Annotated in this window: 49 protein-coding genes and 1 riboswitch; of the genes, 23 read left to right on the forward strand and 26 right to left on the reverse strand. The window is 66.2% G+C overall.

Annotation, left to right across the window (positions count from 1 at the left end):
• Positions 1 to 843 precede the first annotated feature (843 nt).
• The 5 genes from QW868_RS06165 to QW868_RS06185 all read left to right on the forward strand — a co-directional run bounded on the left by QW868_RS06165 (position 844) and on the right by QW868_RS06185 (position 8,970).
• Positions 844 to 1,590, forward strand: coding sequence for an alpha/beta hydrolase (locus QW868_RS06165; RefSeq protein ID WP_316230131.1), 747 nt, complete (start codon positions 844 to 846; stop codon positions 1,588 to 1,590).
• Positions 1,591 to 1,830: 240 nt separating this feature from the next.
• Positions 1,831 to 3,390, forward strand: a complete 1,560-nt coding sequence (locus QW868_RS06170) for a serine hydrolase (protein ID WP_316230132.1) — start codon at positions 1,831 to 1,833, stop codon at positions 3,388 to 3,390.
• A 249-nt stretch (positions 3,391 to 3,639) separates the two neighbouring features.
• Positions 3,640 to 5,091: a HAMP domain-containing sensor histidine kinase gene (locus QW868_RS06175; RefSeq protein ID WP_316230133.1), complete on the forward strand. Its 1,452-nt coding sequence runs from the start codon at positions 3,640 to 3,642 to the stop codon at positions 5,089 to 5,091.
• Between the two features lie 385 nt (positions 5,092 to 5,476).
• A complete protein-coding gene (locus tag QW868_RS06180; RefSeq protein ID WP_410051280.1) occupies positions 5,477 to 7,768 on the forward strand; it encodes a TonB-dependent siderophore receptor in 2,292 nt (763 codons plus the stop codon).
• Between the two features lie 23 nt (positions 7,769 to 7,791).
• Entirely contained in the window at positions 7,792 to 8,970 is a 1,179-nt protein-coding gene (locus QW868_RS06185; RefSeq protein ID WP_410051281.1) for a PepSY-associated TM helix domain-containing protein, read from the forward strand.
• 280 nt (positions 8,971 to 9,250) lie between these two features.
• Here the strand turns inward: QW868_RS06185 and QW868_RS06190 are convergent, their stop codons facing one another.
• Entirely contained in the window at positions 9,251 to 9,541 is a 291-nt protein-coding gene (locus QW868_RS06190) for a hypothetical protein (protein ID WP_315756329.1), read from the reverse strand.
• A gap of 181 nt (positions 9,542 to 9,722) precedes the next feature.
• Between QW868_RS06190 and QW868_RS06195 the strand changes: the two genes are divergently transcribed.
• Positions 9,723 to 10,334 (forward strand): TetR/AcrR family transcriptional regulator, encoded by a 612-nt coding sequence (locus QW868_RS06195; protein ID WP_316230135.1) that lies wholly within the window; start codon positions 9,723 to 9,725, stop codon positions 10,332 to 10,334.
• Here QW868_RS06195 and QW868_RS06200 read toward each other — a convergent pair whose 3' ends face one another.
• Positions 10,335 to 10,565: a hypothetical protein gene (locus tag QW868_RS06200; RefSeq protein WP_316230136.1), complete on the reverse strand. Its 231-nt coding sequence runs from the start codon at positions 10,563 to 10,565 to the stop codon at positions 10,335 to 10,337.
• A 123-nt stretch (positions 10,566 to 10,688) separates the two neighbouring features.
• On the opposite strand from QW868_RS06200, the gene QW868_RS06205 reads away from it, so the two are divergent.
• Complete coding sequence (locus QW868_RS06205; RefSeq protein WP_316230137.1) at positions 10,689 to 11,414, forward strand: Crp/Fnr family transcriptional regulator; 726 nt, start codon at positions 10,689 to 10,691, stop codon at positions 11,412 to 11,414.
• A gap of 64 nt (positions 11,415 to 11,478) precedes the next feature.
• On the opposite strand, the gene QW868_RS06210 is transcribed toward QW868_RS06205, so the two are convergent.
• From QW868_RS06210 to QW868_RS06240, 7 genes are all read right to left on the reverse strand, one after another.
• Entirely contained in the window at positions 11,479 to 11,832 is a 354-nt protein-coding gene (locus QW868_RS06210; protein ID WP_315736933.1) for a hypothetical protein, read from the reverse strand.
• Between the two features lie 169 nt (positions 11,833 to 12,001).
• On the reverse strand, positions 12,002 to 12,634 hold the full coding sequence (locus QW868_RS06215) for a CAP domain-containing protein (protein ID WP_316230138.1): 633 nt from the start codon (positions 12,632 to 12,634) through the stop codon (positions 12,002 to 12,004).
• Between the two features lie 151 nt (positions 12,635 to 12,785).
• On the reverse strand, positions 12,786 to 13,814 hold the full coding sequence (locus tag QW868_RS06220; protein WP_315779365.1) for a transporter: 1,029 nt from the start codon (positions 13,812 to 13,814) through the stop codon (positions 12,786 to 12,788).
• A 101-nt stretch (positions 13,815 to 13,915) separates the two neighbouring features.
• Entirely contained in the window at positions 13,916 to 14,704 is a 789-nt protein-coding gene (locus QW868_RS06225; protein ID WP_315796388.1) for a hypothetical protein, read from the reverse strand.
• Between the two features lie 53 nt (positions 14,705 to 14,757).
• The gene (locus QW868_RS06230; RefSeq protein ID WP_316230139.1) at positions 14,758 to 17,307 is read right to left on the reverse strand and encodes an arylsulfatase; all 2,550 of its coding nucleotides are present in this window, start codon (positions 17,305 to 17,307) and stop codon (positions 14,758 to 14,760) included.
• A gap of 24 nt (positions 17,308 to 17,331) precedes the next feature.
• Positions 17,332 to 17,574, reverse strand: a complete 243-nt coding sequence (locus QW868_RS06235; protein WP_315736927.1) for a hypothetical protein — start codon at positions 17,572 to 17,574, stop codon at positions 17,332 to 17,334.
• A gap of 63 nt (positions 17,575 to 17,637) precedes the next feature.
• Positions 17,638 to 17,904 carry a hypothetical protein gene (locus QW868_RS06240; RefSeq protein ID WP_315736926.1) on the reverse strand — a complete coding sequence of 89 codons (267 nt, stop codon included), beginning with the start codon at positions 17,902 to 17,904 and terminating at the stop codon, positions 17,638 to 17,640.
• On the opposite strand from QW868_RS06240, the gene QW868_RS06245 reads away from it, so the two are divergent.
• Positions 17,888 to 20,197 carry a tetratricopeptide repeat protein gene (locus tag QW868_RS06245; RefSeq protein WP_410051282.1) on the forward strand — a complete coding sequence of 770 codons (2,310 nt, stop codon included), beginning with the start codon at positions 17,888 to 17,890 and terminating at the stop codon, positions 20,195 to 20,197. The genes QW868_RS06240 and QW868_RS06245 overlap by 17 nt on opposite strands.
• A 120-nt stretch (positions 20,198 to 20,317) precedes the next feature.
• Here QW868_RS06245 and QW868_RS06250 read toward each other — a convergent pair whose 3' ends face one another.
• Positions 20,318 to 20,659 carry a YqfO family protein gene (locus QW868_RS06250; protein ID WP_316230140.1) on the reverse strand — a complete coding sequence of 114 codons (342 nt, stop codon included), beginning with the start codon at positions 20,657 to 20,659 and terminating at the stop codon, positions 20,318 to 20,320.
• A 207-nt stretch (positions 20,660 to 20,866) separates the two neighbouring features.
• On the opposite strand from QW868_RS06250, the gene QW868_RS06255 reads away from it, so the two are divergent.
• Both QW868_RS06255 and QW868_RS06260 read left to right on the forward strand, forming a co-directional pair.
• A complete protein-coding gene (locus QW868_RS06255; RefSeq protein WP_316230141.1) occupies positions 20,867 to 22,114 on the forward strand; it encodes a multidrug effflux MFS transporter in 1,248 nt (415 codons plus the stop codon).
• A 271-nt stretch (positions 22,115 to 22,385) separates the two neighbouring features.
• Positions 22,386 to 23,168 (forward strand): sulfite exporter TauE/SafE family protein, encoded by a 783-nt coding sequence (locus QW868_RS06260; protein ID WP_316230142.1) that lies wholly within the window; start codon positions 22,386 to 22,388, stop codon positions 23,166 to 23,168.
• Positions 23,169 to 23,441: 273 nt separating this feature from the next.
• Here QW868_RS06260 and QW868_RS06265 read toward each other — a convergent pair whose 3' ends face one another.
• Complete coding sequence (locus QW868_RS06265) at positions 23,442 to 25,241, reverse strand: ShlB/FhaC/HecB family hemolysin secretion/activation protein (protein ID WP_316230143.1); 1,800 nt, start codon at positions 25,239 to 25,241, stop codon at positions 23,442 to 23,444.
• A 127-nt stretch (positions 25,242 to 25,368) separates the two neighbouring features.
• Here QW868_RS06265 and QW868_RS06270 point away from each other — a divergent pair, with 127 nt between their 5' ends.
• Together QW868_RS06270 and QW868_RS06275 are read left to right on the forward strand one after the other, a co-directional pair.
• Positions 25,369 to 26,652: a FecR family protein gene (locus QW868_RS06270; protein ID WP_316230144.1), complete on the forward strand. Its 1,284-nt coding sequence runs from the start codon at positions 25,369 to 25,371 to the stop codon at positions 26,650 to 26,652.
• Positions 26,653 to 26,800: 148 nt separating this feature from the next.
• Positions 26,801 to 29,569 (forward strand): EAL domain-containing protein, encoded by a 2,769-nt coding sequence (locus tag QW868_RS06275; RefSeq protein WP_316230145.1) that lies wholly within the window; start codon positions 26,801 to 26,803, stop codon positions 29,567 to 29,569.
• Between the two features lie 36 nt (positions 29,570 to 29,605).
• Here QW868_RS06275 and QW868_RS06280 read toward each other — a convergent pair whose 3' ends face one another.
• The 5 genes from QW868_RS06280 to QW868_RS06300 form a co-directional block, all read right to left on the reverse strand.
• Positions 29,606 to 30,532 (reverse strand): polyphosphate kinase 2 family protein, encoded by a 927-nt coding sequence (locus QW868_RS06280; protein WP_316230146.1) that lies wholly within the window; start codon positions 30,530 to 30,532, stop codon positions 29,606 to 29,608.
• Positions 30,529 to 31,245 (reverse strand): NUDIX hydrolase, encoded by a 717-nt coding sequence (locus tag QW868_RS06285; protein ID WP_315736917.1) that lies wholly within the window; start codon positions 31,243 to 31,245, stop codon positions 30,529 to 30,531. Before QW868_RS06285 ends, QW868_RS06280 begins: the two co-directional genes overlap by 4 nt.
• Positions 31,246 to 31,249: 4 nt before the next feature.
• Entirely contained in the window at positions 31,250 to 32,263 is a 1,014-nt protein-coding gene (locus tag QW868_RS06290; protein ID WP_315736915.1) for an ABC transporter substrate-binding protein, read from the reverse strand.
• Between the two features lie 223 nt (positions 32,264 to 32,486).
• Positions 32,487 to 33,272 carry an ABC transporter permease gene (locus QW868_RS06295; protein WP_315756344.1) on the reverse strand — a complete coding sequence of 262 codons (786 nt, stop codon included), beginning with the start codon at positions 33,270 to 33,272 and terminating at the stop codon, positions 32,487 to 32,489.
• Between the two features lie 217 nt (positions 33,273 to 33,489).
• Positions 33,490 to 34,296 (reverse strand): ABC transporter ATP-binding protein, encoded by an 807-nt coding sequence (locus QW868_RS06300; RefSeq protein WP_315756383.1) that lies wholly within the window; start codon positions 34,294 to 34,296, stop codon positions 33,490 to 33,492.
• Between the two features lie 130 nt (positions 34,297 to 34,426).
• Between QW868_RS06300 and QW868_RS06305 the strand changes: the two genes are divergently transcribed.
• Positions 34,427 to 35,221: an ABC transporter ATP-binding protein gene (locus tag QW868_RS06305; protein ID WP_316230147.1), complete on the forward strand. Its 795-nt coding sequence runs from the start codon at positions 34,427 to 34,429 to the stop codon at positions 35,219 to 35,221.
• The gene (locus QW868_RS06310) at positions 35,218 to 36,774 is read left to right on the forward strand and encodes an ABC transporter permease/substrate-binding protein (protein ID WP_316230148.1); all 1,557 of its coding nucleotides are present in this window, start codon (positions 35,218 to 35,220) and stop codon (positions 36,772 to 36,774) included. The genes QW868_RS06305 and QW868_RS06310 overlap by 4 nt, the downstream gene beginning before the upstream one ends.
• Positions 36,775 to 36,917: 143 nt before the next feature.
• Here the strand turns inward: QW868_RS06310 and QW868_RS06315 are convergent, their stop codons facing one another.
• Complete coding sequence (locus tag QW868_RS06315) at positions 36,918 to 37,313, reverse strand: rhodanese-like domain-containing protein (RefSeq protein WP_315756347.1); 396 nt, start codon at positions 37,311 to 37,313, stop codon at positions 36,918 to 36,920.
• A gap of 237 nt (positions 37,314 to 37,550) precedes the next feature.
• On the opposite strand from QW868_RS06315, the gene QW868_RS06320 reads away from it, so the two are divergent.
• The 4 genes from QW868_RS06320 to QW868_RS06335 all read left to right on the forward strand — a co-directional run bounded on the left by QW868_RS06320 (position 37,551) and on the right by QW868_RS06335 (position 41,930).
• Positions 37,551 to 38,387, forward strand: coding sequence for an IclR family transcriptional regulator (locus tag QW868_RS06320; RefSeq protein WP_316230149.1), 837 nt, complete (start codon positions 37,551 to 37,553; stop codon positions 38,385 to 38,387).
• A 17-nt stretch (positions 38,388 to 38,404) separates the two neighbouring features.
• On the forward strand, positions 38,405 to 39,601 hold the full coding sequence (locus tag QW868_RS06325) for a CoA transferase (protein ID WP_316230150.1): 1,197 nt from the start codon (positions 38,405 to 38,407) through the stop codon (positions 39,599 to 39,601).
• Between the two features lie 86 nt (positions 39,602 to 39,687).
• Entirely contained in the window at positions 39,688 to 40,674 is a 987-nt protein-coding gene (locus QW868_RS06330) for a tripartite tricarboxylate transporter substrate binding protein (RefSeq protein ID WP_316230151.1), read from the forward strand.
• Positions 40,675 to 40,706: 32 nt separating this feature from the next.
• Positions 40,707 to 41,930 (forward strand): ABC transporter substrate-binding protein, encoded by a 1,224-nt coding sequence (locus QW868_RS06335; RefSeq protein WP_315771675.1) that lies wholly within the window; start codon positions 40,707 to 40,709, stop codon positions 41,928 to 41,930.
• 48 nt (positions 41,931 to 41,978) lie between these two features.
• Here the strand turns inward: QW868_RS06335 and QW868_RS06340 are convergent, their stop codons facing one another.
• The gene (locus QW868_RS06340) at positions 41,979 to 43,688 is read right to left on the reverse strand and encodes a sulfatase-like hydrolase/transferase (RefSeq protein WP_315796368.1); all 1,710 of its coding nucleotides are present in this window, start codon (positions 43,686 to 43,688) and stop codon (positions 41,979 to 41,981) included.
• A gap of 191 nt (positions 43,689 to 43,879) precedes the next feature.
• Positions 43,880 to 44,812 (reverse strand): DUF2380 domain-containing protein, encoded by a 933-nt coding sequence (locus QW868_RS06345; RefSeq protein ID WP_315796366.1) that lies wholly within the window; start codon positions 44,810 to 44,812, stop codon positions 43,880 to 43,882.
• A gap of 189 nt (positions 44,813 to 45,001) precedes the next feature.
• Between QW868_RS06345 and QW868_RS06350 the strand changes: the two genes are divergently transcribed.
• Positions 45,002 to 46,405, forward strand: a complete 1,404-nt coding sequence (locus QW868_RS06350) for a sensor histidine kinase (protein WP_316230207.1) — start codon at positions 45,002 to 45,004, stop codon at positions 46,403 to 46,405.
• Positions 46,402 to 47,043 (forward strand): response regulator transcription factor, encoded by a 642-nt coding sequence (locus QW868_RS06355; protein ID WP_315736899.1) that lies wholly within the window; start codon positions 46,402 to 46,404, stop codon positions 47,041 to 47,043. Before QW868_RS06350 ends, QW868_RS06355 begins: the two co-directional genes overlap by 4 nt.
• Positions 47,044 to 47,074: 31 nt before the next feature.
• Here the strand turns inward: QW868_RS06355 and QW868_RS06360 are convergent, their stop codons facing one another.
• Both QW868_RS06360 and QW868_RS06365 read right to left on the reverse strand, forming a co-directional pair.
• Positions 47,075 to 47,383: a hypothetical protein gene (locus QW868_RS06360; RefSeq protein ID WP_316161418.1), complete on the reverse strand. Its 309-nt coding sequence runs from the start codon at positions 47,381 to 47,383 to the stop codon at positions 47,075 to 47,077.
• Positions 47,383 to 48,240, reverse strand: coding sequence for an SDR family oxidoreductase (locus tag QW868_RS06365; protein WP_316230152.1), 858 nt, complete (start codon positions 48,238 to 48,240; stop codon positions 47,383 to 47,385). Before QW868_RS06365 ends, QW868_RS06360 begins: the two co-directional genes overlap by 1 nt.
• Positions 48,241 to 48,784: 544 nt before the next feature.
• On the opposite strand from QW868_RS06365, the gene QW868_RS06370 reads away from it, so the two are divergent.
• From QW868_RS06370 to QW868_RS06380, 3 genes are all read left to right on the forward strand, one after another.
• Positions 48,785 to 49,897: a DUF2336 domain-containing protein gene (locus QW868_RS06370; RefSeq protein WP_316230153.1), complete on the forward strand. Its 1,113-nt coding sequence runs from the start codon at positions 48,785 to 48,787 to the stop codon at positions 49,895 to 49,897.
• 283 nt (positions 49,898 to 50,180) lie between these two features.
• A riboswitch (cobalamin riboswitch) is annotated at positions 50,181 to 50,399 on the forward strand.
• Between the two features lie 95 nt (positions 50,400 to 50,494).
• Positions 50,495 to 52,576: a TonB-dependent receptor plug domain-containing protein gene (locus QW868_RS06375; RefSeq protein ID WP_410051283.1), complete on the forward strand. Its 2,082-nt coding sequence runs from the start codon at positions 50,495 to 50,497 to the stop codon at positions 52,574 to 52,576.
• A 70-nt stretch (positions 52,577 to 52,646) separates the two neighbouring features.
• Positions 52,647 to 53,225 (forward strand): hypothetical protein, encoded by a 579-nt coding sequence (locus QW868_RS06380; protein WP_316230155.1) that lies wholly within the window; start codon positions 52,647 to 52,649, stop codon positions 53,223 to 53,225.
• A gap of 82 nt (positions 53,226 to 53,307) precedes the next feature.
• On the opposite strand, the gene ilvC is transcribed toward QW868_RS06380, so the two are convergent.
• From ilvC to QW868_RS06405, 5 genes are all read right to left on the reverse strand, one after another.
• On the reverse strand, positions 53,308 to 54,327 hold the full coding sequence (ilvC, locus tag QW868_RS06385) for a ketol-acid reductoisomerase (protein WP_315736892.1): 1,020 nt from the start codon (positions 54,325 to 54,327) through the stop codon (positions 53,308 to 53,310).
• A 150-nt stretch (positions 54,328 to 54,477) separates the two neighbouring features.
• Positions 54,478 to 55,083 (reverse strand): LysE family translocator, encoded by a 606-nt coding sequence (locus tag QW868_RS06390; protein WP_315756359.1) that lies wholly within the window; start codon positions 55,081 to 55,083, stop codon positions 54,478 to 54,480.
• Positions 55,084 to 55,312: 229 nt separating this feature from the next.
• Positions 55,313 to 56,002, reverse strand: coding sequence for a class I SAM-dependent methyltransferase (locus QW868_RS06395; RefSeq protein WP_316230156.1), 690 nt, complete (start codon positions 56,000 to 56,002; stop codon positions 55,313 to 55,315).
• Positions 56,003 to 56,005: 3 nt separating this feature from the next.
• Complete coding sequence (ilvN, locus tag QW868_RS06400) at positions 56,006 to 56,548, reverse strand: acetolactate synthase small subunit (RefSeq protein ID WP_315756361.1); 543 nt, start codon at positions 56,546 to 56,548, stop codon at positions 56,006 to 56,008.
• 136 nt (positions 56,549 to 56,684) lie between these two features.
• Positions 56,685 to 57,668 carry a threonine dehydratase gene (locus QW868_RS06405; RefSeq protein WP_315811309.1) on the reverse strand — a complete coding sequence of 328 codons (984 nt, stop codon included), beginning with the start codon at positions 57,666 to 57,668 and terminating at the stop codon, positions 56,685 to 56,687.
• Positions 57,669 to 57,671: the final 3 nt, after the last annotated feature.

A 57,671-nucleotide genomic window follows, 5' to 3' on the forward strand; every position in this document is an offset into this window, starting at 1 on the left:
ACTGTGCGGCAAAACCGTTGACGGTTTGTTGCCGAGGTGCTCTCGACAGCGCTTTTACTGGGAATGGGAGGGTCTCGCAACGCCGAATAATGGTCAGGAGGGGTGACGTATTGAGGGGGACTGCCCAGCGGCGAGGTCCCGCCCCGCCCACCGCTGTCATACCCGGGAAAGCGGGTATCCAGTACGCCGCGGCCTCTCGGCTGAACCACAACCGTCCCTGGAATACTGGATCGTCCGCTTTCGCGGACGATGACAGTTGGGGTGGAGCGACGCGCTCCCCCCTCGTGATTGACGCAACATCCGCGCGCCTCACTCTCATCAGACCTCGGCCAAACAGCCTGCATCAGAACGCACCTCATCATCCCCGCAGCACGACCGTGCCCAGGCTGATCATCAGCATCAAAGCCCTCGTCAATCGAGGGTGCAGGGAAGACCGGGCGTCTGCCGACACCCGCGGCCCCCGTGCGTGAAGAAGTGCACGGGGCAGGAACCACAGGTACGGCCAGGACATCCCGGCCTCCCCTGCGCAACGGCTTTACGACTTACTTCGTGCTCTCCTCGGGGACCGGCTTGATTGCCCCCGTCACCGGCGCGCTCGTCATGAACAGCGCCGGCTTGACACCAGCATCGGGGTGCCAGAACCACACGACTTCGCCGTCCGCAAACGTGCCGGTCGTCCACCGGCACCCTCACGGCCATCGCTCCCCGCACTCCACGTATCGTGACGACGCGTACGCCCCTCTTCGACGAGGCGGGATGGCGCATACAATCATGATTTCTGAAAAAAAGAAAGTAGAATTTTTGTGCATAATGCAGCGACACGGCCTGTGATAGGCACGAGCCATGACCAACCGCCTCTTTCTCCACGGCGTCCCCGATACGCCCGCGATCTGGGGCCCGCTGATCGCAGCGCTCGGCGAAACCGTCGCCGTGCCCTGCCTGCCGGGCTTCTGCGGCGAGCCGCCCGCGGGCTTCGCAGGCACCAAGGACGCCTACGCGGACTGGCTCCTGGCGCTGATCGAGGCGCAGCATGCGGCGTTCGGGCCGATCGATCTGGTCGGGCATGATTGGGGCGCGCTGCTGGTGCTGCGGGCGGCGTCGCTGCGGCCGGAGCTGGTGCGCTCCTGGGCCATCGCGGGCGCGGCGCTCGATGCGGACTATCGCGGACATCTGATCGCGCGGATCTGGAACACGCCGATCCTGGGCGAGCTGTTCATGGCGCTGTCGTCACAACGGATGATGGCGCGTGCGTTCCGCCAGAGCGGCCTACCGGCAGAGCTTGCTGCGCACGAAGCCGCGGCATGGCAGGCACCGATGCGCCGGTCGATCCTCGCGCTGTATCGTTCCGCCAACGCGCTTCGCTTCAGCGGTGACTGGATCGAACGGCTGGCGAATCTGCCCCGCCGCGGCCTCGTGATCTCGGGCACGCATGATCCTTACATGTCGCTCGACACCCTCAGCCGCTTCGCGCAGCGCCATGGCGCCCAGCTTCATGTCGAGCAGGACGCCGGCCACTGGAGCATCGTCGAGCGGCCGCAGAGCATTGCCGCCGCGCTGCGGGCGCATTGGTCCGACCGAGAGGGCCGATGAGGATGATTGCCGTGTGAAGCCATCGTGCCTCGCACGTCTCCCTGGGGTTATGGATCCCGGATCGGCGCGCGCTGCCGGACAACGCTTGCGCGTTGCCGGGAGCGCGCTTGTCCGGGACGACACCGGGTATGAGGCGAGCGCCGGTGGCAGTATGACGGCGCGCGGCGATCATCACGCAATCTTTGATTGATTGTCGCGCTCTGATAGCATGTCCTACGCCCCGTTCGCCGGGGGAATGCCATGTTGCGTGTCAGGACCGGATTCTGGTTTGCCGTCGCCCTGCTGCTCGTCTGTCCGCTCACGCCCCACGCGGCCGCCGATGAGGCGAGCCGAGCCGGCTTTCCGCAATCCGACTGGCCAATCGCCACCCCCGAGGATGAGGGGATGGATTCGGCGGCCTTGGCGAAGCTCGTCGCCGCGGGCAAGACGTTCAGGTTCGACAGCCTGCTGATCACGCGCCATGGCCGCATCGTGCTCGATGCCAGCTACGCGCCCTACAAGGCCGACGAGCCGCACATCATCAATTCCTCGACCAAAGCCGTGGTCTCGACGCTGATTGCGATGCTGCTCAAGGACGGCGTGCTCGACAGTCTCGATCATCCGGTGCTCGACTTCTTCAAGGATCGCAAGATCGACAATGTCGACGCGCGCAAGCAGGCGCTCACGGTGCAGCACCTGCTCAACATGACCTCCGGGTTCGACTGGGACGAGGGTTATAGCGGCGGCGCCGAGACATCCCTCTACGAGATGGGCCGGAGCCCGGATTGGGTGCAGTACATCCTTGACCGGCCGATGGCGCAAGCGCCCGGCGAGATGTTCTACTACAACAGCGGCAACTCCCATCTGCTCTCCGCGATCGTCACGAAGCTCACCGGCAAGAGCGCGGAGGACTTCGCCAAGGAGAGGCTGTTTGGGCCGCTCGAGATCACCGAGCACGCCTGGTTCAAGGATGCCCAGGGAATTTCCGCCGGCGGTTTCGGGCTGGCGCTGAAGCCGCGCGACATGGCGAAGATCGGCTACCTCTATCTGCGGCGCGGCCGCTGGGGCGAGCAGCAATTGCTGCCGCCGGACTGGATCGAAGCCGTCAACCACGCCACCGTCAGCATGAATGCGAAGTTCGATCCGGGGCTCTCCTACGCCGATCAGTTCTGGGCCCTGCCGGACAAACACGTGTTCATGGCGGTCGGCTACCACTGCCAGGTCATCATGGTGCTGCCCGACCGCGACATCGTGGCGGTGATGACCGCGCGCGAGTTCTGTCCATTCCGCAAGCTCGCCAACACCATTTCGGCCACTGTGACATCTGACAGCGCCCTGCCTGCGGCGCCGGAAGCGGCAGCCGCGCTCGCCGCTGATGTCCGCGAGGTCGCGACGGAAACGCGAGGCCCGGTCGGAGCCGTGCCGGAGATGGCGGCTTCCGTCTCGGGCAAGACCTACAGCTTCCCGCCCGGCCCGCTCGGCATCAACACGATCAAGCTGGACCTCACGGGACCGGAACCGCAGGTCACCTGGGACATCCCCTCGCGGGACCGCGCCGGGGGAACGGTGCATCTGCAGAGCCCGATCGGCCTCGATGGCCTCTATCGCAAGACCGCGCCGCCCCATCCCTGGCAGCCCTTCACCTACCGGGCCATGAAGGGCAGCTGGATCGACGCCACGACCTTCGTGATCGACGCCCAGTTCATTGGCCAGGGCGAGGAGCGCAATTGGCGGCTCAGCTTCGACGGCGACAAGGTGACGTTCAAGACGAAGGGCCGCTACGGCAAGGACGTAGTGGTCGAGGGTCATGCGGCGCCATGAGTCCTCGGCGGCTCTGCGCAGCCTGACGAAAGTCGAGCGCAAATGCTGCAGCACTGATCGGCTCCGTTCGGCTGGGCGGAGACATGCCGCACGGCGAGAATTGGAACAGTTCTCATAGCGCTCTGCGTGCCGCGGGCGGCGGATGCGATCTCCCGTCGTTTTCTCAACCAACGCATCTCGTGTATGTCTGCCCTCCCGCCGAGGCTCTCACTCCGCGGCGGGGGATCGTTTTTCGATTGCGGTGGCATAATGTTGAGATTGCTGGAGCGTCTGGGTCTCCGTTTCGAGGATACCGTCGAGGAGCGGCGTTTCGTCGACCATTACGTCCGCGGCAGCACCGCCTGGACGCAGATCGCGATGCTGCTCGGCGCCTTCACCTTTGCCGGCTACACGCTGTGGGACTGGGTGCTCTATCCCGAGATCGTGCCGACGACGCTCGCGATCCGCGGCGGCACCGCCGTGCTGGTGCTGCTGCCGCTGACGGCGCTGCTGTCGACATCAGCCCGCCGATGGGCCGAGCCGATCCATCTCATCTATTGCGTCATCCCCGGCTGCGTGCTGCCGACGATCTACTGGGTGCTGCCGTCGGGTTTCACCTACTCTGCAGCCGGCATGATCATCGTCATCCTGTTCGTCTCCACCATGCTGCCGTTGCGCACCGGCTCCTACGCGATCTTCTGTGCAACGAGCTGGAGCGCGCTGGCGGTGGCCGAGAGTCTTGCGACCGAGCCGCTGCCGCCCGGCCTGCGCTTCATCGATCATTCGCTGGTCGGCAATGCCTGCCTGCTCTCGCTCTATGCCGTCGGGGCGCGGGAGTACCAGGCACGCAAGCAGTTCCGCACCGCCGAGGCGCTGCAGCGCGAGAAGGAACGCTCCGAGGCCTCGTTGCGCGATCTGCATGCCACGCAGGCTCATCTGGTGCAGGCCGAGAAGCTGGCCTCGCTCGGCCAGCTCGTCGCCGGCGTCGGCCACGAGGTCAGCACACCGCTGGGCCTCGCGCTGACCACGTCGACGGCGATGGAAGGCGACGTCGAGGCGATCGCCCGCATGCTCGGCGGCGGCCCGGTGCGGCGCTCGGATCTGGCGCGGGGGGTCGAGCGGCTGCAGCAGGGTCTGCACCTGACGACGCAGAGCCTGCACCGTGCCTCCGAGATGGTGCACAGCTTCAAGCAGGTCGCCGTCGACCAGGCCAACGAAACGCTGCAGACGTTCGAACTGCTGGGCTGGATGAGCGATCACGTCGCCAAGCTCCGCCCGCTGCTGGCGCGTCAGGGACTGACGGTCGTGCTCTCCTGCCCGGAGGGCATCGTGCTCACCAGCTACCCCGGCGCGCTCGGACAGGTCATCAGCATCCTCGCCTTCAATGCGGCGACGCATGCCTATCCTGGCGACATCAGCGGCGTCTTCACCGTGGAGGTCGCACAAACCAGCGATGACTCGGTGCGCATCGTCTGTGCCGACCAGGGCGTCGGCATGCGCGACCACGTGCGCGGCCGGGTGTTCGATCCGTTCTTCACCACGCGCCGCGAGAAGGGCAATGCCGGCCTCGGCCTGCACATCGCCTTCAACCTCGTCGCGTCCACGCTCGGGGGCCGCATCGAGCTCGACAGCCAGCCGCTGCAGGGCACGCGCGTGACGCTCGACATTCCGCTGATCGGGCCCGGCAAGCCGGCGGAGCTGGAGCTCGCCGCGGCACAATAGTCCCGGCCGATCGCGCGCATCGATGGGGCACGACGAGCGCGCGTTCCGGCACGACGAATCCGATGCGCTGACAAGGGTCGGCGCCGAGTCCCGAAAAATGAGACCGACGGTGCTTCATTCGCCAAAGCGGGTGAAGAAGCGCCGCGCATGCGCAACGTCTGCACGTTCGTGCATCGGTCTGCGCACGCCATGATCAGTTCGCGCGCGAGGCCGCAAAGCCGCCGCGTGCGCGCGCATGTCCGAACCAATTCAGAACATTTCGGCGCCGCGCTGCTTAGAGCAATTCAACGACACGCGGCGTGTTCATCGCTCGACCTCGTTGCTACACACCACGTCATGCAAACCGTTCGCCTGAACGGCGCGACGTTGGAAGTGAAAGTAAACGATGACGAAGATGGAAGGCCGGCGCGATCCGCGCTCCGGCATGTGTCACACGATTGCAATCCTGAGTGCCCTGACCGCCGACCTGCTCTGCTCCTCCACACTGCATGCCCAATCCGAGCTGCCGCCGGTGACGGTGGACTCGTCGACACCGAAGCGTAAACCTCAAGCCACCTCTAACGCGCCACAGCGCCGCGCCCAGGCGCAGCCGGCACGGCGCGCCGCGCAACCACCGCCGATGCCGACGCGCGCCGAGCGCGCCGCAGCCGAGGCCGCGGTGCTCGATGCCGCCAAGCTCAACTATCGCGCCATGCCGAGCGCGACGACCCTGCGCAGCGGCGCCTCGCCGCTCGATGCGGCGCAGTCGGTCAATGTCGTGCCCGCGCAGGTGATCAAGGATCAGTTGCCGCGCAATCTCGACGACGCGCTCGCCAACATCTCTGGCGTCACCCAGACCAACACGCTCGCCGGCACCCAGGACGCGGTGATGCGGCGCGGCTTCGGCGACAACCGCGACGGCTCGATCATGCGCAACGGCATGCCGCTGGTACAGGGGCGCAGCCTCACCGCCGCGGTCGAGAGCGTCGAGGTGCTGAAGGGGCCGGCCTCGCTGCTCTACGGCATCATGGATCCCGGCGGCATCGTCAACACCATCAGCAAGCGGCCGGAGCTGTATCAGCACGGCTCGGTCACGCTGCTCGGCTCGGCCTATGCCAACGACAAGACCGGCGCGGACGGCACCGTGGACGTGACGGGCCCGATCGGCGATGGCGGGCTCGCCTATCGCTTCGTCGGCTACGGCGTCAGCGAGGACTATTGGCGCAATTTCGGCCGCCACCGCGAGATGCTGGTGGCGCCGTCGCTCGCCTGGTACGGCGACATGACGACGATCCAGCTCACCTACGAGCACCGCGAGTTCATCAGCCCGTTCGATCGCGGCACCGCCTTCGTCAACGGCGCGCCGCTGGCGATCCCCGCGACGCGGCGGCTCGACGAGCCCTACAACAACATGTGGGGACAATCCGACCTCGTCCAGGCCTCGGTCGAGCAGAGGCTCAACGAGGACTGGAAGCTGACAGCGGCCTACAGCTACAACACCGAGACCTACAGCGCCAACCAGCTACGCATCACCTCGATCGACGCTGCCACCGGCGCGGAGACGCGCAGCAATGACGGCACCTGGGGCTCGCTCAGCCGCGTCAGCTACGGCACGTCCTACCTGCAGGGCGGCTTCTGGATCGGCGGCCTGCGCAACGAGGTGCTGGTCGGCGGCGACGCGCAATATCGCACCATCTATCGCCAGGACCTCATCCGGCAGAAGGTCTCGACGTTCAACATCTACAACCCGGTCTATGGGCTGATCCAGCCGGGCACGACGATCTCGGCCACCGACAGCGACCAGACCGACAAGCTCGGCACCTACTCGCTGTTCCTGCAGGACACGCTGCATCTCACCGACAAGCTCGCGCTGGTCGGCGGCGTGCGCTACATGGACTACGAGCAGATCGCCGGACGCGGACGCCCGTTCAAGGCCAACACCGATGTCGCCGCCGACAAGGTGCTGCCGCTCGGCGGCGCCATCCTCAAGCTCAGCGACCAGCTCTCGCTCTATGCCAGCTACACGCAATCGCTGAAGCCAAACTCGACGATCGCCCCGCTCAGCGGCGGCGTCGTGCTCGGCTCCAGCATCGCGCCGGAAGAAGGCACGGCCTGGGAGGCCGGCTTCAAGTTCGACCTCGACAAGCGGCTGTCCGGCACCGTCGCCGTCTATGACATCGACAAGCGCAACGTGCTGGTTTCGCAGACCAATGCCAGCAACGTGGTCGAATACACCACCGCCGGCAAGGCGCGCTCGCGCGGCGCCGAGATCGACGTCACCGGCAAGCTCTCCGATCACTGGAGCATGATCGGCAGCTACGGCTACACCGACGCAAGGGTCACGGAGGATCCGGTGTATGCCGGCAAGCGGCTGCAGAACGTCGCGCTCAACACCGCCTCGCTGTATCTGGTCTACGATTTTGGCACCGCCCTGCCCGGCCAGCTGCGGCTCGGCGGCGGCGCGCGCTATGTCGGCGACCGCGCCGGCGATGCCGCCAACAGCTTCGTGCTGCCGTCCTATGTGGTCGCCGACCTCTTCGCGACCTATGAGACCAGGCACCAGAACCTGCCGGTGATCTATCAGCTCAATGTCAAGAACCTGTTCGACAACGTCTACTATCCGTCGGCGGTGAGCGCGCTGAACGTCGCCGTCGGCGATGCCAGGCGGGTGTCGCTGTCGGCGACGGTGAAGTTCTAGCAACGAGGCAGGGAGGACGCCGCTTGACGCCAATGCGCATCAAACCAGCGCTGCTGCAGATCCACTCCGTCCTGGGCCTCGCGGCGGCGCTGATCCTCGCCTTGATGGGCCTCACCGGCGCGGTCATGAGCTTCGAGGACGAGATCCAGGCCGGCCTCAACGCCTCGCTGGCGCACGTCGCTCCGCGGGTGGAGGCGCGGCTCGCGCCGTCGGAGCTCGTCGCGCGGCTGCAGGCCGATCCCGAGGCCGGCAAGGTGGCCGCAATCACGCTGTCGCGCGATCCCACCGCCGCCGTGCGCATCCGCTTCGCGCGCGGAGAGGACGGCGGACGGCCAACCTCGGCGCTGGTCGATCCCTATGACGGCCGCGTGCTCGGCCCGATCAGCGGCGAGGCGTTCTTCGCCACGGTGCGCCGGCTGCATCGCTGGCTGCTGCTGCCGGGCGACGGCAATGGCGCCGGCCGCCAGATCACCGGCGCCGCGGTGCTCGGGCTCGTGGTGCTGCTGATCACGGGCCTCGTGCTGCGCTGGCCACGACGGGCCGGCAGCGCGACGCTGTGGCTCAAGCCGCAGCTCGGCCTGAACGGTCGCGGCCTGCATCGCTCGCTGCACAGCGTGATCGGCACGTGGATGCTGCCAATCTACCTGGTGATGGCGCTGACCGGTCTGTCCTATTCCTACGCCTGGTACAAGGACGGCCTGACCTGGCTGCTCGCGCCGTCCTCGTCGCCCGCCCCGATGCCCGGCAAGGCCTCACGCGACGGCCGCGCAGATTCCACAGCGCAGGCCAAGCTCGTCGCGCTCGACGCAGTGTGGGCCACGTTGCGCGAACAGATCGGGGATCGCTTTGCCGTGATGCAGCTCACCTTGCCCACGGGCGTCGGCACGGCGGTGCGCGTGCGCACCTGGCCGAGCGAGGCGCACGACGGCAGGCGCGACGAATTCCGCATCGACGGCGCGACGGGCCGGCTGCTCGCGGCCGAGCGTTACGCCGACAAGACCGTGGGCGAGCGCGCCCTGGCGCGGATCCTGGATATCCACCGCGGCAGCATTCTCGGCTGGCCCGGCCAATTCGTCTTCATGCTCGCCGCCGCGCTGATGCCGCTGTTCGGGATCACCGGCGTGCTGCTCTACGTCTCGCGCAGACGGTTGCGCCGTCGGCCAGAGCCGGCACGGACGATCCAGCTCGCTCCGGGTGAATGAGGACGCGCGCTCAGGCGACCGCGCGGGCATGCGACGCGCGCCGGACGGCGTTGGCGGCGATGATCACGTGCAGCAGCAGCGACAGGCCGCCAGCAGCGCTGCGGCCATGAACGCGGCACCGGCAACCCAGTGACGGATGAGAAGGTCCAGCATTACCTATTGACGTGCGAGTCGGCTGAACTTGCCAAGCCGGGTTGTCCCGGAGCGACTCCGCCTGCCCTGGGAGGCTGCGGCCTCATGTCCCGTCGCAGCCTCCAAACCTTATGGGGCGCGGCGCGACCTACTTCAGCAGCACCAGGCATTCGCCGGCCGGCGTGGCGTTGGCGCGGGCGGTGTCGCGATCGAACTTGCCGGCCATCACCAGCGGCCTGACACGCTCGACGATCGCGTCCTTGACGACGCTGTCCGGGCCGATGGCCGGCGCGGTCACGTCGTAGATCTGCTTCGCCACCGGCGACAGCTTGGCGGCGCAGCTGTCGGCGGCGGCGCGGTTGCCGGCCAGCGCGGCCTGCGACAGAAGACATTGGGAGATGGCGATGATTGTGACAAACGGGAATGCGACGCGCAGCATGGCAATCAGTCCTTCGTTCAAATGAGGTTCAGCCCGGTGCAAGCAGGCTCGGCCCGGAGCCCATCCACTCATTGTCCGGCCGCCCGCATGCGGGCTCTGATCTAACCCGAGCCGGCGGCAACGCCTACTCGATTTCGCCCGTCCGCCAGCCAAGGTCCAGACCGTGCAGCAAGCTCCTGAAATGCTTCGAAAAACCCCGGTGCAGAAGCGCACGCGGCAGACCCTGGACGTGATCTTCGAGGCGACCGCTCAACTTCTGCAGAGCGGCGGCGGCAAGGGCCTGAGCACGAACGCCATCGCCGAGCGCGCGGGCTTCTCGATCGGCACGCTCTACAGCTACTTCAGGGACAAGACCTCGCTGTTGCGTGCGCTGGTGCTGCGCGAGTTCGCCCGCCAGGAGGCGCAGTTCGCGGACGCGCTCGAGGCGCCTCGCGGGCTCGGCCGCGAGGCGATCGTCCGCGCGGCGGTGTGCCAGGGCTTTGCCCCGTTCGCCGGCCGCCACCATGTGCGGCGCCATCTTCTCGGCCTGTTGGGCCATGACGCGGAGCTGCAGAAGGCGCTGCACGAGATGGTGGACCGCATGACCGAGCGGCTGATCGAGGCGGCGGGATTGCGGAGCGAGACGATGCCGGCCGCGCGCCGCTTCATCCTGGTGCGCGCTGCGCTGGGACCGATCCGGGCCGCCGTCATGCGCGAGCATCGCCTCGTCGGCACACGCGAGTTGGAGGACGAGCTGGTGCGGCTGATGCTGTTTCTGATGGAGCAGGACACGGCGCCGGCGCGATCGGTCTAGTCACGAGCGATCGCGCCGCGCAGCCGACGAACGCTGTGCGGGTCTGTTCGGCGCGGTCTCGGATGGCCGATGGCGGCGCAGATCGCGGATGGCGCGCGAGAGCTCCTGATCCGACATCGGATGCACCAACGGATCGGAGCGGCCGTCGTTCCCCACCGTGCTGCTCTCGCCATCGGCAGCTGCACCGCCGAACAAGCGCCGGACCAGGTCGAGGAACGCAATGTGGGGCATGACTGTTCTCCCGAGGCGGCGCCCGGTGACATTACCCGCATCTTCTGCGCTCAACTTTAGTTCGGAACTGCCGGCGGCATCATCTCATTTGATATGCGAGAGGACGACACGGGCACGATTGCGATGGAAGCGAACCGGACCGTCATCACCAAGCTCAAGGAGCATTCGCAGCTCTCGAACGACGACGTCGCCGAGATCAAGACGCTCAGCTTCGCCCCGCGCGAGCTGGTCGATCATGAGGACCTGATCCGCCAGGGCGACGAGCCGGACCGCTCCGTCGTCGTGCTGTCCGGATGGGTGGCGCGCTATCACCTGCTGCCGAGCGGCGCACGGCAATATCTCTCCTTCCACATGCCAGGCGACTGGCCTGACGCCCAGGCCATCTTCCTCGACCGCATGGATCACGCCGTCTGCGCGATCGGGCCGGCGGTGGTGGCGAGCATTGCGCACAAGGAGCTGATCCGCGCGATCAGCCGGCGGCCGGCGCTCGGCTTTGCGATCTGGCGCGAGACGCTGATCGATGCGTCGATCTTCCGCGAGGCCGTCACCAACAACAGCGCGCGGAGCAAGCCGGCGCGCATGGCGCATCTGTTCTGCGAGCTGTTCTATCGCGCCAGGACGCTCGGCCACGTCCGGGACGATCAGTTGCCGTTGCCGGTGAGCCTGGTGCAGCTCGGCGAGGCGCTGGGCATGGCAATCGCGACGGTCAACCGCACGCTGGTCGATCTGCGCGCCAGCCGCGCCGTCGATTTCCGCAGCGGCATGCTGACGGTGCACGATTGGACGCGGCTATGCGCGATCGGCGAATTCGATCCCGGCTATCTGCACCTGAAGAAGCAGCCGCGCTGAGGCACAGGTCTCAGCGCGGCCAATCGCGTGGGATCGTAGATCCCACCTCTTACGGCGCGTCAGCTCAGGCGAGCTTGGTGACGAGCGTGACCGCGTAGGCGTACGGCCCGTTCGGGCTCTTCTCGGCGATCCAGGCGCAGTACCAGTCGGAGCCGTAGCGCAGGCCCGTGTCCCATCCCGAGCCGCCGCCATGCTCGTTGTCCCACGACCAGGCCTTGCGGTCCTTCTTCGGATCGGAAGGGAAGCTGCTGCCGCTGTAGACGGAGATCTGCCCCTGCTGCGCGCGGAACGGGGCGTTCGTGCTCCACTTGAGCCACAGATTGCCCTGTTCCTCGTAGGACGTGAGCGACCATTGGAAGGACGCCGAGGCGGTCTGCGGGTTGGTGCTGGTGGTTGAGGTCTGCTCAATGACTGCCATGATGGTCTCCGTTCAAAATGAGATGAAAAATCTTCACAGTACCGGCTGCCAAAAAGACAACCAAAACTTGCATATCTGATTAGACTCGCCTCGGCAACGAGCCTGCTCGCACAACGCCGTGATCGCGCGGAAGGCATGGCGTCCCAGCCACGGCTGCGAGTCCCGGCGCTCAGATGCAGAGACCGATGACCTTGATGCTGAGGTGGCAGTCCTTGGAGGAGGATGTCGGCGGCTTGGCGCCCCAGCGCGTCGCCGGCGTGGCGTTGCCTTTCTCGGATCGGGTCGCGGTCTGCGCGACGACGGCCTTGGCCTTGCTCTTCGGAGCGCCCTTCGGCTTGTTGGCGTCGTAGTCGCCCGCGATCACCATCGCCCAATAGGTGCGCTTGCCGCTGGCATTCTTTGCGCTGGCGATGCCGACCTTGGTCGCCTTGGGCAGCAGCAGATTCTTGCGATGACCCGCCGAGTTGATCCACTGTCCCAGCGTCTTGTCGAAATTGTCATAGCCGTAGGCGATGTTCTCGGCCGCGCGGCCGGCCTTCGACGGAGCCACGCGGCGCGTGAACGGGCCGAGCACCTCGTGGCTGAGATCGTCCTTGTCGGCCATCGCACGCGCCTGCTCCATCGCGATGCGGTCGAGCGTCGCGTCGCGCGTCACGCGGCCTTCGCCATGCGCGAGCCGGAACGCCGAGATCTGATCGGCCGGTACGGCGTCGCCGGCAAATGCCGCATGGGCCGACAGCGCCAGCAGCGCTGCAACCAAAACCGCGCCAAAGCCGCGCAACGTGAAACGAAGCTCCCGCATGCTAGGACACGTACTCATCAATCCGGAGTGGGTAAGCGCAGCTCGATCGCCGTTTCGGTCCGAAGCGACGGACGTGCTGCACCGCCGCGGAACCACCCGATATGACAATGCCGGAATTCAGTCCAATGCGGGAGGTCGATACTTCTCTATTCTATTTCGACACTTTGTGCCAAGTCGGCGCCACCGTGCTGGCGGGCGCGGCCTCCGAGATCGAGAACGTCAGCCACGTGTTCCAGCCCGACGGTCGGTTGGCGGCGTCGAACTCGCCATATCCCTTCAGCCCCAGGAACGCCTGATTGCTGCCGATCTGGAAAATATATCCGATCTGCGGGCCAACGCCGAGGACGCGCGAGCGGAAGCCGCCGAGAACGGCGGGTTGACCGAAGTCGTCGGTAATCTGCTGATAGGCGTAGCCGACGAAACCGACGAAGACCTGCTTCGACAGGAACTGCGACACGCCCCAGTCCAGATGGAAATCGATGCCGCTCTGGTATTGGGTATCGGGATTCTTGAAATTGTAGGTCAAGCCGCCGACGGCCGAAAATTCCGTGCCGGTCGTCGGATTCAAATAAGTGTAGCCGCCGCCAAAGTCGATGGCGCCGTGACCGATGCCGATGTTGGCCAGCCGGTTCCGACTGTAGTCGCCGACGGGAATATCGCCGGCGCCATATACCATGGTATTGTGGACGCCGTTATTCCACTTGAGCTTCACGGTCGGATAGAGATCTCCGTAAGAGACGAGTGCGTCTTCGAGGAATCCGGTGCGCGTGCTGACGATCGGACCGGCAACCGTCGTCAACGTACCGGCGATGCTCGCGGAATTTCTGCCGTAGACGCTGGCCAGCGTCGCCGACAACTGGCCGCCGAGTACGGGCGTCGCAAACGTGTAGGTCGGCGCGATGAACATCAGATCGGCCTGGCCGCGCAAAGCCAGATTGAGATCGATGTTGACGGTCGGAGAAAATCGTCCGACCTGGAACTCGCGCGACGCCGCGGCCGCGCCTGAGGCACCCACGCTCGTATGGTAGTAGATGGCAGCCACCGACCAGCCCGGCGTGGCAGGCGTTGCGGCGAGGCTGCCGTACAATCCCGGCAGCCAGAACGAAATGCCGCTCTCATCGGCATGGGCGACCAGAGGCGAAAACGAAGCGAACGCGGCGGACGCGAAAACGCCGCTCAGCCACAATCGCAGGAAGCCGGACCTGCGTCCCGATCTATCGCGCTGCAATCGTACCCCCCACGCTCCCATTTCAGGCGGCATGCCTGAGTTGTCGTCGACGACTACGGCTTGTAGTCGCTCATCCCAGGTCCGGTCTTGTCGTAGACATTGAAAAACTCGTCCGACATGATCGTAGCGATACCACTTTTGGGTACCTCGGTCAGATCTTTCTCAAGCGTCTTGATCCGGAACTTCCACCCGGGCGGGAGCTGCTTGAAGTTGCTTGCTCCTGCGGCAACGAATTGTTCGAAGGTATGCTGCGGCTTGAGGCCTAGCTGGAATCCCTTCATGATCCAGGTATTGCCCTCGGCATCGTCGAGAAGAAGCGCCAGGGCGCCCTTTTTCCAACCGAGCCCGCTCTCCCGCGCGATGGTGATCGGCTTGTACGGAGTGGTTTCCGAGACGCTCACGTTGCTGCCAAGGTTCAACTGGGCGACCCATGCGGTGGCGATTCCGTTGAACTCTCTTTGCTTTCCGACGGTGACCTCGACCCAATCCGGCAGCCAGATTTTCGGACCATTCAACGATGCGCCGAGCACGCCGAAGTCCTTCTTCATGGCCTCGAAATCAAGGCCTTCGACCAACATTTGCGGGGCAGTGTCTCTCGACGCGGGGATTCCCTTCGAGGTGAATATGCTGTTGTGGCAGGCGGCAACCACCTTCCCCGTCTTCGCATCGCGACCTGCGAGAAAGATCTCGATGAAACGAACCTTGCTGGTGTTATCGAAGCGCCTGCTGACAGCGCCGTTGCCGTCAGCGAGAACCTCGGGCTCCGCGGTGCCTGCATTTTGCGCGACCGCTCCCCCTAGGCTCGAGGCCAGAAGGATCGTCGCCAGAATGGCTGTCTTCATTGCCGCTCCTTCTCAAGGGACCGATCACTGACCTGGCGAGCGCGAAGAGCGCATCAATCGGACAGTCCCTTCTTCAACGCCGCTGCCTTGCGGGCTTGGACGGCTTCTTCAGTGTCGGCCTTCTTCATATCCACTAGATCAATCGTCACCTTGCCGATCTTGCCTGTGAACTTGAACGGCATTTTGTAGGCCTCGGTAACAGGCGTGCCTTCATCGGCGCCGACGTCAGCGCCTTCGTCCGCGGAGTAGAAGCAGCATTGGGTTCGTTCGATCCGGCCGGTCGCGACGGTCTTTCCGTTCACGAGGATCGTGCCCACGCCACCCTTGCCCAGGCCGCCACCGTCGTAGGCGAACTCAAAGCGCAATGCGGCCTTGCCTGCCGGAAGAGCCTGCTTGGCGGTTACGGTGTATCGCTGCAGACCGAGAAAATTATACGTGTAGGTCGGCTTGCCGTCCTTCAGGTAGAAGCTCCAGCCACCGAACCGTCCGGCCTGGGCGATGATGACGCCATTGGCCCCGCCCTTCGGGATATCCAGATCGGCAGTAATGGTGTGCGATCGGTTCTTCAGGTTGATGAAGACATTCTCCGTCATCCCGATCATGCCTTCGTAGACCGTCAGGCTGGTGCGGCCGGCCATCAGGTCGGGACGTCCGACCAGCGCCGCGTTGGCGCGCTCCAGGGTGCGGTCGTCGAGCGGCAGCACGTTGTATTTCACGGCTTCCCTCAGGAACAGCTCCTGCATCTCCTTCAGCTTGTCCGGATTTTTGGCCGCCAGATCGTTGCTCAGGCTGAAGTCCGATCGCGCATCGTAAAGCTCCCAGATATCCTGCTGGAGCGGCCGCCGCGGCTTGGTTTCCCAGGCCGCCCGGTGCACCGTGCCGGCCAGCCAGCCGTCGCTGTAGATCGCGCGGTTGCCGAAGATTTCGAAATACTGCGTCGCATGCCTGCTCGGCGCCTTGGCGTCGGCAAAGCTGTAGGCCATGCTCACGCCCTCGATGGGAGTCTGGACCGTTCCATTTACGCTCTTGGGCTCGGGCAGTTTCGCTGCTTCGAGAATGGTCGGTACGATGTCGATGACGTGATGCCACTGCGGGCGAAGCTCGCCTTTCGCCGCGATCCCCTTCGGCCAATGGACGACCATGCCGTTGCGGGTGCCGCCATAGCTCGAGGCCACTTGCTTGGTCCAGGTAAACGGAGTGTCGCCAGCGACCGCCCAGCCGGCGGCGTAATGGCCGTAGGTGTTGGGACCGCCGAGTTCGTCATAGTGCTTCAAGACGTCCTGGACGGTTTCCTGCACTCCATTGAAATAGGTCATCTCGTTGTACAGGCCATTCGCGCCGCCTTCGGCACTCGCGCCGTTGTCGCCGACGATGTAGAAGATCAACGTATTGTCGAGTTGGCCCGTTGTCTTGATGGCGTCGATCAGGCGGCCGATCTCTGTGTCGGTGTATTCGCCAAATCCAGCGAATACTTCCATCTGGCGCACGAACAGCTTCTTCTCGTCAGCGCTCAGCTTGTCCCAGTCCTGGATGGCGTCCGGCTTCGGGGCGAGCTTGGTATCGGGTGGCACCACGCCGAGCTTGATCTGCCGCGCCAACGTCTCCTCGCGCAGCTTGTCCCAGCCCTGATCGAACTTGCCCTTGTACTTGGCGATCCATTCTTTGGGCACCTGATGCGGGGCATGGGTGGCGCCGGGTGCAAAATACATGAAGAACGGCTTGTCCGGCGTCAGCGATTTCTCCGACCGCATCCAGTCGATCGCCTTGTCGGTCATGTCGGTCATGAAATGATAGTTCGGGTCCTTCGACGGCTCCACCTGGGTCATGCCATCGTAAATCAGCGGCGCCCATTGATTGGTTTCGCCGCCCATGAAGCCATAGAACTTGTCGAAGCCCTGGCGCGTCGGCCAGCGGTCGGTCGGGCCGGAGGGACTGACCTCCCATGCCGCGGTCTCGTGATTTTTGCCGAAATGCGCCGTGCTGTAGCCGTTCAACCGCAGCATCTCCGCGACGGACGCGACATTGTTGGGACGCTGGCCGGTCTGCCCCGGGAAGGTCGTCGCGGTTTCCGCGATCGATCCGAAATTGTTCATGTGATGGTTGCGGCCGCTGAGCAGCGCCGCGCGGGTCGGCGAACAAAGCGCCGTGGTGTGAAACTCGTTGTAGCGGAGACCCTCGTTGGCGAGGCGGTCGACCGTCGGCATCCTGATTGGGCCGCCAAACGCGCTCGACTGGCCGAAGCCCATGTCGTCGATGAGCACGATCAGTACATTGGGTGCACCGGCCGGCGCCTTGACTTCAAACCGCGGCGGCGGCGTCGCATCGCGCGCATCGAATACGGTGCTGTGTGGAGGGTGCGGTTCAGGAATCGGCAGAACCGATCGCTCGGTCGGCAACACAGCACTCGGCGGCGCCGACTGTTGGGCCAATGCTGGAAGCACGAGTAGCGTCGTCAACGACAGCGCCGACACAGCCAACTTCACTATTTGCTTCATGATCACTGCCTTCAAATGAGACAATTTGACACGGCTTCTCGCTGCCGGAACAATTCCTGCCCGCAAATCGCGATCATCGGCGCGGGCAATGACGTTCGGCCAGCCCAACCGGCTCAAGGAGAAGCGAAAATTCTAGCGTCTGCCGACGCGATTGACCGGCCCGCCTCGATTCATCGGCGTTCCCCGCACGCGCACGCCTGGGGTCACCACGGCGCGCGCCACCGGGCGGGGCCGCAGCACGACGCCGGGCCTCACGACGCAGCCGACGGGATACTCGACATACTGACAATACACCACTGCACTAGCCCTTTCAGTGCTCGCGGCTACGAACCCCGTCACCAGCAACAGCCCTGTTAGGGCAATTGATAATTTCATCTTGGCATCCTCCCATCGAACAGCTCATCATCGGGGCCTCCGGGAGGCACGCCTTGATGCAGGTCAAGCGACCTTGGCAAACATTCCTGCATTTGCGGAAATGACCGACGGAGCAGCTTGATCGCAAGCTGACCAATTGGGCCGTGAGGTAAAAGCGTTGACACGCAGGCGGCCAAAAGCCGGCACGAAGGGATCGCGGAAGGGATCCGCCGCGGCCCCATCACCGGCTGCGCCGCAGGATCGGCTTGCTTCCGGCGAAACGGCCTTCTCCAGGCGCGCGACCTGGATTGCAGTAGCGGTCACGATCGCGCTCGTGCTGGTGGTCGGCATGGTTTTTCATCTCCTCAAGGCCGGCGGACCGGCCTCCACGGCGCAGGCCTCATTCGTCGCCACCTATGTGGGCAGCGAAAGCTGCGCCGGCTGCCATCAGGCAGAAGCCAAATTATGGGATATTTCGCAGCACAAGGCCGCGATGGCGCACGCGACCGACAAGACCGTGCTCGGCGATTTCAACAAGAGCTTCGACTATTTCGGTGTGCAGTCCCGCCTCTTCCGCGATGGCGGAAAATTCATGATCGAAACCGACGGGCCCGACGGCAAGCTTGCCGTGTTTGAGGTGAAGTACACGTTCGGTATCGATCCGCTGCAACAATATCTTGTTGAATTTCCAGATGGGCGCATCCAGGCGCTGCCGATCGCATGGGACGGCCGGCCCAAGGACAACGGCGGCCAGCGTTGGTTCCATCTCCATCCCGAGGAAGAGATCAAGCACGACGACGTCCTGCACTGGACCAAGCTGAACCAGAACTGGAATTTCATGTGCGCGGAATGCCACTCGACCGGCCTGCGCAAGCATTACGACGCCGCGACGGATCGCTTCGCGACGACATGGGCGGAAATCAGCGTCGGTTGCGAGACCTGTCACGGTCAGGGCTCCGCCCACGCCGCCTGGGCGCGTGACAAGCAACGCTGGTGGCCGTTCGGCAAGCACGAGGATCCGAGCAAGGGATTGCTGGTCCGCTTCGATGAACGGCGCGGCGTCACTTGGCCGATCGATCCGCGGAGCGGAAATGCGATGCGTTCAGCCGCGCCGGCCGCGCTGCGAAAGGAGATCGAGACGTGCGGGCTATGCCACGCGCGCCGTGCCGGCTTCAGCGAGGACTGGGCACCCGGTCAATCGCTGTCCCAGACCCATATGGTCGAGGCGCTCGCGCGGACCACTTATCATGCCGATGGCCAGATCCGCGATGTGGAGGAGCCCTATAACTATACGCCGTTCAAACAGAGCAAGATGTTTGCGGCCGGCGTTACCTGCAGCGATTGTCACGAGCCGCACGGCGCAAAGCTCCGAGTCTCCGGCGAAGGCGTTTGCCTGCAATGCCATGCGTCCGAAAAATACGCCGATGCGAAGCATCGCCATCACGCGGGAGCCGATCCGGCGCCGACCTGCATGTCGTGCCACATGCCGGCGCGCACTTACATGCAAATCGACCGGCGTCACGATCACGCCTTCCGCGTTCCGCGACCCGATCTTTCGGTCGAGTTGGAGACGCCGAACGCCTGCAACGACTGCCACAGCGACAAGCCGGCGCAATGGGCCGCCGCCGCGATCGAGCAATGGTTCGGGCCCGACCGAAAGGGCTTCCAGACCTATGGGCCCGCATTCCGCGCAGCACGCAGCGACCAGGCCGACGCCGCCGCGCTGCTTGACCTTCTGGCCGCGGACAGGAACGCGCCGGCTGTGGCGCGTGCGAGCGCGCTCGGCGAACTCGCCTCGCGCATCGCTCCGGCGAACATTGCGACCGCACGGGCAGGCCTGGCCGATCCCGATCCCATGGTGCGGATCGGCGCGCTGGACATGCTGGAAAACGTGCCTGCCGGCCAGATTTGGCCGCTGGTCTCGCCGCTGCTCACCGATCCCGTGCGTGGCGTGCGGATCAGGGTCGCCTCCCTGCTCGCTTCCGTTCCGACTGCAAGCCAGCCGCTGCCCGATCGCGCACGCTTCGATCAGGCGGCAGGCGAATTCATCACGGCGCAGCGCGCCAATGCCGAACGGCCCGAGGCCCGCACCGCATTGGCAAACTTCCTGGCCTTGCGCGGACGGACCGGGGACGCGGAGACCGAGTACAAGGCAGCCCTCAGGCTCAGCCCGCACTATGCGGCGGCCGCCATCAATCTGGCCGACCTCTATCGCCAAATTGGCCGCGACGGCGACGGAGAAGCTGTTCTGCGCGGAGCAATTGCGGCATCACCTGCCGACGCGGCCGCGCATCACGCACTCGGCCTGACCTTGACCCGGCTGAAGCGGCACGACGAGGCGCTCGCCGAGTTGCGCAGAGCAACAGAACTCGAACCGGGTCGCGCGCGCTATATCTATGTCTACGCGGTGGCGCTGCATTCCGGCGGGCGAGCCGACGAAGCAATGACGGTCCTAAAGGAAGCTCTGGAAAGCCATCCCAATGATAGGGATGTGCTGTCCGCTCTGGTTTCGCTCAGCCGCGCGACAGGCGATGCAAAGGCGGCGCTGGGCTACGCCGAAAGGCTCGCAATCATGACGCCGGAGGACCGGAATCTGGCGGCGTTCATCGGCGAGATCAGGCGGCAGATTGACAAGCCAAACTAAGATAGCTGGCTCTCCTGCCTTAGCTCACAAAGGGCGCCCGAAAACCTCAAATGGAGCGAGCGCGAAATCGACGCTGAAATGACTGGGGACGCAACAAAGTCGAACGGGTCTTCAATGAGATCAAGCACTGTCGGCGGATCGCAACGCAACCACCTCGATCGGGTAGATGTCGATCGCCGGCTCCTCATAGGGATGCGCAGCGCGGATCGCCTGTAGCACGGCCTTCAGCCGGTCCTCGGCGCAGACGGTCTCGATGCGCTCCTCCTCGACCGTCTCGAGCTGGCCGACCGCGCCGATGGCTGGATTGGCGCCTCCCAGCGGACGAAACCGGCCCACGCCCTTCGCGGTAAACGAACAGTGGTCGTAATTGCCGATGCGGCCGGCGCCGGCCTCGCCCATCGCGTGGCGCACGGCGTCACCCGCTGCTTCCGGGACATAGACGACGATCTTGTAGGTCTTCATGCTGGCCTGGATCCGGACGTCGATCACACGGCCGTTACCATCGCGTCGCCGCCGGCGCAATTTTCAGCGGGTCACGGCGGGTCACAATCGCGCCAACGGCCGGCGCCGGTGACCAGCCATTCCGAAACACGCCTTGTGCGACGCAGCAAAGCCGATACGTATGGGTGCCCATTTCCGCATTTCCCTACACCATGGAAGGCCCGCGCCTTGGCTGATACCAGTGCCGACACCATCGAGATCGTCCGTCACCGGCCGATGGGCTTCACCGAATTCGTCATCGTGGTCGCGGCGATCATGGCGCTCAATCCGCTGGCGATGGACATGATGCTGCCGGCGCTGCCGAACATCGGCGCCTCTTTCCACATCGACGTCGCCAACCGGCTGCAGACGGTGCTGTCGGCGTTCGTCATCGGCTTCGGCCTCGGTCAGTTCGTCATCGGCCCACTGTCCGACAGCTTCGGCCGGCGCCCGGTGCTGATCGGCGGCATGGTGCTGTATGCGATCGCCAGCCTGTTCGCGATCGCCGCCCCGTCGTTCGAGCTGCTGCTGCTGGCGCGCGCGCTGGAAGGCCTCGGCACCGCGGCGACGCGCGTGATCGCGACCTCGATCGTGCGCGACTGCTATGCCGGCCGCCGCATGGCGAGCGTGGTCTCGCTGGCGATGATGGTGTTCATCGCCATCCCCGTGATCGCACCGTCGTTCGGGCAGGCGGTGATGCTGCTGACGCAGTGGCGTGGCATCTTCGTGGTGCTGACCTTGTACGGCATCGTCGCGCTGCTGTGGACCGCGGTGCGGCTGCCCGAGACGCTGCCGGAGAGCGAGCGCAAGCCATTCTCGATCGCCGCGATCACCGCCGCCTTCCGCAACACCCTCACCAACCGCCAGACGCTGGGCTATGCGCTCGCGGCCAGCGGCATCTTCGGCGCCATCCTCGGCTATGTCCTGTCCTCGCAGCAGCTATTCACCGGCGTCTATCATCTCGGCCACTACTTCCCGCTCGCCTTCGCCGCGATCGCGGTGACCATTGCGGTGGCCGGCTTCCTCAATGCCCGCCTCGTCGGACGGCTCGGCATGCGCATGATCTCGCACGGCGCGCTGGTCGGCAGTGTCGTCATCGCGCTGGCTTGCTTCAGCGCGGCGATTCTCGGCATGCTGCCGCTGTGGCTGTTCATGCTGCTGTCGGCCGGCATGATGTTTACGTTCGGCCTGATGTTCGCGAACTTCACCGCCCTGGCGATGGAGCCGCAGCGGGCGAATGCCGGCACCGCGTCGTCGCTCTACGGCTCGATCACGACCCTGCTCGGCATGGCCGCCGGCGCCGTCGTCGGCCAGGCCTTCGACGGCACCGCGCTGCCGTTCGCGGCAGGCTTCCTTGCCTGCACGTCGAGCGCGCTCGTCATCGTGCTGATTACCGAGAAGGGCCGGCTGTTCCACGGCTCCGGCAAGCCGGTCTAGATCTGATGCGGCCACCGCAGTCGCGATGCCAACTTTTTCGGCGCGGCGGCTGTGCACGCAAGGGCGGCTGCGGGGCCTCGACCGGAAGCAGGCAGCAGCGGGACCGATAGGCCGCTTTTCAACCGAAGCTGACATTTACAAATGACCGAGTTCTGGACTAGGGTTCCTGAGCCCCACGCCCTGCCGTAAGCAGGTGTGAAGCCAGCCGCCGCGACGGATCACGGGCAAGTATTGTTCAGGCCGCCCTGCGCGCCCTTCCCCACGTGTTCCAATGCGAAACAGACCAGTCGCTTTCGGCGCTGGCGCTGCAATCGGCGCGCTAGGCGGTCTAATCGGCCTCGGTGGCGCGGAGTTCAGGCTGCCGCTGCTGATCAGCCTATTTCGTTTCCGAGGCCTCGAAGCCGTCATCTTGAACAAGGCCACTAGCCTGATTGTGGTCGCGGCCGCGCTAGCGTTCCGTGCCCGTACAGTGCCCTTTGCCGAGATCGGCGAGCATTGGTCAATCATCGCGAACCTTCTCGCCGGCAGCCTTGTCGGGGCGTATGTCGGTGCTTCATGGGCTACGCGCCTGAAATCGGAAACACTCTACAAAATCATTGCAACGCTGCTGGTTGTTATAGCTGGCGTGCTGTTGTTCGTTCATGACGCTTCTGCCGGGGCTACCGCGCCGTTCGCCGGCTGGCGCCTGGTTGCCGCTGGCGTAGTGGCAGGTTTCATTATCGGTGTGATCGCTTCGCTGCTAGGCGTAGCCGGAGGTGAGTTTCTTATTCCCACGCTGATCCTGCTGTTCGGCCTTGATGTAAAGCTGGCGGGAAGCCTTTCGTTGGCAGTCAGCCTTCCGACGATGCTTGTCGGATTTGCGCGTTACAGCCGAGATCAGAGCTTCGTCGTGGTCCGAGACAATGCGTCATTCATGCTGGCAATGGCTGCCGGTTCTATCGTTGGCGCCTTTGTTGGCGGCCTGCTACTTGGCGTCGTCCCGAGTGCCATCCTCCTGCCGACGCTCGCCGCAATACTGTTGATTTCGGCGGTGAAGGTATGGCGACATGAGTAGGAATGGCACATCTGCTGTCAGCCCGAAGCAGAAGAATTCGGCGTTCTTGAGACTTCGCCGCCCGAGCATACCAATGTGCTCCCAGCGCCTCGACGAAGCTGTTATCGACGATATGGACGAGGTCTCGCCGATCTCGCAGTACGCGCCATCCAAGGCAATGAACCATCGCGACAGCCAGCGCGTGAGTTGGTCGGCTGCAGCGGTTGCCATAGCATTCGGTCCTCTCCCAATGGGAGAAGTGGACCTCTGCTGCCGCACCAAGCGCGCAAGTTCTCAGATGCAGGGGCCCTGCCCGCGCTGCGGGCACAGCTTCAGCACGCTCGACAGCGTCAACAGCAGACGCGCGCTGCGCGTCGAATTGTCGGGTGCGCGGTAGCTGAGCGGCACGGCGACGCCGAGATCGGCGCGCCAGTCGTTCGGGAAGGTGAAGCGCACCCCGGCGCCCGCCGAGGTCAGCGCCACGCCGTCGGACGGCCGGAAGCCATCGTTCCAGGCGAGCCCGGCGTCGAAGAAGCCGTAGAGCTGATAGCTCGTGAGATACTGCCAGTTCGGCTTCTGCTCGAAGCGGACCTCGAACGTGCCGGCGACGCCATTGTCGCCGCTGATCTCGGCGATGCCATAGCCGCGGCCATAGGCGAGGCCGCCAAGATAGAACTGCTGCGAATTGTACAGCGGACCCGACGCAAGCTGGCCGGCGGCCGCGAGCTTCAGCGACCACGCCTCGGACAAGGTCTGATAGCGCGCGAACCAGCCGTTGAAGACCGAGAAGCTCGGCGAGGCGCCCGCGCGCGAGGCGAGTGGATCGTCGAGCCGCGTCGCGCCGAACGCGTTCAGTCCCTGCCGATAGGCCAGCGTGAGATAGCTGTCGCCGCCGACATCATCCTTCCAGCGGTAGTCGGCGGTGAAGGTCAGCGTCCGGATGCGATCGCGATACCAGATGCCGAACAGGTCACGCTCGGTCACGTCGCTGAAGGCGGCCGCGAGATTGAGCTTCAGCGAGGCACGCTGCGACTGGATCGGCGCGAGGCCGCCGCGCAGCTCGAGCGTCTCGGTCACGGTGTTGTCGTTGAACAGCCGTCTCCAGTCGCCCGGTCGCACCTCGCTATACAGCGCGGAAGCGCCGATATGCGCCCCGTCGGTGCCGACCGGCACGTCGTAGGACAGTCGCCCGAACGCGAGTTGGCGCGGATCGCCGGGAGTTGTCGACATGTTGGCCGTGAGCGTGTCGCCCGGCAGCAGATAGGAGTTGAAGGCGGCGGTGGCATAGCTCTGCCACGGGCCCACCGTCGACGAGCCGAGATTGTCGATCCCGGTAAAGCCGTAGACGTGCCAGGTCTGCAGCTCGATCACCAGGCGGAACCGGCCGGTGGTGCCGCCGATCTCTTCCAAGGAGGAATCAACCAGACGGACGCCGCCGCGGCCGTTGATCAGCAGCAACTGCCGCTCCAGAGTCTCGAGGCGGGACGGCTGCTCCGCCAGCACGGGGCCAAGCATCGGCCTGATGCCGAACTCTTCCGCGCCGGCGCCCTTCAAGGCCACTTCGGTGATGCTGCCTTCGACGATCTGGATCCGCACCCGGCCATCGTGGATGTCCTGCGGCGGGATGATCGCACGGCTGAGATGATAGCCGGCGGCGCGGTACTGATCGCTGATCGCGGTCGCGATGGCAGCGAGGTCGGCCTGCGACACCGGCTTGCCGAGATAGGGCTGATAGCTCGCGGCGAGCTGCTCGGCAGGCAGCGCGGACGAGCCCGTCAGGGTGACGGCGCGCATGGTAAACAAGGGCTTGCGATCGCCGCCGCCCTGGGTCGCGAATTGCGGCGCCCGCGGCCGCGGCGGCGCCGGCTGCGTTGAGCGCGACTGCTGCTCGTCGAAATATCGCTCGGTCTGCCGCGGATCGAAGCTCGGTTGGCTGACCTGCTGCGCGCGGGCCGTCGCTGCAAACAGCGCCGCCGACAGGGAAATGCCGGCGGCAAGCGCGGCTCCATGCAGCCGTCGCGAGGCGTGCGGTATGATGGCCCTGTCGCGCCAACCCGCAGCCCTCCCAGTTCGCTCAACACAACCAGCGCGCATGGCTCGTTTTTAGTTTGTTAAGGTCAATGAAGCGTAAATGCGGGAAGCAAACACGGCTGCAACTCCTAAGGGTCTCTTGAAACATTTCGATTAGTTTCAAAAGCCGCCAACGACGCGAGTTCGTGCCATGTCCTTCAAGCGCTTCCTGATACCGGCGTTAGTCGCCGCGTGCCTTTTCGGTGCAACGCCGGCCGCATTCGCGGCCGACGGTGAGCCGTGGCTGGTGAGCAAATCGTCCGGTGAGGTCTGGGTCACCACCCAGGGCGCAGCGCAGGTGTCGCTCGGTCGCGAGGACCCGCTGAAGCCAGGCGATACGATCCGCACCGGGCCGACCGGCCGCGTCCGGCTGACACGCGGCGCCGAGACGATCGTCATCGCGCCGAACTCCGAAGTCGGCCTGCCCGCCGCGCCCAAGGACGGCATGGCGACGACCATCCTGCAGCGCGCCGGCTCGATCCTGCTCGACGTCGAGAAGCGCAATGTCCAACATTTCGAGGTCGAGACGCCCTATCTCGCCGCCGTCGTGAAGGGCACGCAGTTCAGCGTCACGATCTCAGGCCGCAGCACCAAGGTCGAGGTCAGCCGCGGCCAGGTGCAGGTGTCGGATTTCAAGACCGGCCAGATCGCCCAGGTGATGCCCGGCCAGGCCGCCACCGCCTTTGCGACCGGCCGCTCCGGCCTCAGCCTGTCCGGCGCCGGCACCTTCAGCCCGATCGAGCACGGTCGCCCGCGCGCCTCCACGATCGATCGCGTTCCGGTGCCGCGCGACGGCCTGCATCCGCCGCGCGAAGCGAAGGGGAGCGTGATCCACGCACTGAACGCCAACGGCTCGGGCGCAACGGTCGTCGCACAGCAGCATTCTGCAACGGGCCTCGGCGGCACGAAGCCGGGTGTCGTGCGGATCTCGTCATCGATCGGCGAGGTCAACCTGAACATCCAGAAGGCGACGCGCGGCCTCGCCCATGGCGCCCACACGCCGAGCGCCGGTGCAGGACGAAGCACCGCCTGGAATGACGCGCGCGGCAACGGCGGCAATGCGACGAGCAACTCGGCCACCGCGAGCGGCACGTCGGGAGATTCCTCGATCGCAGCCGCCGTCACCGCAGCGATCGGCTCACCGAGCGGCTCCGCCAGCGCCAATGCCGCCAGCAATGGCAACGGCGGCAACGGCAACAACAATGGCGGCAGTGGCAACGGCAACAACGGCCACGGCAACAACGGCCACAGCAACAACGGCCACAGCAACAACGGTAACGGCAACGGCGGTAACGGAAACAGCGGCAACGGTAACGGCGGCAACGGTAACGGCGGCAACGGAAACAGCGGTAGCGGCAACGGCAATAGCGGCGACCATGGCAATGGCAGCCACGGCAACGGCAATGCCCACGCCTACGGTCACAACAAGAACTGAGGATCCGCCATCGAGCTTCACGCCGGCATGCGTGGTCGTGGGGGAGCGCAGGCCAGCAGGGTTCCTGATGGCTCTGCGCTCGGAATGGGATGAGATTGGGATCGCGAAAGCGGGCGTCGACGTGGCACGCAGTCATTGGGGAGAGGGCATGTTCAGGCGGTTCATGCCGCATATTCTGGTGGTCGTTGCGCTGCTGACGGTCGGCCTGTCAGGCGGCCACGAGCTGTTGAGCCAAGCTCTCGTCGATCTGCGCTTCCGCCTCGACAACCGCCCTGCCAGCGGCGAGATCGCGGTGGTCGCGATCGACCCGCGCTCGATCGAAGCCATCGGCGTTTGGCCGTGGCCGCGGACCCAGTATGCGCACCTGCTGGAGCAGTTGCAGCGCGCCGGTGTCCGCGACGTCGCCTTCGACGTCGATTTCAGCACGCCGTCCGACGCGGCCGGCGATCAGGCCTTCCTGAACGCGCTGCAGAATGCCAAGAGCTCGGTCGTGCTGCCGGTCTTCAGGCAGCTCGATGCGGCGGGGAAGGAAACCGCCATTCACCTCAACCGACCGCTGCCACAGTTCGAGCAGCTCGCATGGTCGGCCTTCGTGAACATCGAGGTGGCACGCGACGGTCGCGTCAGAAGCTACGCTTTCGGCGAAAATGATGAGACCGGCGGCGCGAAGACCTACCTGCAGTCCATGGGAGCGTTCCTCGCCGGAAGCGATGCGGTCAAGCACAGCTCGTTCCTGGTCGACTACGGCATCGATCCATCGTCCCTGCCGAGGGTGTCGTATGTCGACGTCGTCCGCGGCGACACGGCGGCGCTGGCCAGGCTCAAGGACAAGCGGGTGATCGTCGGCGCGACCGCCATCGAGCTCGGCGACTACTACAGCGTGCCGAACGGCCGCGTTCTGCCCGGCGTCATGCTGCAGGCGCTGGCGGCCGAGTCCATCATTCAGCATCGCACCCTGCTCTCGACATCGACGACGGCCACAATGGCCGGCCTGCTGCTGATCGTCATCCTCATGCTGGCGAGCTGGCGGCAGCTCTCGGCGGCGCGGCGCGCGCTGCTGATCGCCATGATCAGCGTCCTGATCGAGGCCGCGGCGCTGCTGCTGCACGACCGCTATGCCCTGGTGCTCGACACCTCGCTGCTGCAGATCGCGCTGGTCGCCTATCTCGCGGCAACGGCCCTCGACGAGATCGGCTTCCGCGGCCTGCTGCGGCACGTTGCCGAGAGCCGCTTCGAGCGAATCGCGATGTCGATCGGCGACGGGCTTGTCTGCACCGACCGGGACCGGCGGATCACGGTGTGGAATCCGGGCGCCGTCGCGATCTTCGGTTACGGTGCCGACGAGATCATCGGCCAGCCCTTCGCGCGCCTGCGCGCCGACGGCAGCGACACGCATGACCTGTTTCCGCAGCAGGAGGCGGCGCTGCCGGCGACGTTGATGCCCGGCGGATCCACGATCGAGTTCGACGGCCGCCGCAAGGACGGCGAGGTGTTTCCGGTCGAGGCGAGCTTCTCCGCCTGGCAGGGCGCCGACGGCCTGCAATACGGCGTGATCCTGCGCGACATTTCGGTGCGCAAGCGCGAGGCCGAGCGCATCCGCTACCTCGCCGAGCACGACACGCTGACCGCGCTGATCAACCGCAACACGCTGCAGAGCGAGCTCGCCGCCATGATCGAGACCGCGGATGCCGCGTCCGACCGCGTGGCGCTGCTGGTGATCGGGCTCGATGCGTTCCAGCGCATCAACGACATGCTCGGCCACGCCTTCGGCGACAGCGTCTTGCGCGCGGCGGCCGAGCGGCTCCGCACCGAGATCGGCAACATGGGCCGCGTCGCCCGGCTCAGCGGCGACGAGTTCGCCGTCGCCATTCCCTGCTCCGCCATCGGCGGCACCGTGGCCGAGCTCGCCGACCATCTGTCGCAGCTGTTCGAGGCGCCGCTGGACGCGGGCACGCGTCAGCAGCGCGTCAAGGTCACCCTCGGCGTCGCCGTGCATCCCGAGGGCGGGCACTCGGCAGACGAGTTGCTCAGCAACGCGCACCTCGCCCTCTGTCGCGCCAAGATGGACCGGCCGGGCAGCCATGTGCTCTTCGAGAGCGCCATCCGCCGCGAGCTCGAGCAGCGATTGACGCTGGAGGCCGAGCTTGCGCTCGCCGTCGAGCGGAACGAATTCGAGCTGTTCTACCAGCCGCAAGTGGAGCTGTTGAACGGCCGCGTGATCGGCGCCGAGGCGCTGATCCGTTGGCGTCATCCGACGCGCGGCCTCGTGCCTCCCGGTGATTTCATTCCGGTCGTCAACACCTCGCATCTGTCCGAGGCGGTTGCGACCTGGGTCATGGCCACCGCCTGCCGGCAGGCGCGGCAATGGCAGCTCGCCGGCCACGACATCCGCGTCGGCGTCAACCTGTCGCCGTCCCAGTTCCAGTCCGGCGACCTCGCCGCCTTCGTCAGCAAGCTGCTCACGTCGACCGGCCTGTCGCCGCGCCTGCTCGAGCTCGAAGTCACCGAGGACATCCTGCTGCACGACGAACCCGGCGTGCTGCAGACGTTCAACCGGCTGCAGGCGCTCGGCGTCAGCCTGGTGTTCGACGATTTCGGCACCGGCTATGCGAGCCTGAGCTACCTGAAGAAATTCCCGCTCGATGGCCTGAAGATCGACCGCTCCTTCGTGCGTGACGTGCTGACCCAGGCCGACGACGCGGCCATCGTCGGCTCGACGGTCAGCCTCAGCAAACAGCTCGGCCTGTCCGTGATCGCCGAGGGCATCGAGAACGAGGCGACGGCGGAGTTCCTGCTGCGGCTCGGCTGCGAGCAGGGACAGGGCTATCACTTCGGCAAGCCGATGCCGGCCACCGATTTCGAGCGTCGGTTCCTGGTGGCGGACGACGCCGACCGGCGGCAGGCCGGCGCGGCGTGAGGCAATGCCGGGTGATTGCGGCTTTGGCTTCGCGTCTCAGCCGCCGCCCTTCTTGCCGCCCTTGCCTTCGCTCTCCAGCGCCTTCCGCACCGCCTTGAACTCCTCGCGCGAGGCGGCATCGACGCGCGGAAAATGCAGATCCAGGCTTTCCAGCGCGGCGACGATGGTCGAGCCGATGACGACACGGGCGAACCATTTGTGATCGGCCGGAACGACGTGCCACGGCGCACAGGGCGTCGAGGTGTGGCGCACGATGTCCTGATAGACCGCCTGATAGCGGGGCCACTTGGCGCGCTCGGTGATGTCCCCCATCGAGAACTTCCAGTTCTTCGCCGGCTCCTCCAGCCGGTCGAGAAAGCGCGCGCGCTGCTCCTCCTTGGAGATGTTGAAGAAGAACTTCAGGATCACGGTGCCGTTGCGCGACAAGTAACGCTCGAAAGCGGAGATGTCCTCGAAGCGCTCGCGCCAGATGTTCTTGGTGACGAGCCTCGGGGGCAGCTTCTCGGCCTTGAGGATCTCCGGATGCACGCGCGTGACCAGGCATTCCTCGTAGTAGGAACGGTTGAAGATGCCGATGCGGCCGCGCTCGGGGAGCGCGATGGCGCTGCGCCACATGAAATCGTGATCGAGCTCCTTCGAGGTCGGCTGCTTGAACGAGGTGACCTCGCAGCCCTGCGGATTGACGCCCTCGAAGATGCTCTTGATGGCGCTGTCCTTGCCCGAGGCATCCATGCCCTGCAGCAGCACCAGCACCGACCAGCGGTCCTGCGCGTACAGCTTCTCCTGGAAATCGGAGAGGCGCTGGCGGTTCTGCTCGATGATCGCCTCGCCCTGCTCCTTGTCGAGACCGCCCTTGACCTTGGTCTTGTGCGATTTGAGGTGAAATCTGTGCCCGCCATCGATCCGGAACGGCGAGATGAAACCATCGAGCTCATCGGCCAGCGTGCGCGGTTTCTTGCTCATGAGGACGGCTCTCCGGGGCTGAATTGCGTTTCGAGGAAGGCGGTCACGAAGCGCGGCATCGCCGCAGTCAGATCGCTCCTGCTTCGAACCAGCCGGATCGAGCAGAGTTCCGGCTCGTCCTGGGCCGCGAGATTGGCCTCGATGCGGCGCTGCAGAGCCTCGCCCATGTCGGAGGCGTCGAGCACGCGCATCAGCGCGATCGACGCGCCGGTCACGACACAGTCCCAATGCGCCGCGGCCTGATAGTCCGATGGCGCGAGCCCGGTCTCCTCCTCGACCTCCCGCGCGACGTTGGCGGCGAGATCGAGCACGCCGTTGTTGACGTCGGCGAGATCCGGCGTGCCGGCGGGAAAATACAGCCGGCCGGCATTGGCCGTATGCACGCCCATCTCGCCGAGCACGAAGGCGCCGTCGGCGGCACGCAGCGCGCCCATGCCGAAGCCGTTGAAGGCGGAGCGATCCGGAAAGCCCCAGTCGCGCCACGCCAGCAGGCTGGCGAAATCGGTCTCGAAATAGCTCGCTTCGAACAGGCCGTCCGCGAAGCGCGGGTTGCGCCCTAGCAGCACGCGGCCGTTCCACAGGCCCGGCTTGGCGCGCCGGCATTCGGCGAAATGCGCCGCGATGTCGTCGCGGCGCTGGTTCGCGAACGGCCACTCCCATGGCTCGACCTTGAGGTCGAGCGCGGTGACGCGGTGGATGACGACCTCGGTCATCCCCCTACTTCGTGCCCTTCGCCTGTTCGACGAACTTGTTGGTGAAGGTCTTGCTGACGTCGACATTGGCCTTGGCGACGTCGGGCGAGCCGGTGCTGAACACCGCGAGCACGGCGTCGGCGCCCTTCGGGTCCATCTTGCCGGTCTGCGAGTACATCGGGATGGTGTTCTTCAGCGCCGCGAGATAGAGCGCCTTGTCCTTGCCGACCAGCTCCTCCGGCATCTTCGCCATGATCTCCTCCGGCGTATGCGAATGGATCCAGCCCAGCGTCGCCACGATGGCGTTGGTCAGCGCCTGCGTCTCCTTGTCATGGCCGGCAATCCAGGCCGCCGTCGAGTACAGCGCGCCGCCGGGATATTCGCCGCCGAACACCTCCAGCGTATCGTGCTGGGTACGGGTATCGCTGAGGATCTTGAGATCCGGATGCTTGCCCTGCAGCACGGTGACCGAGGGATCGAGCATCACGGCCGCATCGATCTGGCCCTGCTCCATCGCGGCCACGGCGGTCGCGCCGAGACCGACGCCGATCACGGCCGTGCCCGACGGATCGAGGCCGTTCTTCTTCAGCATGTACTTCAGGAAGAAGTCCGTCGAGGAGCCCGGCGCGCTGACGCCGACCTTCTTGCCGGCGAGATCCTTGACCGAGCTGATCTCCTTGTTGTGCGACGGCGCCACCACCAGCACGAGCCCGGGATAGCGGTCGTAGACGACGAAGGACTGCATCTCCTGCTTCTTGGCCGCGAGATTGACGCAGTGATCGAAATAGCCGGAGACGACGTCGGCGCTGCCGCCGAGCACCGCCTTCAGCGCATCCGAGCCGCCCTTGAGGTCGACCAGCTCGACCTCAAGCCCGGCCTTCTCGTATTCGCCGAGCTGCTTGGCCAGCACGGTCGGCAGATAGCACAGGCAGGCGCCGCCCCCGATTGCGATCGTGACCTTGGTGGCAGCGCTGGCGAGACCGGTGCTTAGCGTCAGCGCCAGCAGCGCGCCGGTGACCCGGCCCAACATCTTGTTCATTGATTTCCTCCGTTCATGTTATCGGTCAGATTAGGCGTGTGTGCTGTGAATGAGAAGGCCGCCCCGAATTGCCGCTATCGTCCCGGCGAACGCCGGGACCCATACCGCGTGATGTCGCGGTTGGAGAAGACTGGTCATCGCGCGTGCCACAAACGACAGCCGGTGGTTATGTGTCCCCGCGTTCGCCGGGACGACAATGGTGGGTGGCGCGGCAGCACGGCCGTCATCGCCCATCCGCCGCATCCGGGCGCCACACCAGCAGCCGCCGCTCCACCAGCGTGACGCAGATGTCGATCAGGATGACGAACGCCGACAGCACGAACATGCCGGCAAACACGCCGGCGACGTCGAAGATGCCTTCGGCCTGCTGGATCAGGTAGCCGAGGCCGGCGGCCGAGCCGAGATATTCGCCGACGACAGCGCCGACGACGGCGAAGCCCACCGACGTGTGCAGCGAGGAGAACATCCACGACAGCGCCGACGGCCAGTAGACATGGCGCATCAGCTGCCGCTCGCTCATGCCGAGCATGCGGGCATTGTCGCGCACGACGGTCGAGACCTCCTTGACGCCTTGGTAGACGTTGAAGAACACGATGAAGAACACCAGGGTCACGCCGAGCGCGACCTTGGACCAGATGCCGAGGCCGAGCCACAGCGTGAAGATCGGCGCCAACACGACACGCGGCAGCGCGTTGGCCATCTTGACGTAGGGGTCGAACACCGCGGCCACCAGCGGCTTGCGCGCGAACCAGAAGCCGACCAGCACGCCGCCGAGCGAGCCGATCGCGAACGCCAGGATCGACTCCCACAAGGTGATCGCGAGGTGCTTCCAGATCGCGCCGGTGGCGAACCATTTGACGACCTGCGCGAACACGTCGACCGGGTTGGAGAAGAAGAATGGCGGAAGCCAGATGCGTCCAAACACGGGCACGGTGGCGAGCAGTTGCCACAGCGCAATCGCGATGATCGCGACGAGCAATTGCAGCGCGAGCAGACCGAGACGCGACATCACGCTGCTCCATGCGGTGTGGTGGGTACGAAGGTGAAGCCTCTCACGCCGCTCTGCTCCCCTCCCCCTTGCGGGGAGGGGTTGGGGGTGGGGGTGCCACGAGCACCAATCTTTGCTGGGTACCCCCCACCCCAACCCTCCCCCGCAAGGGGGGAGGGAGCGCACCGCCGTGGCCGAGAAGGAAGCGCGCGACAACTCAAGCCCTGCAAACGCCCCGTCACACTGCCTCCGCCTGCTTGTAGGTCTTCTCGACCTCGGCCTTCAGCGTCTGCCAGATCTCGCGATGCAGCTCGTGGAACTCGTGCTTCATGCGCACCTCGAAGATGTCGCGCGGGCGCGGCAGCGTGACGCGCCAGTCGCCAATGATGCGCGAGGCCGGTCCCGCCGACATGATGACGACGCGGTCGGCGAGCGCGATCGCCTCCTCGAGATCGTGGGTCACGAACAGCACCGCCTTGCGGTCGGCATTCCAGAGATCGAGCAGCAAATTGCCCATGATCTGCCGCGTCTGCGCGTCCAGCGGCCCGAACGGCTCGTCCATCAGGATGATGCGCGGATTGCGGATCAGCACCTGGGCAAGGCCGACGCGCTTGCGCTGGCCGCCCGACAGCATGTGCGGATAGCGGTTGCCGAATGCGCCGAGGCCGACCGAGGTCAGCCATTGCTGCGCCTTGGCGGCCGCATCCTTCGACGGCGTGCCCGCGACCTCGAGCCCGATCGCGACGTTCTCCAGCGCGGTCTTCCATGGGAACAGCGCATCGGCCTGGAACAGGTAGCCGGCGTCGCGATTGAGGCCGGCCAGCGGCTGGCCGAAGATCCGCACGCTGCCGGCCGCCGGCTTCAGCAGGCCCGCCGCCACGTTGAGAAGGGTGGATTTGCCGCAGCCGGTCGGCCCGACGATGGCGACGAACTCGCCGTCGGCGACGCTGAGATCCGCCGTCTCGACGGCGGTGTAGGTGCGTCCGCCGGCGAGACGGAATGCCACCGTCGTTCGCTCCAGCGCGACCGCGGCGGCCGTGGGCATCGTCACGTCCAAGTTCCTCCCCCGAGAATGGCCGGGACGGCTTAGCCGCTTGCGGGGCGAAGTTCAACGCGGCGGCCGGACGTGCTAGGTGTTCTGCCTGAGCCCAAGGCCAACCGTTCCACAAGGCCGCATGCAGCGCACGCCGTTCATCGTCTACGCCAATGTCCGCAAGAGTTTCCCCGGCGCGGCAGGCGCTGTGACCGCGGTCGACGGCGTATCGCTGGAGATCGCCGAGGGTGAGTTCCTGGCAATCGTGGGCGGCTCCGGCTCGGGCAAGACCACGCTGCTGCGGCTGACCAACCGCCTGATCGAGCTGGACGGCGGCACGATCCGGATTGCCGGCGAGGATATCGCCGGCCTCGATCCTGTCAGCCTGCGTCGCCGGGTTGGCAATGTGTTCCAGAACGGGGCGCTGTTTCCGCACATGACGGTTGCCGCCAATATCGGCATCACCCCCAGGCTGCTGGGGACCCCGCCGGCCGAGATCGCCACGCGCGTCGACGAGCTGCTCGACCTCGTCCAGCTCGACCGCAAGGCGCATCGCGACCGGCTGCCGCACGAGCTCTCCGGCGGCCAGCGCCAGCGTGTCGGCGTCGCCCGCGCGCTCGCGGCGCGGCCGCGCATCGTGCTGATGGACGAGCCGTTCGGCGCGCTCGATCCGCTGACGCGCGATGCGCTCGGCGGCGACTATCGCGCGCTGCACGACAAGCTCGCGCTGACCACGATCATGATCACGCATGACATCACCGAGGCGCTGCTGCTCGCCGACCGCATCGCGGTGATGCGCGGCGGACGCCTGGTCGAGATCGGCACGCCGGCCGAGCTCGCGGCCAGCCGCGACCCCTACGTGACGGAGCTGATGACGACGCCGCGGCGGCAGGCGGCGCGGCTGGTGGCGCTGCTGCCCGACAGCGGGGCGGCATGAGCGTCCTGTCGGATCCACGCTTCGCCGAGGCGCTGTCGCATCTCGCCGACTATCTCGGCAGCCATCTGCGCGTCAGCATCGCGGCGCTAGCGCTCGGTCTCGCCATCAGCTTCCCGCTCGCGCTCGTCGCGCGCAATCGCCCTGCCCTGCGCAATCTGCTGCTCGGCGTCGCCAGCGTGGTGCAGACGGTGCCGGGACTGGCGCTGCTGGCGCTGTTCTATCCGCTGCTGCTGGCGCTGGCGGCACTGAGCTTGCGCTGGTTCGGCCTGTCGTTCTCGGCCTTCGGCTTCCTGCCGGCCATGCTGGCGCTGGCGCTGTATTCGATGTTGCCCGTGTTGCGCAACACCATCACCGGGCTGAACGGCGTCGACGCCAGCCTGATTGAGGCCGCCAAGGGCGTCGGCATGACCGAGCGCCAGGCGCTGACGATGGTGGAGCTGCCGCTGGCGCTGCCGGTCATCATGGCCGGCATCCGCACCGCGGCGGTGTGGGTGATCGGCACCGCGACCTTGTCGACGCCGATCGGCCAGACCTCGCTCGGCAACTACATCTTTGCCGGATTGCAGACCCAGAACTGGGTGCTGGTCGTGTTCGGCTGCGTCGCCGCCGCGGTGCTGGCGCTTGCGGTCGATCAGTTGCTAGCGCTGATCGAGCATGGCTTGCGCATGCGCAGCCGCGCCCGCGTGGGCCTCGGCACCGCGACGATCGCGCTGATGGTCGGTGCCAGCCTGCTGCCCTCGCTCGCCGGCACGTCCGCGCGCTACGTGATCGGCGCCAAGACCTTCACCGAACAATATGTGCTGTCGGCGCTGCTCAGCGAGCGGCTGCAGGCGGCAGGCCTCACGGCCACATCCCGCGCCGGCCTCGGCTCCAGCGTCATCTATGGTGCGCTCAAGAGCGGCGACATCGATCTCTATGTCGAGTATTCCGGCACGCTGTGGGCGAACCAGTTCCACCACACGGAGCAGCTGCCGCGCGTCGCACTGCTCGATGCGTTGAAGCAGGATCTCGCCAAGGACAAGGTCACCCTGCTCGGCGAGCTCGGCTTCGAGAACGCCTATGCGCTGGTGATGCCGCGCAAGAAGGCGGAAGCCCTCGGCATCCGCTCGACCGCCGACCTCGCGCGCCATGCCTCCGAGATGTCGATCGCCGGCGACTACGAGTTCTTCTCGCGCCCGGAATGGGCGGCCCTGCGCGACGCCTATGGTCTCGCCTTCCGCGCCCAGCGCCAGATGCAGCCGGACTTCATGTATGCCGCGGTCGCCTCCGGCGAGGTCGACGTCATCGCCGGCTACACCAGCGACGGGCTGATCGCGAAATACGACCTCGTCGTGCTCGACGATCCCAAGCAGGCGATCCCGCCTTACGACGCGATCCTGCTGCTGTCGCCGAAGCGCGCCGAGGACCGCGCATTGCAGGATGCGTTACGGCCGCTGCTCGGCCGCATCGACATCGCGACCATGCAGCAGGCCAATCTGCGCGCTTCCGGTAGTGACGCACAGTCCTCGCCGCAGGCGGTGGCGCGCTGGCTGTGGAGCAAGATCGCGAAGTAAGCCCTGCCTTCGCAGCACGTCATTGCGAGGCGCGTAGCGCCGAAGCAATCCAGAGTCCTTGCGGAGCCCTGGATTGCTTCGCTTCGCTCGCAATAACGGCGGTGGTTGGCGCGACGACCGCCGCCCCAATCAGTTGGGCACGCTCACATCCCCGGCTCGATCGGCTTCTCCACCGCGCCGCCATTCTCGGCCCAGTCCTTGAACGCGCCGACGTTGAACACCTTGTCGTAGCCGAGATCCTTCAGCGTCTTGCCCGACAGCGCCGAGCGGCCGCCCGAGGCGCAATACAGGATCACGCTCTTGTCCTTGGCGAAATTCTTGTCGTGATAGGGCGAGTCCGGATCGGCGCGGAATTCGAGCATGCCGCGCGAAACGTGCACGGCGCCGGCAATCTTGCCGCTCTTCTCGACCTCCGGCGCATCGCGCACGTCGACGACGAGGGTGTTGCCCTTGGCGATCATGGCCTGCGCCTCGGCCGGCGTGATCTTCGGAACCGCTGCGTTGGCGGCTTCCAGCATCTGCTTGACTGATGTCGACATCGATTGGCCTCCCGGACGTTGAGGCGGCACCGGTAGCGGGCCTCCACCCGCGTCACAAGCCACGATCGGGCGAGCATCCCGCGTGGCCACCGCACGTCCGACATTTGTCCACATAGTGGACGCATAGTCATCACATCTACAAATATATGGACTCTCCAAAATTCCTGGATCATTCTCCGCCGCATGCCCGCACCTCCACGATCCGCCCTCGCCGTCCGCAATCGCGCCCTCGAAACGATGCTGGCCGACAGCGCCGGCGACGCCGCCTTTGCCACCACGCTGGCCAAGGGCCTCATCGTGCTGGAGGCGTTCGGGACGGAATCTCCCGTGCTCGGAAACATGGACATATCGGTGCGCACCGGCATTCCGCGGCCTACGGTCGCCCGGCTGACCCACACGCTCACCGAGCTCGGCTATCTCTCCTTCGACCAGGACCTCGCGAAATATCGCCTTGGTGTCCGCGCGCTGCGGATGGCGCATCCGCTGCTCGCCGACATGCCGTTCCGGCAGCTCGCACGGCCGTTGATGCAGGATTTTGCCGCCAGCGTGCGCGGCACCGTCTCGATCGGCCTGCTCGACGGCAACGCCGTGGTGTATGTCGAGACGGCGCGCTCCGGCGATGTCGGGCCGCACGTTCCCGACATCGGCATGCCGATCACCGTGGTCGCGACCGCGATGGGACGCGCGGCGGCCGCGATCCTGCCTCCAGCCGAAGCCGCGCGCTTCGACGCGCAGCTCGCCGCCGACGATGCCAAGCAATGGGCCAGCTTCCGCACGCTCTATTTCGACGGCATCACGCAATGTGCCGAGCGCGGCTTCTGCACCTGTGTCGGCGAATACATGCCTGCGATTCACGCCGTCGCTGCGCCGCTGCATTACGCGAATAGCTCCGGCCGCGCCTTCGCGATCAATTGCGGCATTCCCGCTTTCCGGCTGCAGCCGGGTCAGCTCGAGGCCGAGATCGGTCCGCGCATCACGGCGCTCGCCGCCAGCATCCGGGCGCTCATCAACGAAGCCGAGCCCGAGATCATCAGGCGCGCGCCGGAGCCGGCGCTTGCGGCCGAAGCCGGCTGAGACAGGTGCATCACGACATGGCCGGGCCACTCCAGGGTTTGCGCGTTCTGGACATCGCGACGATCATCGCTGCACCGTTCGCGGCGACGCTGCTCGCCGACTACGGCGCCGAGGTTCTGAAGATCGAGATGCCGGGCCATGGCGACGCTGTCCGCACCTTTCCGCCGTTCAAGGACGGCAAGCCGCTGTGGTGGAAGACCGCCAACCGCAACAAGAGCCTCGCGACGCTCGACCTGCGCACGCCGGAGGGGCTCGCGCTGTTCAAGCGGCTGCTGCCGCGCTTCGACGTCCTGATGGAGAACTTCCGCCCCGGCACGCTCGACCGCTGGGGCCTGACGAAAGAGGTGCTGTGGTCGATCCAGCCGCGCCTCGTCATCCTGCGCGCCACCGCGTTCGGCCAGGACGGGCCGTACCGCGACCGTCCGGGCTTTGCCCGCATCTTCGAGGCGATGGGCGGGCTCACCTACATCACCGGCGAGGCCGAGGGCGAGCCGACCCATCCGGGCTATCCGATCGGCGATGCCATCGGCGGCGCGTTCGGCGCACTCGGCGTGCTGGCAGCGTTGTGGAAGCGGGCTGTTGACCCCGAGGCGCCGGGCGAGGAGATCGACCTGGCGCTGACGGAGGCCGTGTTCCGGCTGCTCGACGTGCTGCCGGTCGAGCACGACCAGCTCGGCTTCAGCCGCAGCCGGATCGGCAATGCCAACGGCTACTCGGCGCCGGCCGCGGTCTATCGCACCCGCGACGATCGCTGGGTGACGCTCGCCGGCTCGACCAACGCGCTCTACGCCGCCAATTGTCGCGCGATCGATCGTCCCGACCTGATCGAGGATCCGCGCTTCGCCGACAACGCGTCGCGGGTGAAGCATGCGGCCGAACTCAACGCGATCTTCGCCGCCTGGTGCGCCGCGCATGACCTGGATGATGTCGTCGCCCGCTTCACCGCGGCCAAGGGAACGATCGCGCCGATCTACGCGATCGACCAGATCGCGACTGATCCGCAGGCGATCGCGCGCGAGATGATCACGCGCGTGCCCGACCGCGATTTCGGCTCGGTGGCGATGTCGAACGTCGTGCCGCGCTTTGGCAACGATCCCGCCACGCTGCGCCATGCCGCCGGCGACGTCGGCCAGGACAACCGCGAGATCTACCAGGGCTGGCTCGGACTATCAGACCAGGAGATGGACGATCTCGCCCGCAGGAAGGTGATCTGACGCGGCGCGAGCAAAGACGACAAGGCGCGGCGAAGAACGCGCCGGAGCAGCCCGGACAAGGGATGCAGCAGACAGGGAGACGCGCGATGAGACAACCGACGATGACGCGCCGCGGCCTGCTCGGTGCAGGGGCCACGCTGGCGCTGGGCTACGGCCATCGTGCACGAGCCGAGGGCGATTGGCCGACCCGCATGGTGCGGCTGATCTGTCCCTATGGCGCCGGCGGCGCCAGCGACATCTCGCTGCGCCTTCTGGCGACGGAGTTCGAACATCACCTCGGCCAGCAGTTCATCATCGAGAACAAGCCCGGCGCTGGCAGCCGCATCGCCAACGACCTCGTCGCCCGCGCCGCACCCGACGGCTACACCCTGCTCTACGCCGCCGCGCCCTACGTCACCGCCGAAGCGCTGTTCGGCAAGCTGACCTACGATCCGGTGAAGGACTTGCGCCCCGTGGCCGGCACGGTCGTTGCGCCGATCTTCCTGATGATCAGCGCCAACGCGCCGTTCAAGACGCTGGCCGAGCTCATCGCCTACGGCAGGTCCAAGCCCGAGGGCCTGACCTTCGCCTCGCCGGGTGCCGGCTCGCAGCCGCATCTCGCGGCCGAGCTGCTGTTCCGCGACGCCAAGGTGACCGGCCTCAACATTCCCTTCCGCGGCGACTCGATGGCCTACACCGAGCTGCTCGCCGGCCGCGTCGATGCAACGCTGACCGCGATCAGCACCGCGCTGCCCTACATCCAGGCCGGCCAATTCCGCGTGCTCGGCGTCGCCGCCACCGAGCCCAGCGCGATCTATCCGCAGGCGCCGCCCCTGCGCGAGCAGGGCCTGCCGAACGTGGTCGCGTCGGGCTGGTACGGCTTCATGGCGCCGGGCGCGACGCCGCAGCCCATCGTCGACCGGCTGTCGAGCGAGATTCTCGCCGATCTCGCAGCCCCCGAGGTGAAGCAGAAGCTGCTCGCCCAGGGGCTCGATCCGCAGCCGCGCGACGCTGCAGCATTCGGCCAGTTCATCGCCGACGAAACCAAGAAGTGGAGCGCAGTCATCCGCGACGCCGCCATCAAGGCCGAGTGAGTTTCACAAAAGATATTCAGGGAGTGGATGTGATGAGGATTGGGACCACCGCGCTGGCCGCGCTTGCTCTGCTGTCGCTCGCGGCAACCGCGCCGGCGTTGGCCGCCGAGAAGAAGTACGATACCGGCGCCAGCGACAGCGAGATCAAGGTCGGGCAGACCGTGCCGCTGAGCGGCCCGGCGTCGGCCTATGCCACCATCGGCAAGGCGCAGGCCGCCTATATGAAGATGATCAACGACCAGGGCGGCGTGAACGGCCGCAAGATCAACCTGATCCAGTATGACGACGCCTACTCGCCGCCGAAGACGGTCGAGCAGGTGCGCAAGCTGGTCGAGAGCGACGAGGTGCTCTTGACGTTCCAGATCATCGGCACCGCGCCGAACGTCGCCGTGCAGAAATATCTCAACACGAAGAAGGTGCCGCAGCTGTTCGCGGCCACCGGCGCCTCGCGCTTCACCGATCCCAAGCATTTTCCTTGGACGATGGGATTCAATCCGAGCTACGTCGTCGAAGGCCGCATCTACGGCCAATACATCCTCAAGACCTATCCCGACGCCAAGATCGGCGTGCTCTACCAGAACGACGATCTCGGCCGCGACTATCTCGCCGGCCTGAAGGCCGGGCTGGGCGACAAGGCCGCCAAGATGATCGTCGCCGAATCGTCGTACGAGATCACCGAGCCGACGATCGATTCTCACATCCTGAAGCTGAAGGACGCCGGCGCCGATCTGCTGTTCAGTGCCTCGACGCCGAAGCAGGCGGCGCAGGCCATCAAGAAGGTCGCCGAGCTCGGCTGGAAGCCGGTCCACATCGTCGACATCAATGCCAATTCGCTGGGCGCCACCCTGAAGCCCGCCGGGCTCGAGAATGCCAAGGGTCTGATCAGCGTCGGCTACGTCAAGGATCCGCTCGAAGAAGGCTTCAAGAACGACCCCGGCGTACAGCGCTATCTCGCCTTCATGGAGAAGTACTATCCCGACGGCGACAAGGGCTCGAACTTCAACGTCTATGGCTACATCACCGCTGAGCTCCTGGTCCAGGTGCTGAAGCAGTGCGGCGACGAGCTGACGCGAGAGAACGTGCTGAAGCAGGCCACTAACCTCAACCGTGTCGAGCTCGGCATGCTGCTGCCCGGCATCAGCATCACGACCTCGCCGACGGACTATCGCGTCAACAAGCAGTTGCAGATGATCCAGTTCGACGGCGCCCACTGGCAGAACATCGGCGGCATCGTCACCGACACGGCGGCGGAGTAGCAGCGGGCGTTGCAAACACGTTGCCCGGCCGACCTTGGCGTCGGCCGGTCACAGCCCCCGGATCAGCTCGGCGTCGATCAGCATGCGGTTGAAGCGGCGTGCCTCGGCGCCGTCGCCGCAGGCGTAGAACACGCCCTTGCAGCGGAGCATGATGTCCTTCTGCTCGGCAAAGGACGGATCGAGCGGAATGCCGGCCGCCTCCAAGGTGACCAGCGGCAGATAGGCGGCGTCGATCCGATCCATCACGACGGCGCTCTGGCGCGGCTCGAAATTGACGGCATCGACGGCGTAATAGGTCTGATAATAGCGCGGATCATAGCTCTCGAGCTTCTCGCCGATGCCGGCCTCGTCGAGCTTGGGATCGAGAATGTGCGGCGAGAACTCCGGCTGGTGATCGCCGTAGCGCACGATCAGGAACGGCTGGTCGCCGAAGCGCTTCTTCAGGCTGGCGAGGAAGCGCTGATAGTCCGTCGCGCTCATCGCCTGGCGGCGCAGATACTCATCGATCGAAGGCAGATTGCCGGGCGCTCGCCAGGACGGCGTCAGGTCGGGCCGGAACGTCGTCTCCCACGGGAAATGGTTGGCGGCGAGATAGACGAACATGAACAGCGGCTTTCCGCGCGGCCGGTGCTGCATTAGATCGAGCGCGGCATCGTAGAAGAAGCCGTCGGGCTCGACGCCCTTGGCGCCGAGATCGCGCGCGTCGAGAAAACGATCGACGCCGACCGTGGTCTGGAAGCTGCGCGCGCTCATGAAGGCACCCTGCGCGGGATAGAGCGACACCGTGTCGTAGCCGCAATTGCGCAGCGCCAGCGGCAGACCGCGCTCGACCCGGCCGGACGCGATCCGGGTCACGAAATAGGCGAAGCGGCCGAACGAGCGCGACGACAGGCCGGCGAGCACGTTATACTCGGTGAACCAGCTCGGTCCGCCATTGCTCTCGGCCATGAACTGCCGCGCCTTGCCGTCGAACGACTTGAAATGGCTGCCATAGCCATCCGGCACCTTGATGCCCGGCGCCGAGCGGATGTCGAAGCTGGATTCGTCGTGGATCAGCACGATGTTCGGGCGCCGTCCGGCCGGATGACAGGAATCCGGGACGAACGCAGCCAGACTTCGATCAGCCGTGGCGTCCGACTCCATGAAGCCGTTGGCGAGGAAGTCCGACACCGCCGTGACGCCGGAGCGGGCGAATTTCGACAGATAGCCGTCGTCATAATAGCCGCGCCAGGTCTCGTCGCGCCAGTTGAGCGAATACAGCGTGAGCGCAGCAAGGCAGGCAAGCTTGCCGGCCAGCGCCGGCAGCCGCGCGATCCGGAACGGATCCGCCCACCACAGCAGCCCCATCAGCGGCAGCACGACGGCGGCAGCCACCAGCACCGACAGCTTCAGGTTCGGGAAGATCGTGAACAGGAACGCCGCGCTGTCGTGATCGATCAGCATCACGTCGACGAAGTTCGCCGTCATCTGGACCACGGCGTGCTTGAGCTGCGACAGCAGCACCAGCACCACGACCATGGTCAACGCCAACGCGCCGGACACCGCAGGCCGCCGCAGCAGCACCAGCCAGAAGCAGTTCAGGATGCCCCAGGCCAGCACGAAGCCGAGCCGCGAGCCGAAATCGGTCTCGGTGTGCAGCATCAGAGCCAGCGCCGCGACATGCGGCGCGGCGACGGCGGACAGCCGGACGGCCGCGGAGCGTGTTGCGCTCGCCGCGGCGAGCGTGGTGATCGGTTGGTCGTTCGGGGTCAGTGACATCAGGCGGTCGAATGCAGGCGCCCTTCGCCGGCGCATGCCGACAGATCAAGGAAGCCTATCCTGTCATCCGACCGTAATGAAATCGTCACAAATCACAACAGCCCGGATTTACACGGAGGGCGGCGTGTCGTCTCGCGCCACGACGAGAGGTGGCATCACTGCCGTCCTCGCGTACCGATCCTCGCCCTTTTTCAATTCTGGGTGCCGGTCTCGAGCAGCCGCTCGCGCACCAGACGCACCGCGCCGCGACTCCAGGAATAATTGGCGCCGAGGCGCAATCCGCTGTCACCGGCGGCGACGAGCGCGCCACTGTCGGCCTGGCGGACACGAAAGCCGATGATGTATTCGGTGCGGCCGATCCGCCTGATGATGCCGAGCAGCGATTGCTGGGCGCCGACGGCGCGGGCCGCCCGGGCCTCGCAATCGTCGCACTCACGCACCGGCTGCCCCGGCTTGATCTCGCCGGCCGCGTCCACCAGGCGATAGCGCCCGGACTGCGCCAGCAGCTGCCGCACCGCGTCGGTCGCCTCCTGCAGCCCCTTCTGGTCGGATTCGGTCTCGCCGAGCGCCGCGCCTGCGCTGGTGTCGTCGAGCTCGAACGGCAGCAGCGCCAGCCGGATCGGCTCCGGCGGCGCCAGTGCGTCACGGACCTGGCGCGAAACGAAGATCGCAGCGCGCTGCCAGGCCTCGTCGCTGTCGCCGCGGAAGGTGAAGACCTTGTCGAAGACGACCCGATGGGAGGCGACGTCGATGGCCGCGGCGCGCGCCCACTGCACCAGCGTGGAGAGCTTCTGGACTCCGCCGGTGATCACGACGGTTGCGCCGGCCGCGGCCGCCATCTGCAGCCGGGCCTCCGGGGACGCATCGGTGGGACAGGACGGCGCGCAGGACGGGCTGACCGGCCGCAGCCGCGCGTCGGCGGCGACGTCGCTGCGGAGCGCGGCGATGAATGCATCCAGCCGCCGCTGATGCGCTGCGGTCTGATCGACCGGCTCGCCGGACGTGTCGAGATAGCTGAAATCGTCGACCAGCACAGCCGGGACATCGCCGGAGGCGGCGCGGACCGGACCGGCCGCGAAAGCAAGCGCGAGAACGAGACAACGGACGACGCGACGGTTCGACATGGGATCCCCCTGCAGCGATGTCTGGCGATCCAAAGCTAGACGCCGCCGTGCCATCGTCGCAGCGGCCACGGTCCCGGCGCGGCACGGGAAAATTTCACGACGGTGACGGCGACCAGGCCGCAGCGCTTTTGGTCCGGGCGGTTCTGCCGTTAAATGCCGGCGGGCAGGGCTACCATGGACGCGCCGAAGATGTGGACCCGCTACGACCTCAAATACCGTCTGACCCTGCGCATCTCGGTGGTCTCGGCGCTCTGCTTTGGGGCGATCTGCGCCTATGTGCTGTTCGACACCGACCGCTCGGTGCATGCGCGCAATGAGCGGATCGCCGAGATCACGGCCAGGACGCTGCAATTGCAGCAAAGCAAGATGCATTGGGTCAACAGCCCACCGGCCGGCTTTCCCGACCTCGATGCGGTCGCCGCCGCCGCGATGCGACCGGGCCTGTGCATCGCCTATCGCGGCGTCGACGGCGCGATCGTGCAGCGCATCTGCGGCGGCGCCGAGGCGCAGACGGACGATCCGCCCCGCGCCTTCGCGATGCTGTATCGGCGGCTGTTCGATCCGGGCCGGGAAGCGGCACGGCCGGTCAGCTTTCGCGGCGAAACGACGGGCGATGCCGTCGTATGGGCCGATGCCGGCGTCATGACCGCGGAGGCCTGGCGCGAGCTCAGCCGGCTGCTGCCCGTGCTCGGGACGGCGCTGGCGCTGCTGTGCATTCTGGCCTACGCCGCGCTGGCCCGCGCGCTGCGCCCGACCCGGCTGATCCGCGCCGGGCTGGAGCGGATCGCGGCCCATGATCTGTCGGCACGGCTGCCGCCGTTCGACCTTGCCGAGCTGTCGGCGATCCGCGATGCCTTCAACCAGCTCGCCGAGGGGCTGGAGACAGCGCTGGCCCAGCGCAGCGAATTGACCCGGCGCCTGATCGCCCTGGAGGACGACGAGCGCCGCAACCTCGCGCGCGAGCTGCATGATGAATTCGGCCAGTCGCTGGCGGCGATCCGGGCGCTCGCGGCGTCGATCCGTCACAGCGCGGCGCAGGATTGCCCCGCTCTGGTGGGCGATTGCGACGGCATCGCGCGCACCGCGAGCGACATGATGGACCAGTTGCGCGGCGCGCTGATGCGGCTGCGCCCACCTGATGTCGACGAGCTCGGCCTCGCCGCCAGCCTCGAAGGCCTCGTCGCCGGATGGAACAGGCGGCAGCACGGCCGCACCGTTTTCGAGATCAGCCTGTCGGGCGGCATCGACCGACTGCCCGGCATCATCGCCACCAACCTCTACCGCATCGCCCAGGAGGCGCTCACCAATACCGTCAAGCACGCCGGAGCGACGCGCGTGCGGCTGCAGCTGACGCTTCAGGACGGGCCGGCGAGCGCGACCGTGCTCACCGTCGAAGACGACGGTCCCGCAGGTGAAGCTCCCGACAAGCCGGGCATGGGCCTGCTCGGCATGCGCGAGCGCGTCGCCTCCATGGGAGGCCAGATGAGCTTCGCGGCCACCTCCGGCGGTGGCGCGCGACTCCGCGTCGAGATTCCGCTGCCGGCCCTGCCCGATCTCTCGCCGACCCAGCCGGAAACGGCTTGCGCGGCATGACGGCGCCCGCCGGCACCATCCTGCTGGTTGATGACCATGCCGTGGTCCGCGAGGGCTACAGGTCGATGCTGCAGAAGCAGCCGGGGCTGCGCGTGGTCGCCGAGGCCGCCGATGGCGCCGAAGCCTACCGGCTGTTCAAGGAGGTCAGGCCCGATCTCGTTATCATGGACCTGACCATGCCGGGCGTCGGCGGCATCGAGGGCATCCGCCGCATCCGGCAATGGGATCGTAGCGCGCGCATCCTCGTCTTCACGATGCATGAGAATGCGGGCTTCGCGGTGCAGGCGATCCGCGCCGGCGCCCGCGGCTATGTCACCAAGAGCAGCCCTCCGGAGACGCTCGTGCGCGCCGTCATGGACGTGCTCGCCGGCCGCATCGCGATCAGCCCCGACATCGATCACGAGCTCGCGCTCAGCCGGCTGTCCGGCGAGCGGGCGGCCGCCGACGTCCTGTCCGCGCGCGAGTTCGAGGTGATGCAGATGCTGCTGGCCGAACGGACCACCGACGAGATCGCGTCAGCGCTGCATCTCAGCCCGAAGACGGTTGCCAACCTGCACTCGCTGATCAAGGACAAGCTCGGCGTCGCCAGCGACATCGAGCTGGTACGGCTGGCGCTGCGGCAGGGCCTGCTGACCTGAGCCCGCAGCGCTCACGTCAGCGCAGGGAATGTCAGGAGTCGTCGGTGTCGATCTGCGGCGTCGCGGCGGCTTCCGACGCTGGCTCCGTGACGGGATCATCGATCAGGTGAAACTCGCGCCCGAGTCGGCGCTGCACGCTCATCACGGCGCGGTCGACGTCGCTGATCAGGCTGTCGCCGAGAACGACGTGCGGGATCTCCCAGTTGCGGCCACTGCGCACGTCGAGCGCATGAACGGCCGGCACGCGTGCCGTCTCGCACCCCGGCTGCGCGCGAATCTCCTCCTCGACCAGGCGGGTCAGCTCCGCCTGGGTCTTGCCGATGGTCGTCATCGCCCGCATCAGGCCCTGGTCACCGGCGTCAGGCCGAGCCGCTTGGCAATGATGCGATCGACGGTCCGCTTCGGAAGCACCCGCACGATCCATTGCCTGATAGCATCGGGCGCGATCTCGTAGCGCACCCTGGGCGCCGGCAGGGTCAAGGCGTCGGCCACCCGCGCGGCGATGGTCTCGGCCGGCAGCCCGGTCTTGCCGAGATGCAGCATGAAGCCACGAATCTTCTGCAGCGCCGGGAAGAACGGCGAGGCCTGATACGGCGACAGGTCGACCTCCTCGGCCTTGGCCCAGATCGGCGTCTTCACCGCCCCCGGCGCGATGACGATGACGTCGATGCCGAACAGCATCAGCTCGCGGCGCAGGCTCTCGGATAGCCCCTCGACCGCATGCTTCGAGGTCGAATACGGCGCCATCAGCGGGTTGCCGTTGCGGCCCGCGACCGAGCTGATCATCACGATCCGGCCGCGCTCTCCCTTCATGGCCGGATCGGCGCCGAGCAGCGGCGCGAACGCCTGGGTCGCAATGACCGGACCGATGACGTTCACTTCCATCTGATGGCGAAACTGCTCGATCGGCAGCTCCGTCACCGGCCCCGCGACGGCGATGCCGGCATTGTTGACCAGACCGGCGAGCGTCTCGCCCTTGAGCGCCGCTCGCACCTCGCCGGCGGCCGCCTTCACCGCCGCTTCGTCGGTCACATCGAACAGCAGCGGCGTGAAGTTGGCGCCGAGCTCGCTGCGCAGACGGTCTGCATCAGCCTGCTTGCGAACGCTGCCGAACACCTGGAAGCCACGCGCGAGCAGGAGCTTCGAACAGGCGAAGCCGATGCCGGTGGACGCGCCGGTGATGACGACGGATTTCATGGCGACCTCAACGATTTGCGCGGCGATTATCGCACGGGATGCAGCGCGATGCTGGCGCTGATTTTTCGCGCGAGATCATCCCTCTTCCGAGCCCGCCCTGGAACACCGGGAGACCGCACGCAGCGCACGGCGCATCAGCAAAATGGCCGCGGCAAGAATGGGGTTTAAGTTTCAATGCTTGGGAGGATGACAGCTGACGTGAGATCGAGGGCAGCGAGCAAACTGGATGAAGGAAGGTCCGTGACCTTATGAGATCATTAACCTTTCCGTTTCGCTGGCCTGTCGTCGCCGCGTCCGCGGGGAGGTGTTCGGGCCTCATTCCATCGCCTGTCCGGCGAATCTCCGGAAAACCGCGCTCCAGCTCGTCGTCCCCTCTACGCGTATCGCCTTAATTTTCCGTATCCGTGTTTCTCCGGGGTACTACGTCCTCCGACCCTAACGCGTTGTTATCGCCCGTGCCGAAAACTGCTCCGGCCGAGAGCCTTGCAGCGGGATCACAAGCGCGTCGCTGTCGCTCCGGCCATCCGGACAAACGAGCGCGATCGTGTCACAGCCAGAACAGCTCCCGCCTTCAGAACACTCCATCATCACCGAGCTCGAAGAGGCCGTCCGCAGCGGCTCCTCGGCGAAGCGCGTCAACACGCTGCGCCAGGTCACCAATCTGTTCCTGCATGACGGCGAACGCCTCACCGAGGACCAGATCAAGGTGTTCGACAATGTGCTGTGCATGCTGGTCTCACGAGTAGAGACCCGCGCGCGGGCCGAGCTCTCCAAGCATCTCGCGCCGGTCGACTACGCGCCCGTCGAATTGATCCAGCAGCTCGCCCGTGACGACGAAATCTCGGTGGCCGAGAGCGTGCTGATGCACTCGAGCCGGCTGACCGAGCATACGCTGGTCGAGGTCGCGGCGACCAAGGGCCAGGATCACCTGATGGCGATCTCCAGCCGTCCGCATCTGACCGAGGCGGTGACCGACATCATCGTCGACCGCGGCGAGCGCCGGGTCATCCGCAAGCTCGCCAACAACCAGACCGCGCGCTTCTCCGATACCGGCTATTCCGGGATGATGGCGCATGCCGCGGATGACGACGAGCTGTCCGAGATCATCGGGCTGCGCGTCGACCTGCCCACCAAGCACCTGCGCGACCTCTTGCGCCGCGCCACCGAAGCCGTGCGCGCCAAGCTGATGTCCTCGGCGCCGCCGGCGTTGCAACAGGAGATCAAGAAGATCCTCAAGGCCATCGCGGACGTCGCGCGCAGCGACGGCGGCCTGGTCGGGCGCGACTTCACGCTGGCCGAAGAGGCCGTCAAGCGCATGAAGGGGCTGAACGAGCTCAACGATGCCGCCATCGCCTTCTTCGCCGAGACCCGCCGGTTCGGCGAGGTTTCCGCCGCACTCGGCCTGCTCAACAACGTGCCGACCGAGATGATGGCCAAGGTGCTCGAAGGCCCGCGCACCGACATCGTGCTGATCCCCTGCCGTACCGCCAGGCTGGCCTGGTCGGTGGTGGCGAAGATCCTGACCCATCGGCCGATCAAGCACGCCATCGACAGCGACACCCTGAAGCTCGCCGAGCGCGACTATGCCCGGCTGTCGCTCGACACCGCCCAGCGCACGCTGCGGTTCTGGATGGTACACAACAAGGTCGAGAAGTGAGCGGGTGCTCACAAGACGCAATCCTCATCAGCAACGACTCGCGAGCCTCCTCATACTCCGCTGTCGTCCCTGCGAACGCAGGGACCCATACAGCGTGATGTGAATTGGCGGAAAATGTCTGGATCGTCGTCCTTCGCCACACGACCGCCGGCGGCTATGGGTCCCTGCGAACGCGGGGACGACAGCTATGGTTGTCGCAGGCGGCCGGGCATCATCAAGCCGACCGGCCAGCGTTATCGCCAGGAGATCACCGGGCGCCGGATTGACTTTGGTGCGCCCGCACTCCTACGGTGATCGTGACGGTGCCCCTCGACCGGGGCTCAAAAGGGAATGCGGTGCCGCATGCGTCTCGCAAGAGACGTGATCGAAGGCCGCAGCTGCCCCCGCAACTGTAAGCGGCGAATCTCGCGTCATAGGCCACTGGGAAATCTCGGTCCCGGGAAGGCGACGTGGAGGTGATGACCCGCGAGCCAGGAGACCTGCCGTCAGCCGTGGTCACACGCGAGGATGCCGGTCGGGGCGTTATTGGCATCGTTTTCAGGCAGGTCTGCAAAGGTCTGCGTGAGACCTCGTTCGCGGTGACGTGCCACTGACGTCATGCCGAGGTCACTCGTGTCTCCCGTTCCCCATGCCAGGCGGCATCGCGCCGTTCTGTCGTCGTTCTGCGTCCTCGCGTCGTTTGCGCTGCTCGGTGCTTTCCCGGCAGCCGCGCAGCAATCCGCCTCCCCCAACCTTTTGCCGCCGGTCGAGGTTGACGCGCCGCGCAAGCCGGCTGCCGCAGGGCCGGCGGTGTCCGGCGGTTCTCCAACCCGCAACGCCGCGCGACGGCAGACGCCGGCTGCAAAGCCGGCAGCGCCGGCCAGCGCCCCCGTCGCCGTCAGCCCGACCGGCGTTGTGACGCCGGTCGCCAACGTCGCGAATGCGATCACCGTGGTGACCGACAAGGATATCGCCGCGCAGCAGGCCCGCACCGTGCCGGACATCCTGAGCACGGTCCCCGGATTGAACATCGTGCAGGCCGGCGGCCCGGGCGGCCAGACCAACGTCTTCATGCGCGGCACCAATGCCAACCACACCAAGCTCATCATCGACGGCATCGACGCAGGCGACGTCACCAACGGCAACGGCGCGTTCGATTTCGCACATCTGCTCGCCGCCGACATCCAGCAGCTCGAGGTGCTGCGCGGGCCGCAGAGCGGACTGTACGGCTCCGATGCCATCGGCGGCGTCATCTCGGTGATCACGCGCAAGGGCGACGGACCGGCGCGGGCGACCGCCTCGGTCGAGAGCGGCTCGTTCAAGACCTTCAACCAGAGCGCGGGGCTGAGCGGCTCTCAGGACAATGTCAACTACGCAGTCAACGTCGCGCATCTGCACGCCGGTGACGTTCCGGTGACCCCGTGGCAATTGCTGCCTGCGGGGCAGAAGGCCATCGGCAACGCCTACGACAACGTCACCGCCTCGTCCAAGCTCGGCGTCGATCTCAACGAGGCCTGGACGCTCAATTCGGTGGTCCGCTACACCGACGCCACCCTGCTGTTCACCGGCGACAGCGGCTTTCCCAGCTTTCCCGACGCCGCCCAGAGCAACCACACCGTCCATCAACTGGCGACGCGCGAGGAAGCCGTATGGTCGCTGCTCGGCGGCCGCATCAGGAACTACTTCGGCGTCAACTATGTGAACAACTGGTCGTCCGATCTGACGGCCGGCAATCCCGTTGCCGCGGTCGCGACCGGCGAGCGCATCAAATATGACTGGCACGCGGTGACCGAGCTCGCCCCGCGCAACAACCTGATCGTCGGCCTGGAGCAGCAGACCGAACGGCTGAAGACCACCGACCTTTCGGCCGAGAACGGCAACAAGGCCGGCTTCGTCGAGCTGCAGACCGAGTTCGCGAAGCGCTGGTTCGTCGTGACGAGCCTGCGCAACGACGTCAACGACCAGTTCGGCGGCCATGGCACCTACCGGATCGCGCCGGCGGCGATCCTGCCGGTCACCGAGACCAAGCTGAAGGCGAGCTACGGCACCGGCTTCAAGGCACCGACCTTGAGCCAGTTGCACCAGGATTTTCCGGCGTTCAACTTCTTCGCCAATCCCAACCTCCGGCCGGAGCAGAGCACCGGCTACGATGCCGGCTTCGAACAGCCGCTGTTCGACGATCGCGTCCGCTTCGGCACGACCTACTTCCACAACAGCATCACCAACCTGATCAATTTCAACGCGACCTTCACCTCCTACGCCAATGTCGGCCTCGCCACCACCGAAGGCACCGAGAGCTTCGTGACGGCGCGGCTCACCGATCGGATATCGCTGCGCGCGGACTACACCTTCACCCGCGCCGTCGACGCGGTTACCGGCCAGCAGTTGCTGCGCCGGCCGAAGGAGAAATGGAGCGCCACCGCCACCTGGCTGCCGATCGATGCGCTGAGCCTGTCGGCCACCTTGCTGCGGGTCGGCGACTGGCTCGATGTCAGCCGCGACGGCATGACCACCGGCCTCGTCGCACCTGGCTATGCGCTCGTGAACCTGCGCGGCGACTACGCGCTGTCCGACCAGGTCAAGGTGTTTGGCCGGATCGATAACCTGTTCAACCGTCACACCCAGAACCCGACCGGCTTCCTGGCGCCCGGCTTCGGCGTGTTCGGCGGCATCCGGCTCGCGAGCTTCGGCGTGCAGTGACGCAGACCTCCCGAAGCGGCTGACAGCCGCCTCAAAACTGGACTACAATTGCAACAACAGGAGATGTTCCATGACTCTCGACGTCCTCGCCCCCTCTGGTTCCGAGGCTCGCCTCGCGCCCGTCCCGCCGCGGCATGCAGCCGCGTTTTGTTTCGCGCTGCTGACGACCGCTTGTGCGCTGGCGAGCTTCGTGTTCGCCTGCGCGACGCCGTTTGCGGCCTTCGCCGTGATTGCGGCCGCCATGCTTCCGCTGCGCACGGCGCTGCCGGTGATGCTCGGCGCCTGGCTGGTCAACCAGGGCATCGGCTTCGGCGCCCTGCACTATCCGGTCGATGCCAACACGCTGGCCTGGGGCGCGATGATCGGCGCCGCCGTGCTCAGCGCCACTGCCACGGCCCGGGGCGTGCTGCAGGCTCTGCGCGCAAGCCCGGCTCCGCTCGCCTTTGCCGCCGCCCTGCTGGGCGCCTACACGGCGTATGAGCTGGTGCTGCTGGCCGCCACGCCCGCGCTCGGCGGTGCCGCGAGCTTCACGCTCCCGATCGTCGCCCGCCTCGGCCTGACCAGCGCCGCCTGGCTCGTCGGCCTGGTCGCTGTCAGCGAGATCGTCCGCCTGCTCGCGCCGCTGGCCTCACGCCGCGCGACGTCCTGAAACAGCCTAAGGACTCACCGACCAAACAAAAACGGCGGGCCTCGGCCCGCCGTTCTCAATTCTCAGCAAGTCCTGCGCGAACTCAGTTCTTCGACTTGTCGACCAGCGCGCCCTTCTTGATCCAGGGCATCATGTCGCGCAGCCGGGCGCCGACCTCCTCGATCGGATGCTGGGCGAGCTTGGCGCGGGTCGCCTTGAACGAGGTCTGGTTGACCTTGTTCTCCAGCATCCAGTCGCGTGCGAAGCGGCCGGACTGGATATCGCCGAGCACCTTCTTCATCTCCGCCTTGGTCTCGGCCGTGACGATGCGCGGGCCGGTGACGTATTCGCCATATTCGGCGGTGTTGGAGATCGAGTAGTTCATGTTGGCGATGCCGCCTTCATAGATCAGGTCGACGATCAGCTTCACCTCGTGGAGGCACTCGAAATAGGCCATCTCCGGCGCGTAGCCGGCCTCGGTCAGGGTCTCGTAGCCGGCCTTGATCAGCTCGACCAGGCCGCCGCACAGCACCGCCTGCTCGCCGAACAGGTCGGTCTCGCACTCTTCCTTGAAGGTGGTCTCGATGATGCCGGCGCGGCCGCCGCCGATCGCCGAGGCGTAGGACAGGCCGAGGTCATGGGCGTTGCCCGAGGAATCCTTGGCGATCGCGATCAGGCACGGCACGCCGCCGCCGCGCTGGTATTCGGAGCGGACGGTGTGGCCGGGGCCCTTCGGGGCGATCATCAGCACGTCGAGATCGGGGCGCGGGTCGAGCAGGTTGAAATGCACGTTGAGGCCGTGGGCGAACACGAGCGCGGCGCCCTGCTTCATGTTGTCGTGCAGGTGCTCGCGATAGATGTCGCCCTGCAGCTCGTCCGGGGTCAGCATCATCACCAGGTCGGCCCATTTGGCGGCCTCGGCGACTTCCATCACCTTGAAGCCGGCGCCCTCGGCCTTCTTGGCCGAAGCCGAGCCCTTGCGCAGCGCGATCGCGACGTCCTTGACGCCGGAATCCTTCAGGTTGAGCGCGTGGGCGTGGCCCTGGCTGCCGTAGCCGACGATGACGACCTTCTTGCCCTTGATCAGGTTCAGATCGGCGTCGCGATCGTAGTAGACACGCATTGTCGTTTCCTCTTTGAGATGGCCGGAATTGGCTGAAAAGTCAGACGCTTGGGTGAGGCACGGGCGGCTGCGCCCGGACGAAATCCGGCCCGTGTCTAGAGCATTTTGGGCGTGGTTGGAAACCCCGATCTCGCATGGCGGCCGCCTCCCTCATGCGTCCATGAAGACGGGATAGAGCGAGGCGAGCAGCAGCACGGCCATCAGGATGTTGAAGCCGCGCACCGCGCGTTCGGAACTCAGCAGCGGCCGCAGCGCCGTCCCGAACAGGGTCCAGGTGATGGTCGAGCCGATCGCCATCACGAAGCTGATCCCGACCTGCAGCGCGACATTGGCAGGGAAGCTGGCGATCGCGGCATAGGCGGTGATGGTGCTGATCACCATCACCCAGCCCTTGGCGTTGACCCACTGGAACAGCGCCGCGCCCCAGAACGACATCGGGCCGCGCGGCGTCGTGTCGTCATCCGGCTTGGCCGATCCGGAGAACGCGATCACCACGGCGAGATAGATCAGGTAGGCGGCGCCGAGATATTTCAGCACCTCCTGCAGCACCGGATAGGAGATGAACACCGTGGCGAGGCCGAAGCCGACGGCCCCGACCATGAAGGCGAAGCCGAAGCTGACGCCCATCATGTGCGGCACCGTGCGGCGGAAGCCGTAGGTCACGCCCGACGACAGCAGCATGATGTTGTTCGGCCCAGGCGTGAACGCCATCACGAACGCGAAGGTGACGAAGGCGATGAGGAGCTGCTGGGACATTCTAATGAGTTCTCCCCGCACGACGACTCTTCACCCTCCCCTGGAGGGGGAGGGTCGATCGCGCATGCCATGCGCGATCGGGGTGGGGTGGGCCGCAGACACGGCTCCGGCGTGGAGGCATCACCCCACCCCGGCTCACATCGCAGCTTCGCGCGATGTGAGCCGACCCTCCCCCTCCAGGGGAGGGTCGCACCGTGGCCACCTCACCGTCGTGCAAAAACATCAGCGCCTAGCCCTGCCCCGCCGGCTTCTGCAGCACATAGGTCGCGTGCATCGGCGCGTGGTAGTCGGCGGAGACGGTCACGAATCCGACCTCGGCGAGCATGCGCTCCATCACCCAGGCGAAGGTCGAGTTCTCGTCACGCATGTGGGTGATGACGCTGTCGCGAGTGAGGTCGTGGTTCTTGATGTTGAAGTCCGCCCACTGCTCGACCGAGCGCTCGGCGCCGTCGGGCATGCTGACATAGACGATGTCGCGCAGGAAGAACTGCGCGCCCGGCTTCAGCGCCGCGAAGATCCGCGCCAGCGCCACCGCCTTCCAGAAGTCCGGCAGATGGTGCAGCGTGAACTCGCTGGCGATCAGGTCGTAGGTCGCAGCCTCATAGGCGAACGACAGCAGCCCCGCCGAATGCATCCGCACCGCGGTACGGCGGTCGCGGCTGTAGATCCGGGTCAGCGCCAGCATCGCCGGCGAGATGTCGATGGCGTCGACCACCGCGCCCAGCAGCGCCGCCTCTGTCGCCAGCACACCGTTGCCGCAGCCGATGTCGGCCACCCGCCAACCCGGCTTGACGCCGAGCATCTTCAGAGCTGCGCGCGCGCGCTCGTCGGCATCATCGCCCGAGCCATAGATCGAGGCCACGGCATGGTCGAGCCCGATCCGGTTGCGTTCGTTGTAGTACCAGTCGCGCGCCAGCATGGCTCACATCCCTTCCGATCCCCGCCCGATCGCCGCAATGCCGGTCCTGGCGACTTCCACCAGGCCGAGCGGACGCATCAGATCGATGAACTGACTGATCTTGTCGGTATTGCCTGTGATCTCGAACACGAAGCTTTCCGTGGTGGCGTCGATGACCCGGGCGCGGAACGCATCCGCCAGCCGCAGCGCCTCGACCCGCGGCTCGCCGGTGCCGCGCACCTTGACCATCGCGAGCTCGCGCTCGATCGCGCGCTTGGTCAGCGTCATGTCGACGACGCGGTAGACCGGGATCATGCGGTCGAGCTGGTGCTTGATCTGCTGGATCACCATCGGCGTGCCGGTCGTCACGATGGTGATGCGCGACAGATGCTTCTGGCTCTCGGTCTCGGAGACGGTGAGGCTCTCGATGTTGTAGCCGCGGCCCGAGAACAGGCCGATGACGCGCGCGAGCACGCCCGGCTCGTTCTGCACCAGCACCGCAAGCGTGTGCGTCTCGTTCGGATCGTGACGCTCTTCCATGAAATAGGCCGATGCTGGCTGGTTCATTGGTGTCCCCGTGCTAGTTCAACCGTCATGGCCGGGCTTGTCCCGGCCATCCACGTCGAGCGTCGAGCGCGCGGTTCGTGGATGCCCGGGTCAAGCCCGGGCATGACGGCGGTGTTTGTGGCGAGTTGCGAGCTCCTCATGCGGCCCCCGCTTCGGCATGCGTGGCCGCCGGCAGCACCCAGCGCCTGAACAGGTCGAGATCGATGTTGCCGCCGGTCAGCACCAGGCCGACGCGCTTGCCGGCGAGCCTGCCCTTTTCCTGCAACGCACCTGCGAGCGGTGCCGCGCCGGCGCCTTCGGCGAGATTGTGGGTGTCGGTCCAGAGAATGCGCACGGCCTCGGCGATCTCGGCGTCGCTGACCTGCACGATGCGCGAGGCGCCTTTAAGAATGATCGCCAGCGCATCGGCATCGGGACTGCGGGTGGCAAGGCCGTCGGCATGCGTATCGGCGCTGTTGGTCGTCACGACGGTGCGGGCCGCAAACGACAGCGCGTAGGACGGCGCCTCGGTCGATTGCACGCCGACGATCTCGGTCTTCAGGCCCAAGAGATCACGCGCCAGGATGCAGCCGCAGATGCCCGAGCCCTGCCCGATCGAGACGTAGAGCACGTCGAGATCGGGCGCGCTGCGGAACAGCTCCAGCGCGTAGGTGGCGACGCCGCGCACGAGATCGGGATGGAACGACGGCACCATGTGCAGGCCGTCGCGCGCGGCGTGGCGGCCAGCCTCCTCGCGCGCCTCCTGGAAGTCGCTGCCGTGCTCGATCAGCTCGGCACCGAACGCCGCCATGGCGCGGTTCTTCTCGACCGAATTGCCATGCGGCACATAGATCGTCACCGGCAGGCCGTTGCGACGGCCGGCAAACGCAACGCTCTGGCCATGATTGCCGCGCGTCGCGGTGATCAGGCCGCGAACGCCGGGATGCGTGCGCTTCAGGTTGTCGACATAGACCAGCCCGCCGCGCACCTTGAAGGCGCCGGCCGGGGTGTGGTTCTCGTGCTTGACGACGACATGCGTCCCCAGCCGCTGCGCCAGCAGCGGCCACGCATGCGCCGGCGTCGCCGGCACCGCGGCCGCGACGATGGCGTGGGCGGCTTCGAGCTCGGCTAGTGTGAACACGGC

This window comes from Bradyrhizobium sp. SZCCHNR1051 (assembly GCF_032489615.1).
Taxonomy (GTDB): domain Bacteria; phylum Pseudomonadota; class Alphaproteobacteria; order Rhizobiales; family Xanthobacteraceae; genus Bradyrhizobium.

Coding starts and splice junctions, on each gene's coding strand:
- QW868_RS06165 (WP_316230131.1), top strand. CDS start 844: ATGACCAACCGCCTCTTTCTCCACGGCGTCCCCGATACGCCCGCGATC.
- QW868_RS06170 (WP_316230132.1), top strand. CDS start 1,831: ATGTTGCGTGTCAGGACCGGATTCTGGTTTGCCGTCGCCCTGCTGCTC.
- QW868_RS06175 (WP_316230133.1), top strand. CDS start 3,640: ATGTTGAGATTGCTGGAGCGTCTGGGTCTCCGTTTCGAGGATACCGTC.
- QW868_RS06180 (WP_410051280.1), top strand. CDS start 5,477: ATGACGAAGATGGAAGGCCGGCGCGATCCGCGCTCCGGCATGTGTCAC.
- QW868_RS06190 (WP_315756329.1), bottom strand. CDS start 9,541: ATGCTGCGCGTCGCATTCCCGTTTGTCACAATCATCGCCATCTCCCAA.
- QW868_RS06195 (WP_316230135.1), top strand. CDS start 9,723: ATGCTTCGAAAAACCCCGGTGCAGAAGCGCACGCGGCAGACCCTGGAC.
- QW868_RS06200 (WP_316230136.1), bottom strand. CDS start 10,565: ATGCCCCACATTGCGTTCCTCGACCTGGTCCGGCGCTTGTTCGGCGGT.
- QW868_RS06205 (WP_316230137.1), top strand. CDS start 10,689: ATGGAAGCGAACCGGACCGTCATCACCAAGCTCAAGGAGCATTCGCAG.
- QW868_RS06210 (WP_315736933.1), bottom strand. CDS start 11,832: ATGGCAGTCATTGAGCAGACCTCAACCACCAGCACCAACCCGCAGACC.
- QW868_RS06215 (WP_316230138.1), bottom strand. CDS start 12,634: ATGCGGGAGCTTCGTTTCACGTTGCGCGGCTTTGGCGCGGTTTTGGTT.
- QW868_RS06225 (WP_315796388.1), bottom strand. CDS start 14,704: ATGAAGACAGCCATTCTGGCGACGATCCTTCTGGCCTCGAGCCTAGGG.
- QW868_RS06235 (WP_315736927.1), bottom strand. CDS start 17,574: ATGAAATTATCAATTGCCCTAACAGGGCTGTTGCTGGTGACGGGGTTC.
- QW868_RS06240 (WP_315736926.1), bottom strand. CDS start 17,904: ATGCCGACCACCAGCACGAGCGCGATCGTGACCGCTACTGCAATCCAG.
- QW868_RS06250 (WP_316230140.1), bottom strand. CDS start 20,659: ATGAAGACCTACAAGATCGTCGTCTATGTCCCGGAAGCAGCGGGTGAC.
- QW868_RS06260 (WP_316230142.1), top strand. CDS start 22,386: ATGCGAAACAGACCAGTCGCTTTCGGCGCTGGCGCTGCAATCGGCGCG.
- QW868_RS06265 (WP_316230143.1), bottom strand. CDS start 25,241: ATGCGCGCTGGTTGTGTTGAGCGAACTGGGAGGGCTGCGGGTTGGCGC.
- QW868_RS06270 (WP_316230144.1), top strand. CDS start 25,369: ATGTCCTTCAAGCGCTTCCTGATACCGGCGTTAGTCGCCGCGTGCCTT.
- QW868_RS06275 (WP_316230145.1), top strand. CDS start 26,801: ATGTTCAGGCGGTTCATGCCGCATATTCTGGTGGTCGTTGCGCTGCTG.
- QW868_RS06280 (WP_316230146.1), bottom strand. CDS start 30,532: ATGAGCAAGAAACCGCGCACGCTGGCCGATGAGCTCGATGGTTTCATC.
- QW868_RS06285 (WP_315736917.1), bottom strand. CDS start 31,245: ATGACCGAGGTCGTCATCCACCGCGTCACCGCGCTCGACCTCAAGGTC.
- QW868_RS06290 (WP_315736915.1), bottom strand. CDS start 32,263: ATGAACAAGATGTTGGGCCGGGTCACCGGCGCGCTGCTGGCGCTGACG.
- QW868_RS06295 (WP_315756344.1), bottom strand. CDS start 33,272: ATGTCGCGTCTCGGTCTGCTCGCGCTGCAATTGCTCGTCGCGATCATC.
- QW868_RS06300 (WP_315756383.1), bottom strand. CDS start 34,296: ATGCCCACGGCCGCCGCGGTCGCGCTGGAGCGAACGACGGTGGCATTC.
- QW868_RS06305 (WP_316230147.1), top strand. CDS start 34,427: ATGCAGCGCACGCCGTTCATCGTCTACGCCAATGTCCGCAAGAGTTTC.
- QW868_RS06310 (WP_316230148.1), top strand. CDS start 35,218: ATGAGCGTCCTGTCGGATCCACGCTTCGCCGAGGCGCTGTCGCATCTC.
- QW868_RS06315 (WP_315756347.1), bottom strand. CDS start 37,313: ATGTCGACATCAGTCAAGCAGATGCTGGAAGCCGCCAACGCAGCGGTT.
- QW868_RS06320 (WP_316230149.1), top strand. CDS start 37,551: ATGCTGGCCGACAGCGCCGGCGACGCCGCCTTTGCCACCACGCTGGCC.
- QW868_RS06325 (WP_316230150.1), top strand. CDS start 38,405: ATGGCCGGGCCACTCCAGGGTTTGCGCGTTCTGGACATCGCGACGATC.
- QW868_RS06330 (WP_316230151.1), top strand. CDS start 39,688: ATGAGACAACCGACGATGACGCGCCGCGGCCTGCTCGGTGCAGGGGCC.
- QW868_RS06335 (WP_315771675.1), top strand. CDS start 40,707: ATGAGGATTGGGACCACCGCGCTGGCCGCGCTTGCTCTGCTGTCGCTC.
- QW868_RS06340 (WP_315796368.1), bottom strand. CDS start 43,688: ATGTCACTGACCCCGAACGACCAACCGATCACCACGCTCGCCGCGGCG.
- QW868_RS06345 (WP_315796366.1), bottom strand. CDS start 44,812: ATGTCGAACCGTCGCGTCGTCCGTTGTCTCGTTCTCGCGCTTGCTTTC.
- QW868_RS06350 (WP_316230207.1), top strand. CDS start 45,002: ATGTGGACCCGCTACGACCTCAAATACCGTCTGACCCTGCGCATCTCG.
- QW868_RS06355 (WP_315736899.1), top strand. CDS start 46,402: ATGACGGCGCCCGCCGGCACCATCCTGCTGGTTGATGACCATGCCGTG.
- QW868_RS06360 (WP_316161418.1), bottom strand. CDS start 47,383: ATGCGGGCGATGACGACCATCGGCAAGACCCAGGCGGAGCTGACCCGC.
- QW868_RS06365 (WP_316230152.1), bottom strand. CDS start 48,240: ATGAAATCCGTCGTCATCACCGGCGCGTCCACCGGCATCGGCTTCGCC.
- QW868_RS06375 (WP_410051283.1), top strand. CDS start 50,495: ATGCCGAGGTCACTCGTGTCTCCCGTTCCCCATGCCAGGCGGCATCGC.
- QW868_RS06380 (WP_316230155.1), top strand. CDS start 52,647: ATGACTCTCGACGTCCTCGCCCCCTCTGGTTCCGAGGCTCGCCTCGCG.
- ilvC (WP_315736892.1), bottom strand. CDS start 54,327: ATGCGTGTCTACTACGATCGCGACGCCGATCTGAACCTGATCAAGGGC.
- QW868_RS06390 (WP_315756359.1), bottom strand. CDS start 55,083: ATGTCCCAGCAGCTCCTCATCGCCTTCGTCACCTTCGCGTTCGTGATG.
- QW868_RS06395 (WP_316230156.1), bottom strand. CDS start 56,002: ATGCTGGCGCGCGACTGGTACTACAACGAACGCAACCGGATCGGGCTC.
- ilvN (WP_315756361.1), bottom strand. CDS start 56,548: ATGAACCAGCCAGCATCGGCCTATTTCATGGAAGAGCGTCACGATCCG.